The sequence below is a fragment of the Desulfosporosinus sp. FKA genome, from assembly GCF_002196785.1.
In the GTDB taxonomy this organism is placed as follows: domain Bacteria; phylum Bacillota; class Desulfitobacteriia; order Desulfitobacteriales; family Desulfitobacteriaceae; genus Desulfosporosinus; species Desulfosporosinus acididurans.
Window position 1 is genome coordinate 346,029 of record NZ_NAHZ01000034.1, and the last position, 57,671, is coordinate 403,699.

At 38.6% G+C, this 57,671-nt stretch carries 45 protein-coding genes, 1 pseudogene and 2 riboswitches (2 of these 48 cut by a window edge); of the genes and pseudogenes, 11 read left to right on the forward strand and 35 right to left on the reverse strand.

The window, feature by feature from the left end:
* A protein-coding gene (locus B5771_RS22890; protein ID WP_172408350.1) for a PAS domain S-box protein crosses the window boundary here: on the reverse strand, nucleotides 1-1,844 show its 5' portion. Its footprint begins 424 nt before the window's first position; only the first 1,844 of its 2,268 coding nucleotides appear in the window; the start codon lies at nucleotides 1,842-1,844; its stop codon lies beyond the left edge, outside the window.
* A gap of 352 nt (nucleotides 1,845-2,196) precedes the next feature.
* Here B5771_RS22890 and B5771_RS22895 point away from each other — a divergent pair, with 352 nt between their 5' ends.
* Nucleotides 2,197-2,931, forward strand: coding sequence for a lysophospholipid acyltransferase family protein (locus B5771_RS22895; protein WP_088189578.1), 735 nt, complete (start codon nucleotides 2,197-2,199; stop codon nucleotides 2,929-2,931).
* A gap of 151 nt (nucleotides 2,932-3,082) precedes the next feature.
* Here the strand turns inward: B5771_RS22895 and B5771_RS22900 are convergent, their stop codons facing one another.
* On the reverse strand, nucleotides 3,083-3,715 hold the full coding sequence (locus tag B5771_RS22900) for a hypothetical protein (RefSeq protein ID WP_088189579.1): 633 nt from the start codon (nucleotides 3,713-3,715) through the stop codon (nucleotides 3,083-3,085).
* A gap of 295 nt (nucleotides 3,716-4,010) precedes the next feature.
* On the opposite strand from B5771_RS22900, the gene B5771_RS22905 reads away from it, so the two are divergent.
* Entirely contained in the window at nucleotides 4,011-5,543 is a 1,533-nt protein-coding gene (locus B5771_RS22905; protein ID WP_088189580.1) for an ATP-binding protein, read from the forward strand.
* A gap of 5 nt (nucleotides 5,544-5,548) precedes the next feature.
* Nucleotides 5,549-6,904 (forward strand): sigma-54 dependent transcriptional regulator, encoded by a 1,356-nt coding sequence (locus tag B5771_RS22910; RefSeq protein ID WP_088189581.1) that lies wholly within the window; start codon nucleotides 5,549-5,551, stop codon nucleotides 6,902-6,904.
* Nucleotides 6,905-6,943: 39 nt separating this feature from the next.
* Here the strand turns inward: B5771_RS22910 and B5771_RS22915 are convergent, their stop codons facing one another.
* On the reverse strand, nucleotides 6,944-7,249 hold the full coding sequence (locus tag B5771_RS22915) for a hypothetical protein (protein ID WP_088189582.1): 306 nt from the start codon (nucleotides 7,247-7,249) through the stop codon (nucleotides 6,944-6,946).
* 211 nt (nucleotides 7,250-7,460) lie between these two features.
* Nucleotides 7,461-7,598: riboswitch (cyclic di-AMP (ydaO/yuaA leader) on the forward strand.
* Nucleotides 7,599-7,602: 4 nt separating this feature from the next.
* On the opposite strand from B5771_RS22915, the gene B5771_RS22920 reads away from it, so the two are divergent.
* Nucleotides 7,603-9,078 carry a C40 family peptidase gene (locus B5771_RS22920; protein WP_088189583.1) on the forward strand — a complete coding sequence of 492 codons (1,476 nt, stop codon included), beginning with the start codon at nucleotides 7,603-7,605 and terminating at the stop codon, nucleotides 9,076-9,078.
* A 68-nt stretch (nucleotides 9,079-9,146) separates the two neighbouring features.
* Here the strand turns inward: B5771_RS22920 and B5771_RS22925 are convergent, their stop codons facing one another.
* On the reverse strand, nucleotides 9,147-9,986 hold the full coding sequence (locus tag B5771_RS22925; RefSeq protein WP_088189584.1) for an ATP-binding protein: 840 nt from the start codon (nucleotides 9,984-9,986) through the stop codon (nucleotides 9,147-9,149).
* A 384-nt stretch (nucleotides 9,987-10,370) separates the two neighbouring features.
* Here B5771_RS22925 and B5771_RS22930 point away from each other — a divergent pair, with 384 nt between their 5' ends.
* Nucleotides 10,371-11,102 (forward strand): zinc dependent phospholipase C family protein, encoded by a 732-nt coding sequence (locus B5771_RS22930; RefSeq protein ID WP_088189585.1) that lies wholly within the window; start codon nucleotides 10,371-10,373, stop codon nucleotides 11,100-11,102.
* Between the two features lie 162 nt (nucleotides 11,103-11,264).
* Here B5771_RS22930 and B5771_RS22935 read toward each other — a convergent pair whose 3' ends face one another.
* Together B5771_RS22935 and B5771_RS22940 are read right to left on the reverse strand one after the other, a co-directional pair.
* Nucleotides 11,265-12,443, reverse strand: coding sequence for a cyclopropane-fatty-acyl-phospholipid synthase family protein (locus B5771_RS22935; protein ID WP_088189586.1), 1,179 nt, complete (start codon nucleotides 12,441-12,443; stop codon nucleotides 11,265-11,267).
* 45 nt (nucleotides 12,444-12,488) lie between these two features.
* Nucleotides 12,489-12,926, reverse strand: a complete 438-nt coding sequence (locus tag B5771_RS22940) for a MerR family transcriptional regulator (RefSeq protein ID WP_088189587.1) — start codon at nucleotides 12,924-12,926, stop codon at nucleotides 12,489-12,491.
* A 268-nt stretch (nucleotides 12,927-13,194) separates the two neighbouring features.
* On the opposite strand from B5771_RS22940, the gene B5771_RS22945 reads away from it, so the two are divergent.
* Nucleotides 13,195-13,725, forward strand: a complete 531-nt coding sequence (locus B5771_RS22945; protein ID WP_088189588.1) for a hypothetical protein — start codon at nucleotides 13,195-13,197, stop codon at nucleotides 13,723-13,725.
* A 16-nt stretch (nucleotides 13,726-13,741) separates the two neighbouring features.
* On the opposite strand, the gene B5771_RS22950 is transcribed toward B5771_RS22945, so the two are convergent.
* Both B5771_RS22950 and B5771_RS22955 read right to left on the reverse strand, forming a co-directional pair.
* Nucleotides 13,742-14,890 carry a methyl-accepting chemotaxis protein gene (locus B5771_RS22950; protein ID WP_088189589.1) on the reverse strand — a complete coding sequence of 383 codons (1,149 nt, stop codon included), beginning with the start codon at nucleotides 14,888-14,890 and terminating at the stop codon, nucleotides 13,742-13,744.
* Between the two features lie 19 nt (nucleotides 14,891-14,909).
* Entirely contained in the window at nucleotides 14,910-15,341 is a 432-nt protein-coding gene (locus B5771_RS22955; protein WP_242966957.1) for a chemotaxis protein CheW, read from the reverse strand.
* A gap of 116 nt (nucleotides 15,342-15,457) precedes the next feature.
* A riboswitch (cyclic di-GMP riboswitch) is annotated at nucleotides 15,458-15,540 on the reverse strand.
* A gap of 416 nt (nucleotides 15,541-15,956) precedes the next feature.
* Here B5771_RS22955 and B5771_RS22960 point away from each other — a divergent pair.
* Nucleotides 15,957-16,829, forward strand: a complete 873-nt coding sequence (locus B5771_RS22960; protein ID WP_088189591.1) for a DMT family transporter — start codon at nucleotides 15,957-15,959, stop codon at nucleotides 16,827-16,829.
* 122 nt (nucleotides 16,830-16,951) lie between these two features.
* Here the strand turns inward: B5771_RS22960 and B5771_RS22965 are convergent, their stop codons facing one another.
* From B5771_RS22965 to B5771_RS23015, 11 genes are all read right to left on the reverse strand, one after another.
* On the reverse strand, nucleotides 16,952-18,826 hold the full coding sequence (locus B5771_RS22965; protein WP_088189592.1) for an ABC transporter ATP-binding protein: 1,875 nt from the start codon (nucleotides 18,824-18,826) through the stop codon (nucleotides 16,952-16,954).
* A complete protein-coding gene (locus tag B5771_RS22970) occupies nucleotides 18,823-21,048 on the reverse strand; it encodes an ABC transporter ATP-binding protein (protein ID WP_088189593.1) in 2,226 nt (741 codons plus the stop codon). The genes B5771_RS22965 and B5771_RS22970 overlap by 4 nt, the downstream gene beginning before the upstream one ends.
* Nucleotides 21,049-21,373: 325 nt before the next feature.
* On the reverse strand, nucleotides 21,374-21,961 hold the full coding sequence (locus B5771_RS22975; protein WP_088189594.1) for a DUF1003 domain-containing protein: 588 nt from the start codon (nucleotides 21,959-21,961) through the stop codon (nucleotides 21,374-21,376).
* A gap of 316 nt (nucleotides 21,962-22,277) precedes the next feature.
* Nucleotides 22,278-22,751: a ribonuclease H-like YkuK family protein gene (locus B5771_RS22980; RefSeq protein WP_088189595.1), complete on the reverse strand. Its 474-nt coding sequence runs from the start codon at nucleotides 22,749-22,751 to the stop codon at nucleotides 22,278-22,280.
* Between the two features lie 129 nt (nucleotides 22,752-22,880).
* On the reverse strand, nucleotides 22,881-24,746 hold the full coding sequence (locus B5771_RS22985; protein ID WP_172408351.1) for a HAMP domain-containing methyl-accepting chemotaxis protein: 1,866 nt from the start codon (nucleotides 24,744-24,746) through the stop codon (nucleotides 22,881-22,883).
* Between the two features lie 122 nt (nucleotides 24,747-24,868).
* On the reverse strand, nucleotides 24,869-27,028 hold the full coding sequence (locus B5771_RS22990; RefSeq protein WP_088189597.1) for a bifunctional diguanylate cyclase/phosphodiesterase: 2,160 nt from the start codon (nucleotides 27,026-27,028) through the stop codon (nucleotides 24,869-24,871).
* A gap of 281 nt (nucleotides 27,029-27,309) precedes the next feature.
* The gene (locus B5771_RS22995) at nucleotides 27,310-29,331 is read right to left on the reverse strand and encodes an ATP-binding protein (protein ID WP_088189598.1); all 2,022 of its coding nucleotides are present in this window, start codon (nucleotides 29,329-29,331) and stop codon (nucleotides 27,310-27,312) included.
* A gap of 28 nt (nucleotides 29,332-29,359) precedes the next feature.
* Entirely contained in the window at nucleotides 29,360-32,059 is a 2,700-nt protein-coding gene (locus B5771_RS23000) for a PAS domain S-box protein (RefSeq protein WP_088189599.1), read from the reverse strand.
* 295 nt (nucleotides 32,060-32,354) lie between these two features.
* Nucleotides 32,355-35,090 (reverse strand): PAS domain S-box protein, encoded by a 2,736-nt coding sequence (locus B5771_RS23005; RefSeq protein WP_088189600.1) that lies wholly within the window; start codon nucleotides 35,088-35,090, stop codon nucleotides 32,355-32,357.
* Between the two features lie 42 nt (nucleotides 35,091-35,132).
* A complete protein-coding gene (locus B5771_RS23010; protein WP_088189601.1) occupies nucleotides 35,133-35,495 on the reverse strand; it encodes a response regulator in 363 nt (120 codons plus the stop codon).
* A 30-nt stretch (nucleotides 35,496-35,525) separates the two neighbouring features.
* Nucleotides 35,526-36,122 carry a TetR/AcrR family transcriptional regulator gene (locus tag B5771_RS23015; RefSeq protein WP_088189602.1) on the reverse strand — a complete coding sequence of 199 codons (597 nt, stop codon included), beginning with the start codon at nucleotides 36,120-36,122 and terminating at the stop codon, nucleotides 35,526-35,528.
* Nucleotides 36,123-36,632: 510 nt separating this feature from the next.
* Here B5771_RS23015 and B5771_RS23020 point away from each other — a divergent pair.
* Nucleotides 36,633-36,869 carry a hypothetical protein gene (locus B5771_RS23020; protein ID WP_242966944.1) on the forward strand — a complete coding sequence of 79 codons (237 nt, stop codon included), beginning with the start codon at nucleotides 36,633-36,635 and terminating at the stop codon, nucleotides 36,867-36,869.
* Nucleotides 36,870-36,913: 44 nt separating this feature from the next.
* On the opposite strand, the gene B5771_RS23025 is transcribed toward B5771_RS23020, so the two are convergent.
* Complete coding sequence (locus B5771_RS23025; protein ID WP_242966958.1) at nucleotides 36,914-38,038, reverse strand: trypsin-like peptidase domain-containing protein; 1,125 nt, start codon at nucleotides 38,036-38,038, stop codon at nucleotides 36,914-36,916.
* Nucleotides 38,039-38,441: 403 nt separating this feature from the next.
* Here B5771_RS23025 and B5771_RS23030 point away from each other — a divergent pair, with 403 nt between their 5' ends.
* On the forward strand, nucleotides 38,442-39,338 hold the full coding sequence (locus B5771_RS23030; RefSeq protein ID WP_088189736.1) for a phosphatidylserine decarboxylase: 897 nt from the start codon (nucleotides 38,442-38,444) through the stop codon (nucleotides 39,336-39,338).
* 191 nt (nucleotides 39,339-39,529) lie between these two features.
* Here the strand turns inward: B5771_RS23030 and B5771_RS23035 are convergent, their stop codons facing one another.
* The 12 genes and pseudogenes from B5771_RS23035 to B5771_RS23090 all read right to left on the reverse strand — a co-directional run bounded on the left by B5771_RS23035 (nucleotide 39,530) and on the right by B5771_RS23090 (nucleotide 52,310).
* Nucleotides 39,530-39,898 carry a hypothetical protein gene (locus B5771_RS23035; RefSeq protein ID WP_088189604.1) on the reverse strand — a complete coding sequence of 123 codons (369 nt, stop codon included), beginning with the start codon at nucleotides 39,896-39,898 and terminating at the stop codon, nucleotides 39,530-39,532.
* A 170-nt stretch (nucleotides 39,899-40,068) separates the two neighbouring features.
* A pseudogene (locus B5771_RS23040) lies at nucleotides 40,069-40,442 on the reverse strand (DUF2500 domain-containing protein).
* A gap of 233 nt (nucleotides 40,443-40,675) precedes the next feature.
* The gene (locus B5771_RS23045) at nucleotides 40,676-41,764 is read right to left on the reverse strand and encodes a dipeptide epimerase (protein WP_088189605.1); all 1,089 of its coding nucleotides are present in this window, start codon (nucleotides 41,762-41,764) and stop codon (nucleotides 40,676-40,678) included.
* A 171-nt stretch (nucleotides 41,765-41,935) separates the two neighbouring features.
* Nucleotides 41,936-42,274, reverse strand: coding sequence for a P-II family nitrogen regulator (locus B5771_RS23050; protein WP_088189606.1), 339 nt, complete (start codon nucleotides 42,272-42,274; stop codon nucleotides 41,936-41,938).
* A gap of 257 nt (nucleotides 42,275-42,531) precedes the next feature.
* Nucleotides 42,532-42,993 carry a DUF6773 family protein gene (locus B5771_RS23055; protein ID WP_088189607.1) on the reverse strand — a complete coding sequence of 154 codons (462 nt, stop codon included), beginning with the start codon at nucleotides 42,991-42,993 and terminating at the stop codon, nucleotides 42,532-42,534.
* Entirely contained in the window at nucleotides 42,990-43,190 is a 201-nt protein-coding gene (locus tag B5771_RS23060; protein WP_047809143.1) for a helix-turn-helix transcriptional regulator, read from the reverse strand. The genes B5771_RS23055 and B5771_RS23060 overlap by 4 nt, the downstream gene beginning before the upstream one ends.
* A 198-nt stretch (nucleotides 43,191-43,388) precedes the next feature.
* Complete coding sequence (locus tag B5771_RS23065) at nucleotides 43,389-45,722, reverse strand: DEAD/DEAH box helicase family protein (protein WP_088189608.1); 2,334 nt, start codon at nucleotides 45,720-45,722, stop codon at nucleotides 43,389-43,391.
* 14 nt (nucleotides 45,723-45,736) lie between these two features.
* Nucleotides 45,737-47,617, reverse strand: a complete 1,881-nt coding sequence (locus tag B5771_RS23070; RefSeq protein WP_088189609.1) for a DNA methyltransferase — start codon at nucleotides 47,615-47,617, stop codon at nucleotides 45,737-45,739.
* Between the two features lie 70 nt (nucleotides 47,618-47,687).
* Nucleotides 47,688-48,185, reverse strand: a complete 498-nt coding sequence (locus B5771_RS23075) for a hypothetical protein (RefSeq protein WP_140417780.1) — start codon at nucleotides 48,183-48,185, stop codon at nucleotides 47,688-47,690.
* A 289-nt stretch (nucleotides 48,186-48,474) separates the two neighbouring features.
* On the reverse strand, nucleotides 48,475-48,690 hold the full coding sequence (locus tag B5771_RS23080; protein WP_047809139.1) for a hypothetical protein: 216 nt from the start codon (nucleotides 48,688-48,690) through the stop codon (nucleotides 48,475-48,477).
* Nucleotides 48,691-49,173: 483 nt separating this feature from the next.
* Complete coding sequence (locus B5771_RS23085) at nucleotides 49,174-49,821, reverse strand: DUF3786 domain-containing protein (protein ID WP_348982971.1); 648 nt, start codon at nucleotides 49,819-49,821, stop codon at nucleotides 49,174-49,176.
* Between the two features lie 356 nt (nucleotides 49,822-50,177).
* A complete protein-coding gene (locus tag B5771_RS23090; RefSeq protein ID WP_088189611.1) occupies nucleotides 50,178-52,310 on the reverse strand; it encodes a cell wall-binding repeat-containing protein in 2,133 nt (710 codons plus the stop codon).
* Nucleotides 52,311-52,567: 257 nt separating this feature from the next.
* Here B5771_RS23090 and B5771_RS23095 point away from each other — a divergent pair, with 257 nt between their 5' ends.
* Both B5771_RS23095 and B5771_RS23100 read left to right on the forward strand, forming a co-directional pair.
* Nucleotides 52,568-53,821 carry an MFS transporter gene (locus tag B5771_RS23095; protein WP_088189612.1) on the forward strand — a complete coding sequence of 418 codons (1,254 nt, stop codon included), beginning with the start codon at nucleotides 52,568-52,570 and terminating at the stop codon, nucleotides 53,819-53,821.
* Nucleotides 53,822-54,176: 355 nt separating this feature from the next.
* Complete coding sequence (locus B5771_RS23100) at nucleotides 54,177-55,103, forward strand: hypothetical protein (protein ID WP_088189613.1); 927 nt, start codon at nucleotides 54,177-54,179, stop codon at nucleotides 55,101-55,103.
* An 81-nt stretch (nucleotides 55,104-55,184) separates the two neighbouring features.
* On the opposite strand, the gene trxB is transcribed toward B5771_RS23100, so the two are convergent.
* The 3 genes from trxB to B5771_RS23115 all read right to left on the reverse strand — a co-directional run.
* The gene (gene trxB / locus B5771_RS23105) at nucleotides 55,185-56,399 is read right to left on the reverse strand and encodes a thioredoxin-disulfide reductase (RefSeq protein WP_088189614.1); all 1,215 of its coding nucleotides are present in this window, start codon (nucleotides 56,397-56,399) and stop codon (nucleotides 55,185-55,187) included.
* Nucleotides 56,400-56,444: 45 nt separating this feature from the next.
* Nucleotides 56,445-56,771, reverse strand: coding sequence for a thioredoxin family protein (locus B5771_RS23110; protein ID WP_047809136.1), 327 nt, complete (start codon nucleotides 56,769-56,771; stop codon nucleotides 56,445-56,447).
* A gap of 217 nt (nucleotides 56,772-56,988) precedes the next feature.
* Nucleotides 56,989-57,671 carry the end of an alkaline phosphatase family protein gene (locus B5771_RS23115; RefSeq protein ID WP_088189615.1) on the reverse strand. Its footprint extends 1,366 nt past the window's final position, so the window shows 683 of its 2,049 coding nt (coding positions 1,367-2,049); the start codon falls outside the window, past its right edge; its stop codon occupies nucleotides 56,989-56,991.

The window sequence follows — 57,671 nt, forward strand, 5'->3', positions numbered from 1 at the left end:
TCAATTTGCCCTTCGGGAAGGTCCAGAGCTTTGCCAATTCGTTCACAGAGTGCTGATACTCGATGAGAATGCTGCTCTTCACGTTTATTTTTCTCATGCAGAGTGCTAATTATCGCCTTAATGGTTTTCCCTCTCATGCTCGGGCTTTCAAAGAGCTTTTTCTTATACATATAATCTTCGGCCTTTTTTAAAATCTCATAAATATTTTCACCTTTATGTGTCTTTGTCTCATATCCGAAAGAGACCGATAAAGCAATAGACCCTACTTTCTCTTCTAAGGCCCGAGTTTTAATGCGCTTAAGAATTTGATCTGTTTCACTGGCACTGGTTTTAGGCAGAAGAAGAACGAATTCATCCCCGCCTAGGCGGGCAATAATGTCGTCGGATCGGCAGGAACCTTTTATAACCTCGGCCACTGTTTTTAGAAGTTGATCCCCCATACTGTGACCAAAAGAATCGTTAATAAGCTTAAGACCGTTAACATCGACAAAAACAACAGTTAAAGGATAGTTTCTCTGCACATCTAAACGTTTAAGCTCTTCTTCAAAAAATCGGCGATTATATAATCCAGTCAAAAAATCACGATAACTCAAAAACTCAAACCGTCGTTCCATTTTTTTGCGTTCGCTGATATCCCGCCATAAGACATGAAACACTCTTTTTTCATTAATTAGGATGGACGTCAGCATGACTTCTCCGGGAATAATTGTCCCATCCTTCTTTTTCAAAAGCCACTCAAACTTCTTACTCCTACGAGTAGTCTTAATGATTTCCATAGCTTTCTCCTGAGAAGAAACTCCTTTGGCTTGGAATGGCGGTGAAAGCTCCCAAAAACTTTTGCCGATAATACTCTCTTTAGAATCATACCCTAATAGTCCTATCGTCGCCGGATTACAGTCTATAAATTTGTTATCATCCAGGATCAAAATAGCATCAGAGGATCCTTCAAAGAGAGTTCTAAACGTATGTTCACTTGCTTTTAAAGCCTCTTCAGCCCTTTTTTGCTCCGTAATATCCTTGTAAATTCCGAACACACCAATACGTTTATCTTCAAAAATTAAAGGGTAGCCGAGTATATGTACATGAACAAAACTCCCATCCTTACGCGATCTGAGAGTATCATATTCAACGATATTTCCCTTGATAACCTTTTTGGAAAGCTCAGTGGCCTTGTCAATCTGCTCTATGGCAACAATTTTATCGTTAATTGTAGAGCCAATCAGTTCCTCTTTAGAGTATCCAAACACTTTTTCAAAGGCACAGTTCACATCTATAAACTTATCTTCAGTATCCAAGATGCAAATAGCCTCCGGGGAGTTTTCAAAAAGCTTGCGGAAATATACTTTTTGCAATTCCAAATCTTTTAGAGAGCTCTTTGTATTAGCAAGATCGTTCAAAAGTATACAGATTCTGGTTTCGCCTGGTTCGATTTTCAAAGGGAACGCCCTCATTCGAACCTGAATAGGAGATCCATCTTTGCGAAAACATGATATATCAGAAATTACTGTTCTTCCTTCTAAAATTTCATTATAAATTTTCCGAAATTCCTCTTTATCCGTGACAATCATGACATCACTAACAACCGAACCCATAATTTCCAAGTTTTCAACATCAAACATTCTTCTTAATGATTCATTAACATTAAGGATCTTCCCTTTTTGATTAATAATTAGAATACCATCTTGAGTATTCTTGAACACTTCAGTAAAAAATTCATTTCTCGAATGCAAATAACTGTTTAAAACTTTAAGTTGTTTATTTTCCTTTCTTATTAAATAAATAAGAAAGAAAAAAATCAATATTATTAAAACTATGAGAGCTATGCTCAGACATAAATTTAGCATATAAACCCTTCTTTCGATTAACAGACCTATTATATGACAATACTAAAATTTTTTCTATATCGTAATTTTAAGACAATGCAGAGTGAACTGCCATCACACAAACTTCTTTTTTACTGAGAGAATTTAACTTATGATTATATGTTTCGAATTCATACCAGCTTTTGTTTTTAGTTATAATACTTAAGGCATACTGAGAAAGGGTGATATGAAATGAAATTTTTAGAGTTTGAAGAAGCAATACCCCATTATATCCAAAATTAAAAAATAATCATCACTTTTTTCACATGAATATTTTATCAATCCTTCCTCTAAGCTATAATATCTATAAAACAGTATTGAGAGGAACGAAATAATGATCCGGACATTTATTTGGTTTACCTACTTTTGGCTCTATCTCATTGCTATCGAACCGGCCCTAATGAAGATTAATCGCTTATCTAAACTGGGGCGAATTCCCGAACGTGACAAAATCACTGCTGAAATGGCTAAAAACTGGGCTCGATCCTTAATAAAGTGTGCAGGCGTAACAGTTACAATCTCCGGAGAGGAGAAAATCCCTTCCGGCCCCGTCCTTTTTGTGAGCAACCATCAAGGTAACTTTGACATCCCTTTACTCTTGGGATACATAGAAAAACCTAAGGCCTTTATAGCTAAAATTGAGTTGCTTAAAATACCCTTTATTCGTACTTGGATGACACATATGCAATGTGTCTTTATGGACCGTTCCGATATCCGCCAATCACTCAAAGTTATTAATCAGGCCGCAGATCATCTTAAAAAGGGCTATTCCATGGTTATCTTCCCCGAAGGGACGAGAAGCAAGAGTGAAACGTTAGGCGAATTTAAACCCGGCAGCTTAAAATTGGGATTAAAAGCCGGGGTTCCTATTGTTCCCATTGCAATACGAGGTTCTTATAAGATTATGGAACAAAATGGCTTTCTGATTAAGCCGGCACATGTTGAAATTGTTATTTCAGATCCTATCCCCACCGACAGCCTTACAAAAGATCAGGCCAACGAATTGTCGGACAAAGTATATACTGTAATTAAAGATTGTTTAGCCGAGACAAATTCTATTGTGGCCTAAACAATCGTGGCCAAGCAATAGGTGCTGCCCGTTGCGCAGACTACGTTCACTAGCTGAACTAATGTCTATTGGCTTCATGCAAAAAAAAACCGCTTTCAAAGCGGTTTTTTTTTATCTAAATCTATTCCATATCTAATGAAATTCAGACACATCAATCAATCCAAATATTTAGTTCATGCTCATGTTCAATGATTCTCTCAGCAATCTTTGTTCCAACATCCTTAAAGTAATTTTCACAAACTTCCCAAGAAGAATCGTAGTCTTCCATTAACTTACCCCTTGTCATAACTCGACGAGGCAGAGGAATCCTATTTGTGCTGTTGATATCAAAGTTTGCAATAGATTTTTCGAATTCGTATTCTAAATTTGCGCTGTTCCAATACTTAGTTTCTCTTTCTGATGCCGATTCACAGATACGATTTACTAATTCATAAGTTAGAGTACCAAAGGTAACTAATAGTTTGGGCCGATATTCGAGAATACTTTCCTTGAGCGATATAATGTCATCTGCAATTTCAGATGTTGACCATAAATGGGAAGCATTAGAAACTAAGCCAATATCGCTGACCATACTTTTTATATAGATATTTCTAGTCTCAATTCTTTTTTTGAGTTTTCGGTATACTTGATCCTGGATCACTTCAAGAACCGGTACCCAGATGTCATTACGGACAGCCGGATACTTAGGATTAACTAAAAGCCAAAGATGGGAAGATCGATCTCCGGACTCTGTTTCTATTTTATCAACTAAAGGTGAATACTTATTAAGTACTAAGCTAGACAAAGGTAATTCCACCTTTCGTATTTGGATTAATGCGCCATAGGAACAATATCACGCTTTACTTTGAGATTGTGGTATAATTTTATATACCTAGTTACATAGCAAAAAGCGTGCCAGACTCTAAAAAGGCCATAGGTCAAGATCTCCGCCAATTAAACAATTAAAAAGTGTAGCAAATGCTACACCTTGCCACAGGGATTCTATGCTCATTTGAGCTATTTATCCAATTTTTAAGCCCCCCACTTTTTTAAATAACAACTGTAGCATATACTACAGTTATAACAACGGAAGTGATTTTATGCTGAGAAAAAACAAATTATTCTCTACTTTTAAAAGCAGCAGTTTACGAAATCAGATCGTAATTATAATAGCCATTATCATGCTTGTACCATCCGTTGCTCTAATGTATGACATTTTTTTCGCTTCAAAGACAGATGAAGTTGTTTTCCTAGACAAAGAACAACGGCTTGAAGCCCTGGTCAACAGTATCAATAAGGACTTTTCGAAAAATCTTCAATCATTGTCCTTAGGATCACATAAAATCTCTTCATCCTTGCTTCAAGACGAATTCATTCAAGTTGTGAACCCACAGATACAGGCTAATTTAGGAATTCGCTTTGGCTTGTATATTCCCCAAACGGAAAAGATCACCGTACTTGGTTTCCTGCATAACTATCGTAACCTCTCACAAGAAGAAGAAGCTCAAAGGGAAAAGGATATCTTTGACAATACAAAACCGGGATTAGTTGCGACTCAGATGAGTAATACTCCGCTCTTTCGCATATCCGGTTCATGGAATGATCAAGTCGTTGAATATATATCCCCTGTAGTTTTAGATAAGAAAGTCGTCGCCGTAATGTGGGTCGAAGAGCGGCTTAATCCTTTCTTTTATCAGAGCAGCTTCTTTCGAAAACTCGAAAGGTATTTTATTCTTGCAGTCTTGGCCATTGTTATGATTGGTGCCCTTATTGTTATCAGAAACTTAATGACCGGAGTTAACCGCTTAAAGCAGGGGTTAAACCGCATGGAAAATGATATTCATCTTTTGCTTCCTGAAATGCCTGGAGAACTTGGTCAGGTAGCTCAAGCAGTTAACCGCTTGGCCGTTGGCCTCAGCGAAAAGGAACGATTGGAAGATCAGTTGAGACAATCAGAGCACCTGATTGCTCTTGGCCGTCTGGCAACCGGTGTAGCTCATGAATTACGCAATCCAATTGCTATCATTAAAACCTTGGTTGAATTGATGAAAGAGGAATATTCTCAAGTGACCGGCATTGAAGAATTTACGCGGGCAATAGAAGAACAAATCGACCGCCAAGATTTTGAGATTCAGGAACTTTTAGATTTCGGACGTCCTACTAAAGTTGCCTCTAAAGAATGTTCCATTAATGATCTTATCAAAGGTGTCCTCTCTTTCTCCGCCGCAATGCTGCGCAAGCAAAAAGTCCACGTAAAATTAAATCTGGCATATAACCTCTCTCAAATCTTAGCTGATACCGAAAAGCTTAAACAAGTTTTTGTAAACATCATTGTTAATGCGTCAGAAGCTATGCCCGAAGGCGGCGAACTGGCAATAACCACGGAAGAAAAGGAGAACATCATTGCCATAAGCTTTGCGGATACTGGAGAGGGAATCCCTCTAAACGATAAATCAAGAATATTTGATCCCTTTTATACAACAAAAAAGGCCGGTACCGGCCTTGGATTGTCAATTTCCTATCAAAGTATAAAACTGCACGGCGGAACCATTGACGTTAACAGCGAACTGGGAAAAGGAACTACTTTCCGGATTAATCTTCCTGTACTGCCTAAAATTCTAAGACAGGAGTGATCTTCTTGACACCAAAAATTCTGGTCATTGACGATGAGGAAAGAATGTGCTGGGCCCTCGAGAGGGCACTCAGCCATGAAGGATATCAGGTGATGACAGCCACAAGGGGGTTAGAGGGCATTCGATTGGCCAAAGAAAATGAACCCTCGCTGGTAATTTTAGACTTAAAAATGCCTGATCTCGATGGCATCGAAGTATTAAAAGAGCTAAAATCTTTATACCCTAATGTACCTGTCATCATGATTACCGCCCATGGGACTATTGATACGGCCATAGAGGCGATGAAAATTGGTGCTATGGACTATATCACAAAGCCGTTCAAGCTCGAAAAAATCAAAGTCCAGGTTCAACAAGCGCTTCATCTCTCCAATCTGGAAAATCAAGTTGATTTTTTACGTCAGGAATTAGGAAAACAATACGGTAAACTTATTGGACAGAGTGAACCGATGAAAGAAGTTTCACTCTTAATCCGTCAGGTTGCTAGAACCGGTACAACAGTACTGATTACCGGTGAAAGCGGAACGGGAAAAGAAGTTGCTGCTTTAGAAATTCACAAAGCCAGCAATCGTTTCGACAAACCCTTTGTGGCAGTAAACTGTGCCGCTCTTCCGGAACACCTCTTAGAAAGTGAATTATTCGGCCACGAGAAAGGGGCCTTTACCGGCGCATCCAGCAGAAAAAAAGGGCGCTTTGAGGTCGCCGATAAGGGATCAATCCTCCTTGATGAAATTGGAGAAATGCCTATTAACATGCAAGCAAAGTTGTTAAGAGTATTACAAGAACGCTGTTTTCAAAGAGTTGGCGGAATCGAAACAATCCACGTCGATGTTCGAGTCATCGCCACAACGAATCGGGACCTTGCCACGGCTATATCCAGCGGAACCTTTCGAGAAGATCTTTACTATCGCTTAAATGTCATGGGCATTGTCATGCCTCCCCTTCGATCACGAAAAGAGGATATTCCTCTTCTTGTTAATCATTTTTTAGAAAAATTCGACCCTACTAAAAGTAAAAAAATTTCTTCAGAAGCTATGAAAATCTTAACCCAATACAACTGGCCCGGAAACATCAGAGAGCTGCAAAATGTTATTGAAAGAGCCCTTATTGTTTGTCAGGGTTCGGAAATCCAATCGGTGCATTTTCCTAAAGAGTTGCTCAATCATCTCGAAGAATTGACAACGCCGGAGATACAGCTTACTGAAAGTGGTTTCTCTTTAGGAGAGTTAGAGAAACATCTTATCATTAAGGCTCTGGAAAAACACAACTATAATCAGACCAAGGTAGCAAAATATTTAGGAATTACCCGCCCGACATTGCTTTATCGCCTACAAAAATATGGTATAAAATATGACCACAATTAAAGCCATTGAATTTTCCCAATGGCTTATCCGCGACTTATTTTAGATATGATCACTTCCGTAATCAACCATTTTCTGATTCAATTCTGCAAATTCTCGGCTAATTTCCGGTGCTTTAAGCCATTGACTTTGGGGAGAACAGCGATCAAAGTAATTTAAAAACTCCTGAAAATGATCGCCGCTATAAGCATTTCGAAACCCTTCCAGAGTAAAATGGGAAGAAAAATTACAGTTTAGGTTTAAATGATTAAATAAGTCCTCACCGATTAGTTCTGGATTTCGCGTGTCCACAACTTTATGAAAAGAATCAAGGACTTTTTTCTGCTGCATAGAATTAAGTCTGTACACAACACGCCCCCCCCTTATTAAAGTTCCAGTTCCCTAAATATTGAGAGTTATTTTGCTGTTAGTATGCCCGTTAAGTCCTAGAGTTTGCACTCGTTTAAACGGGAAATAGCAAGTTTTTTAGAGTAAGTTTAAAACTTCACAAGTATTTCATAAATAAATTTAGAGGACATTTGCATATAGTGTCGAATAATTAATGATATGTTTAATGAAAGGAGAAAGAATGCCGAATCTAGAGTCGTCTAGAACGGGGGATTTTATTTATGGGGTTAATCGCGTGTAATACGCGAAGGGCTTACACCTTCCTGCCCGAATCCGTCAACTAACCTCGTAGGCAATTGTGAAAGGTGAAAAATATGCAATGGTCTCGTAAACTGTCTCAGATTCAAGGCGAAGTACTTAGCCGAATCAAACATTTCGATTGGACTCAAAGAAAACTAGTTATCCAACAGTTTTCGCGCAATACGTTACAAAGGATTTCTTGGAAATCGCCAAAAATTATCGTTACCTTATCGGTTTCTCTCATTTTAATAGGTGGGGTCACCTACAATCTTACAACGACGACTTCTGCGGCAGCAGTTCTTGTTAACGGTCATCAGATTGGCCTGGCAAAAAATTCAGCGACAGCTGAAAACCTTGTAAAAACAGTTTTGCAACAGGAAGGCAAACCTTATGGTGTAGTTGCCAAAACTCACGACGTTATAACTTATGAGAACGTCAGGATTAGTCCAGCTGTCTATCTGGAATCTTCTTTAAATGAAGAAAAACTAAAAAATGACATATCATGTTATGTTGATGGTTATAGCTTAAAAGCAAATGGATCTGTTGTCGCTGTTTTGCCAAATAAAGAAGACGTGAATCAGGTTCTTAAAAAATACCAAGATTATTATGCAAAACCCAGTTCTGAAAATAAGATCGAATCAATAAGTTTTGCTGAGAATGTTAGTGTCAAAAAAGCTGAAGTCTCCCCGGATCAAGTAAAATCAGCTGATCAAGCTTTTAAGGTATTGATGGATGGCAAGATAACGACGAAAAACTATACCGTTCAGCCTAATGATTCCTGGTGGCTTATCGCCCGCAAAAACGATATGTTAACCGATGATGTATTAGCGGGTAATCCGGGGTCAACTAAAAATACCATGCTGAAACCCGGTGAAACTATAAAGCTTGTTGATTCCACACCTTATCTTACCGTTGTTAGTAAAGGAACTTATTCAGGGTCGGAAACTGTACCCTACGATGTTGTAACGAAAATTGATCCGAGTTTGGCCTTTGACAATTCAAAAATTGTAACCCAAGGAAGTAATGGCGCAAAATTAGTTACTTATTCCTATGTGCGTAAAAATGGTATCGACGTAACTAAAAAAGTATTAGCTGAAAAAATCACTCAAAATCCTGTAAATCAAGTCATTGCTAAAGGACCTGGCAATGTGACGGTTGCCTATGGTATTTCCAGAGGAAGCAGTAATAATTCCTCCATTGTGGGTCGAGCTCTTAGCTTACAGGGTACGCCCTATGTTTTCGGTGGAACCACTCGCAGTGGTTTCGACTGTTCGGGCTTTACAAAATATGTTTATGCTAATTCCGGAATATCCCTGCCGCGTACTTCCTATGCTCAATTTGCTTCAGGACGTTCTGTCAGCAAAAATGACCTTCAGCCTGGTGATTTAGTGTTTTTCACGACATATACTAGTGGTGCATCTCACGTAGGCATTTATATGGGGGGGGGACGATTTATTCATGCCAGTAACCCTAACAGTGGTATTGAAGTCTCCAGTCTCAGTGACAGTTTTTACGCTTCCCGTTATTTAGGAGCGCGCAGGTATAATTAGTAACGGTAATCCCGCTTAAAAGGGGGCTGTGAGAAAACACAGCCCCCTTTCATTTTTCGGGAAAGAAATTATTCAATCTCATCACAAGGTCTGGGAAAACGAACAAAAAAAGTAGTTCCGTCTGGACCAGTATCAACGTCTATATGAGCATGATATCTGCTGGCAATTGTGAAGCACATGGGCAGACCCAAGCCGGTTCCGTTTTCTTTGGTAGTAAAGAAAGGATCGCCAAGCTTTTTAAGATTCTCTTCATCAATTCCTTTTCCTTCATCCTTTACACTAAGGACAACACTATCATCTTCCATAAAGGTTTCAATCGTAAGACAGCCATTGGGCTGCATTGCTTCAAGACCGTTTCGGGCCAAGTTTAAGACTAGTTGTGTAATTTCATTAGAATCAATATCAATTTCCTTAATTTTACCCGGTTGAAAAATACACTTCTTATCTTGACTATAAGCATCAGCAATTAATAACGGAAATAGGTTTTCCAGCAACTTGTTGAGATTCATGCGTTTAATTTCAGTCGGTTTATTTTTGGCAAGAGATAAGAAATTTGTAATAATTAGATTGGCCCTATCCAACTCCTCGATCATTAATTCAAAATAGTTTTGAAAGACAAGTAAATCTGTTTTACTCTGTAACATTTGAAGAAACCCTCGAATAGTTGTCATAGGATTTCGAATTTCGTGTCCAAGACCTGCCGCCAACTGACCTATAATATTTAAACGCCCCAGTTTTGCTATTTCACCTTCGAGGTATTCTCTATTCTCAATTTCTTTTTTTAGGGATTTTTTTAGCGAAAAGACCTCTGATTGAAGATTAACTCGTTCTTCCCTAAGCTGAATTATCTCTTTTTTAGAATCAACAAATTCTTCCCAATCTTTAATTGTTCGAAACGTTGCAGCCATAGATATTAAAATCCTCCGATAATTCATAATCATCTGATATTTATATCTATCTGATTTTCTAGTCACTCAAAGTCTTATTAGCGAGTTAGGATAAAATAACTGATCGTTATATTATTTCGAGAACAAAAAGGAAAATCCTTCAAGAATTGTTTTTTTATTATTAAATTTATCATTTACAAGAAAATAAAAACGGCTGCTAAATTTCGATTGCCAGAACGTCCTATTCGCTCTGGCAATCTTTTTTACTTTATTTTAACAGATTGACAATACGTCTTTTACGTTCATGCTTTAGAATAAGGTTGAAGCTAAAGATAGTTCGAATCTAAAAGGAGTTAACTCAGCAAAGCCTTTCTGGGAAGAGTAAAATGAAGAGGTGATAAACTCATGAACGTCAGTGTATATACATACACTCTGGGGAAAATGACCAAAATGATCTTAGCCCCTGTAGGACCTTTGCAGTATTTACTTAATTCTCCGGGCCTTCCTCACATCTATAGCTTAGAACAAGCTTACCGCCTCTTAGAACAAGACAACAAGTCCAGAGCAGCCAACTTTTTCAAGGACTATCATACATATCTTAAAAAAGGACTGTTATGGGCAGACCGTGGCTGGAAAAATGTTTGTCATTATTATAATTGGAACAGCGATCAAAACCGCGTCCAATGGCCAGATGCAAGCGCTGAGTGTCAATATTATTTCAACAAAGCCATGTCCCTCTTTTCTAAAGAAATGGTCAAAGGAATGTTCTATCTTGGAGCGGCCTTGCACTTAGTACAAGATATGTGTGTACCCCATCATTCAACAGGGGTTGTTTTTGATGGGCACTTAGAATTTGAGAAATGGGCAGCGAACAACTGGTACAACTTCCCTGGCAAAACCGGTTTATACTCTTCCTTTACACATCCTGTACAGTGGATTGAGCACAACGCCAAGCTATCAGCGCAGCTTTATCACTTAGTATCAATTGAAAATGGCTGTTCAACTAAAAGCTATTCCAAAGCTGCGGAAACCCTTATTCCTCTATCAATTGCCACAACTGCCGGCTTTTTAGATTTTGCGTACCAAAAATTAACGGATATTTTACCTCGGCAAAACCTGGTAAAAATTAAGTCATAACGTAACTGCAGCAAAATGAAGCAGCAATAGTAATTTCCTTAAGTATTTTTGCAGATAAGGTAAGAAAAAAAGCCCGAAAGAAGATCAAAAAATATCTTCTCTCGGGCTTTTTTTCTGTGCATATTTCCTTTCGATAGCTCTGCCTCGCTGTTCTTTTATAAATTATTGATACATGTACTTTCTGGTTAAAGGAAGATTATTGTTTACACCTTTAGTAAAAAGCAATTGATGAACATCTATGTTGCCGCAATGAAATGACGCAGCGCAAGAATTTAAATATAAACGCCACATGCGAATAAAGGTATCGTCTTTCATTTTTCGAATTTCCGGAAGTGCCTTTTCAAAATTTTGGGTCCAATGTTCTAAAGTCCTTGTGTAGTGCTCGCGCAAACTCTCGAGGTCAATAAGACAGAATTTATTTTCAACAATTAGGGATACGAGTTCGTTGACTGCCGGAATATATCCTCCGGGAAAAATATATTTGTCAATCCAGCTGTTTGTGCCTGAGTCTTCATCATAGCCTGTTATACAATGCAGCAGGGATATTCCCCCTTCATTAAGAAAGGATTTTACAGCGGAGAAATACCCATCAAGATTTTCTCTGCCAACGTGCTCAATCATCCCTACACTTACTACTCGATCAAAGGTTCTATCGTTCAATTCCCGAAAATCGATTTGCTGAACTTCAACAAGCTCTTCTAATCCTTCTTCTTTAATTCTCTCCGAAACTCGAGAGTATTGTTCTGAACTAAGAGTTACCCCCATAGCTTTAACTTGATAGTTCTTCGCAGCTGTAAGGATTAATTCTCCCCAACCACAACCAATATCTAATAAAGTTTGTCCAGGCCGCAAATTAAGTTTACGCAGAATATGATTTACTTTGTTTTTTTGAGCCTGATAAAGACTATCTTCCGGTGATTCAAAATAAGCACAAGAATAAGTCATGCTCTCATCCAGCCAAAGTCGATAAAAATCATTGCCAATATCATAATGATATTGAACATCATCTTTACTTTTCCTTAGGGTATTGGAAAGAATCTTAGCGAATTTAACATAAGGTTTTTTATCATACAGAAAACTGTTCTGATTATTATAAATCGACTCGATGACTTTTTGTACAGCTCCATCGATATCAATTTTTTTACGCATATAGCCTTCGCCGAAGGCCAGGGAAGGATCACTGATAATTTCTGATTTAGGTATGGGCTCACTGAAATTAATTCGGAATTGAATCTCTCCTTCGCCATATTTTTTAACGTCCCCATCCCAATATTTAACTTCGCAGGGATCAGCGAACATATTTTTAAGGACGTTGTTGTAGAACGTTTTATCAATACTCATTCCATTTACCTCCTTCGGAATTGATAAAATCCTAGAGGTAATACTTTATTTAACTTCCTCTAAGTTAATTTTCTCAATTACCGCTTGAGCTCGTTTCTTCAGATTGGTTAAATCTTTTTTAACCCGTTCAATTTTTAAGATTTTCTGTTCGATTAAGTTAAGTTCTTCATCTAAGGTGTCTATTATACTCAACAGTTTTTCCCTTTGCTCTCTGCGCTCAGCCGTTTGTTTAAAGCTTACTTTTTGAGACTCAATGAGATTGCTAAGCGCAATAAAATGCTGTAGTTCCTCCAGCGATAAGCCTAAGGCGTCTTTAGTATACTTAATTCTTTTAAGCAATTCTATGTGCTCTTCATTATAGTACCTAGTCCCTCCTTCACTGCGTTTAGGCGGCGGTAATATCCCTATCTCCTCATAATATCGGATGGTTCGTTTGGTCAAGCCGCATTGGAGAGCAACTTGGTCAATTTTATAGTTATCCACAATATCCTCCCTTACTGTTGCTAAGATTATATTAGCACTAATATAACATTAACGTCAACGTTAATCACTCTTTAAAACTCAACAATTTTACAAATAAATACATTTTTTGCATACTATATAATATCCATTGAACCTAACTTTTATAATCCGTAATTGTTACACACAAAAAAGCGAGGGCCTGAATTAGGTACTCGCTTTTAGCATATGTTTTACTGAATATGGAGACCGTTTTAGAACAGATATGGTCTTTAGGAAAGGAGGGTGAACAGTGAAACGTCAGTGGTTAATCAGAACGGCTGCTAACAAGCAGAGAAAACTTACCAGCCTCGGAATAACGATTATTGTAATCATTATTGCCATTACTGCTCTGAAATTAGCGTTTAACCAAAGAGTATCTGCCTGGCAGGATTTTTCAGATACTGTACCGACAATTACCAATCCTTCTATGACTCCCACAGAAATAGAAAATTCTCTGGAAGACATCTTAAAACAATATCAAGAGATAACCGCTTCAAAGGAAAGGAGTAAAAAGCAAATAACAGCCTCATTAGATAAATTATATAAGCTTGCCGCCAATGATTACCTGAATTGTAATGCTCTAAAACAATCATCCCAGAACAGCCAAATGATCATTGATTTAACCGAAGCGTCTAGATTATTAACATCATCCCTTTTTGAACTCAACGATAGTTTGAGTAGTGCCGGTGATCTGAGTAAGTGTCAATTAAAAAGCAGCAAAGAAGACCTTGTCTCAGCGACTACTAAAATTGAACAGGTCCGTCAGGAATTAAAGCATTAGCTCAAACAGAAAATGATTATAAACTTTTAGCGAGATTGCTTAATTCCATAGACATGGACGTAATTTCTTCGATACTTGCAGAAATCTCTTCTGAGGCGGCCGCTTGACCTTGACTGGCGTCTAAGGAGATATTGCTTTTTCGGCTCGCTTCTTCAACTTTTTCCTTTATTGTATCAGTTAATTGTTTAATTCTGGGGACTGTGCTCTTTGATTGAGCAGACAGTTTTCTTATCTCCTCAGCAACTACACCAAAACCGCGGCCAGCATCTCCAGCTCTGGCTGCTTCGATAGCTGCATTCAATCCTAACATTTTCGTTTCATCAGCGATCTCTTTAATAAAAGCCGATACCTCATTTATCTCTTCTGAAATATTTATTATCCCTTTAATATCCGTATTAAGTTCCCCTTCATTGGTGTGTATTTCCGTCGCAGATGCTGAAAGCTCCTCTATGGCGGCGGCTATACCTTCAAGACTGCTTTCTAAGTTAATTGACATTTCACGCAGGGTTACTGCCGTTTTTTTCGGTGTCACAATACCCAGAGTGGCGACGAGATTTTTATGTTCATCATCATACAAGGGAAAATTAGCAATAGTTAATGGCTGCCCGTATTTAGAAGCGTCAATTTCTTCAATAATAGGCTTTTTAGTTTGCAGCGCCCGATAAGCAATATCTGTTTCCTTTAGGTCATAGCCTACGGCTATTGACGGCATGTCAAATTTATCGGAGGCCTGTGCATAAGCAATCTTTGTTAAGTCTGACATATATATATAAGCCCCTTCAGGGAACATCTCGGCTAAAATAGGGGCAAAATCTCCAAAGGCGGCAGCTACAGGGTGTAACTTAGGAAATGCTATAGTAAATGCACCCCAGATGTCTCCTTTATCATCGATGATAGGGATTGAGACGATAACTACTCTCAAACCATAAACCGTACGGGGAATATTTTGCGTTAGAACCTTCTTATTCTGTATTGCTTGCATCGTCGTTGTATCTTCATTTAATCTCTTGCCAACCTGAAAGATGTCTAATGAAAAGGACTCAGAGGATTTTACCCAAACAAAGGTGTCATGTTCAACAACTCCGAACAATATTCCGCCCGGTATTAAATCAGCCATAAATTCTGCCATAAACTTACACGACTCAACGCCCGCTAAAGCTATCATCTTTAAACCACTCCCATTGCTATCTACTCGTTAAAACTTCAGCCTTAAAATTCAGCCCGTTCAACAAAAGAATTAAACGCTCGTCAATCCGAACAACACCTTGCACTCTGTTACTTCCGAGACCTGATAGTTCTGCATTAAGCCTTTCAATCGATTGTTCTTCGACCTTTATAACTTCTGAGACATCATCCACAATTATCCCAATTCCTACATTCTCTATGTTCAAAATAAGCAAACGGCTGTCAACACTTCTCTCAGATTGTCCAACACCAAATCGCTTTTTTAAATCAATAATCGGAATCGCCTTACCTCTTAAGTCAATCATTCCTTCAATGTAGGAAGGCAGATAAGGCATTTTAGTTATTCTTTCCGGAATTCGAATGATCTCCTGAGCAAACGTAATTTCGAGGGCATATTCTTCATCACCCAATCTAAATACAACTAACTGCATATAACTCAATCAATTCACTCCTTTCTGAATCTTTAAACTTCTCTTATCACTCCTTTGCTAAGAAAGCAAAATCGCCAAGACAGCTCTTCTTGACGACAAAGACATTTCTTACTGTATGATGCAACCCGGCTATCTTCCACAAATAGAAAGACCCGTGGCTTTGCGTCCTTGGCTTTCACCAAGTTTGCCTTTGTCTTTTGTTGTATATTATAACATAACAATGTAGTTAAAAGTTGAAATTAATAAAAATATAACGAATATTTCACCCCCGATGCTTATAATTTTCAAGGTTACGAATCAATTTCAAAAAATGTTATTCTTCTAAGTACCTAATATATAGTAGCGTTCTAAACAAATTAAATATAAAACGTACAAATCTTACGTTCTTAGGCATTATATAATTGGATTGTTTTATCTATCTAAATTAAAATTTGAAAGTTAAAGGAAAAATGGTCTGTTAAGGCGAATTTTCCTTTTTACGGAGGTGAATTGGCATGCTTTTAGCGCCACTGTTTGAAAATGATGTTCCCGATGCCCTTTTATCCTGACGGATCGAAGGGTACATCTTCCGTCTGGAATAAGGACTTAATTTGATTGACGACGGAGGGAACTTAAATGTCCAAAAATAAACTAGGCTCTATCTATTTGGCTTTGGCTGCGACAATTTGGGGAGGTATGTATGTCATTAGCAAAGTGGTTCTTACCGTCATACCACCTTTAGAGTTAGTTTGGCTGCGCTATATAATCGCGCTCCTCGTCCTTTCAGCCATGGCAGTCCTAACCCATCAATCTTGGCGAATACGTAAGCGAGACGTCCCCTTAATTCTGACGATTGGCATAACAGGCTATGCCCTATCGATCTGGACTCAATTTCTGGGGACAAAACTGGCGACGGCTCAGATGGGGGCTATTATTACCTCGGCAACCCCGGCCTTCATGGTTATTTTCGCCCGCCTCTTGCTAAAGGAAACAATGACCCTGCGCAAAGGACTCTCGGTGATCTTGGCAACCATTGGCGTCTTGTGCATTGTTGGTATCGGAGATATTAGTACAACTTCTCGGCTTGGAGGACTGATCTTAGGCGTTGCAGCAGTAACTTGGGCCTTAATGTCTGTACTCATCAAACGAGTTCCCAGCACTTACTCTCAACTTGTTGTTACGACCTATGCGATTTTTACAGCAACTGTATTTATTACCCCTTTTGCGGCTTCTCAGGCCAGCCAAATTCCAGTCGCCGTCATGGCCCAGCCTGCTATTTGGGGTGGAATCTTGTATCTTGGCATTGTTTCTACTGCCCTTGCTTTCTTTTTGTGGAACAAAGGCCTGCAAATGGTCGATGCCGCCAGCGGAAGTCTGTTTTTCTTCTTCCAGCCCCTATCAGGAACTTTGCTTGGCTGGCTTTTTCTCGGCGAACACGTAGGACTCCCATTTGGGATAGGTTCAGTCCTAATACTTGCCGGAGTCTTATTAGTTATTAGAGAACCCTAACTCTGTTCGAAAATGCGTTAGATAACCTGGAAAGATCAAGGAGGCTCTTGAGCAATCAAAAGCCTCCTTGAATATTAATCAATTAATCTCGAATTAACGTACCATAGGAAGTTATAACCTCATCAGCCTGCTTCGGCAGCCTCAAACTGGCTATTATAAAGGTTAGCGTAAAAGCCGCCTTTTGCCAGAAGTTCATTGTGGTGCCCCTGCTCTATGATATCGCCATGATTCATGACAAGGATCAAATCAGCATCGCGGATCGTGGATAAACGATGAGCAATAATAAAACTCGTTCTGTTCTCCATAAGGTGATCCATAGCCTTTTGAATTTCGACTTCCGTCCGGGTGTCGACAGAACTGGTGGCTTCATCGAGAATAAGTATTTTCGGGTCAGCCAAGATGGCTCGAGCAATAGTCAAGAGTTGTTTTTGCCCTTGCGAGACATTTGAAGCCTCCTCGTTTAGTACCATATTATATCCCTTCGGCAGTGTATGAACGAAACTATCGACGCGTGCGGCTTTCGCCGCTTCCATTACTTCCTGATCACTTGCCTCGAGACGACCGTAACGGATATTGTCCATAATGGTTCCATTATAAAGCCAGGTGTCCTGAAGAACCATACCAAATAAAGAACGCAGATCATGCCTGCTGAAGTCGCGGATGTCATGTCCATCAACCAAAATTGCACCATCATTAACATCATAAAAACGCATCAAAAGCTTAACGATCGTAGTCTTACCCGCTCCCGTCGGTCCAACAATAGCAACCTTTTGTCCAGGTTTTATGTAAGCGGAAAATTTGTTGATAATGATCTTATCTGCTTCGTAGCCGAAATGTACATCTCTAAACTCCACACTCCCCTGCACACTCTCCAGTTTAACTGGATTGGTGCTCTCCGGAACTTCATTTTCCTCGGCTAGAAACTCAAAAACACGTTCGGCTGAAGCTGCTGTTTGCTGCAGTATATTCGAAATATTGGCCAATTGAGTAATCGGCTGAGTAAATGATCGTACATATTGAATAAATGCCTGAATGTCTCCAACCTGCATAGATTTTTGGATGACAAGCCAACCGCCTAAAACGCTAACGAGAACGAAACTTAAGTTTCCAACGAAACTCATAATAGGCATAATCAGGCCTGACAAAAACTGTGATTTCCAGGCTACTTTATATAATTTGCTATTAAAGCCTTCAAACTTCGCAATACTTTTCTCCTCGCCATTAAAGGCTTTCATAATCACATGACCGCTATACATTTCTTCTACATGACCATTTACATTTCCCAAATAATCTTGCTGCAGCTTGAAGTATTTCTGTGAATATTTAATGATAACCATAATAATGATCATGGACAAGGGGATCACCAGGAAAGCCACCAAGGTTAAGAGCCAGCTTATACTGAGCATCATGACCAGCACACCAAGAACCGTCGTTACAGAGGTAATAATCTGCGTTAGACTCTGATTTAGTGTTTGGCTGAGGGTATCTACATCGTTCGTAACTCGAGACAACACTTCACCATGATTTGTTCGTTCAAAATAACCCAAGGGCATACGGTTAATTTTTTCTGAAATATCCTTGCGAAACTGGTAACTGACTTTCATAGCCACACCTGACATAACCCAGCCCTGGACATAACTGAAAAGAGCACTTAAAAAATATAAGCCTGCCAAAAGGAGAATCGTATTCCCAATATAATTGAAATCTATTCCGCTGCCACTGCCGGAAAGCTTGCTTAAAGCGCCTTCGAAAAGGTGTGTGGTGACATTTCCTAATATTTTGGGACCAACAATAGAAAAGACTGAGCTGGCAGCGGCAAAAATAAATACGAAGATCATGGCCGTCCGATAGGGACGCAAATAATTTAATAGTTTCTTCATGGTGCCCCTGAAGTCTCGAGCCTTTTCGCCCCCCTGCATCATACCACCGGGACCGCCGCCCATACCACCACCCATGGGACCCCGCGGAGATGACTTCTTCCTGGTCTCCACGCTCATGCTAATTCCTCCTTCGAGAACTGAGACAAGGCTATTTCTTGATAAGCCTCGCAAGTTTTCATTAATTCATCATGGGTCCCGATTCCCGCCACTTTCCCTTCCTCAAGGACTATAATTTGCTCAGCGTTCATAATCGTAGAAATGCGCTGGGCAACGATAAGGACCGTACTTCCTCCTGTTTCAGCCTTCAGGGCTTTACGGAGGGCCGCATCTGTTTTAAAATCCAAGGCAGAAAAACTATCATCAAAAATATAAAGTTCCGGTTTCTTTACCAAAGCTCGGGCAATCGATAATCGTTGTTTCTGTCCGCCTGAAACGTTTGTTCCGCCTTGGGCAATCCCTGTCAATAATCCTTCCGGCTTTTCCTTAATAAACTCAGTGGCTTGGGCAATATCTGCAGCTTTGATGAGATCCTCTCGGGAGGCAGATTCATCTGCATACTGCAAGTTAGATTCAATAGTTCCGCTGAACAAAATACCCTTTTGAGGCACATATCCAATCTTGTCATGTAGATCATGCAGAGTTACGTCACGGATATCTATTCCATCGAAGAAGATAGCACCGCCTGTAACATCATAATAACGAGGAATCAGGTTAATAAGGGTTGTTTTACCTGCACCTGTCGAGCCAATAATCGCTGTAGTCTGATTCGGCAGGGCTTTGAAACTTATGCCTTGCAAAGCTTCTTCCTCGGCGCCGGGATACCTGAAGGAAACATTCCTAAATTCTAATTCGCCCTTAATTTTAGGATCAAAATCTTTTGGAGTCTGCGGATCAACGATAACAAGTTTAACCTCCAAGACATCGGCAATCCGCTGAGCTGAAACTGATGCTCTTGGGATCATAATAAACATCACCGACAGCATTAAAAAGGCCATAATAATTTGTATGGCATACTGCATAAAAGCCATCATATCCCCAACCTGCATCCCTGCATTGGCTATTTGAGAAGCGCCAATCCAAACAATGAGCAGTGTAACTCCATTCATAATCACGGTCATCGCCGGCATCATGACTACCATAACCCTATTGACAAATAGGTTGGTTTTTGTCAGATCAGAATTAGCCCGATCAAAACGACTTTCTTCGAATCTCTGGGTGTTGAAGGCCCTAATGACCATCATCCCGGAGAGATTTTCACGAGTTACTAAATTTAGTCGATCGATAAGTTTCTGAATTAATTTGAACTTGGGCATAGCTACCGAAAAAACGATGGAGATCAAACCTAAAAGCACAATTACGGCAACAGCAATAATCCAAGACATAGAAGTGCTCTTACCCAGAGCTCTGATCACTCCACCGACACCCATCATTGGAGCATAAAAAAACATTCTGATCAGAATGACAATCAGAGTCTGTATTTGGGTAATGTCATTGGTAGTCCGCGTGATCAGTGATGCAGTAGAAAATTGATCAAACTCTGAATTAGAAAAACTCTCTACCTTTGAAAATACACCTTTACGCAAATCCCGTGCCAGTCCTGCGGCTATGACTGCTGAGGTAAGCCCTACCATGATAGTACAGGCTGCACTGACTAAAGCGATTAAGACCATCACCATACCCGTATTGTTAATATAATTATTTTGAATTTTGTTTGTGTTCATGCCTAATGCAGCATATTCTGCTTTAACGGAACTGACAGCTGTTTGAATAATCATACTATCACTTAAGGCAGAGAATTGGTGATTGATTTTTTCGTTTAGTTGAGCCAGTTGAGCTGGAGGAAGTTTGGAAATAAGGGCATATAAGTCTGTATTCGCTGGAACTTTCATTCCGTTAAAAGAAATGACGCCCCCATTAGCGGTAGATTTCATTTTTTCAATACCTGAAACTGCTAAAAATGCCCGGCCAAATACTGGGTTCAGCTTATTAATTTCCGCTTGATCGATAGATTTTAGAACCTCAATTGATTCCCTCTGTAAAATTGGATACGCTTGGACATATCTTTCATACTCCTGACTTGATTTGTCGATTAAGGTATAATTTTTCAAAACCTCCGCCTTATCGGCAGGAGTCATAAAAAGAGTAAGCTTGCTCATCTGACTTTGTCTCACGGCCACAGGAACAGCATTAAGGACTCCCCCCTGTTGAATTCCCTGATTGACAATATTGGCCATATAGTCCGGCAGGGAAAGGTCTGCCATAGCCTGACAAAAAATCAAAATTACAGCTGTGATAATTAACAACGTATAGGGTTTTAAATATCTCCATAGTCTCAGCATCAGCCAATACAGCTCCTTAAATTTTAAATCTTAACCCATTAACCTTAAGTCTTAAACCTTCAGTCGTAACATTATCCTTACTCTTATGTCAGTTATACAAAAACTCTGTAAATGCTCCCAGTGCAGGTATTAGTATGTATTTGATTGCATTTCTATATGCTTAATTTTCAATTCTATTTTTCAGCGTAAAGATACTTATCTGGCGCGAAGGACACTTGGATTTGTTAAGATCCAATTACATAAAAAAAGAGGTGCCCGCGCACTACGTTTAAAGTCGTATGCGCTGCTCCTCTGACATGGAATTTCCTTACTCATGTTTATTCACTTATTTATCCAGCCTAGCTTCAATAGACTCCAGAGTTTTCCTGATTTGTGAGAACTCGGCTTTAACTTGCTCCATATTTTTCTTACCGTCAGTTTCAATACGATGCAAATGACTTTGCATATCATCAATCTCCAGCTCAGCCTTATAGTTAATAGCAAAATCAATCACCGATTCATGTTTGTCACGGGCGGCTTGTCGGTTTTGACTCATCATGATAACTGGGGCTTGAAAAGCTGCCAGAAACGATAAACATAAGTTTAGGAGAATAAATGGTGGTTCATCAAAATGAAACGACTTTGTCCAAAGAAGTCCATTCCAGACTATCCAAGCAGCCAAAAACAGTCCGAAATAAATAATAAACTTCCAGCTTCCGCCAAATTGAGCAATACGATCGGCTAAGCGGTCAGGGTATGTAGTTCTGCTGGTATAGTCTTCTTCCAGCCGATTTAAAATGCTCTTTTCGTAATCATCAACCAATCTGTCAATTCGTTGAATGTCTCTTTTTTGAATTGCAATATCAAACCCTTCAAATAGAGATGCCTCCTCAGGGTTGTCCAAAGCACCTTTAATATTATTAACTTCATTCATATTCTAACTCCCATATCTGATACTAACTCATATCTGCTTTTTAGAATTATTCCCGTTTGTTTTTCGATAATACATATCCACCCTTCCGATCATTCCTTCGATCGTTTTTATAAGTCTTTTTAGCTAAGATTATTGCAAAATCTGCCTGGCAAAACTTACACAGTACTTTGCATCATATGTTTATCCATTGACGAAAGTGAACTCGCTTACGCTCTACCCCACCTGAAATTAACGAAGGCCCCCCCACTTACAGAAATAGGGAACTTAAAAACTAGATAAAACCGGAAGCAATCCCGGTTTTATTTATCATAATACTTTATTTAGATAATCGATTAGCAACGCTGGACGCCATGTAGGAATCCGGTTTGATGACACATTGAAAGCCACAAGATCTGACCCAACCCATTATTTCAGCAATATACTTAGCCGTCGGACCATTATATCCGGCATCAACATGAATTGCTATCTTATTGGGAATGTTATCATTAAGAAATTTTCCGTTTAATCTTTCGGCGAGTTCCAAACTTAGATTTGTTTCATAATAAATCTTTTGGCGTATATTGCTTATTTTATTAACTCTTCTAATTTCCGAGAAGAAAATTCCGCCTTTACCGACTTTATTTTCAATTTTATGAATGCCAACGGTTATTGGTATTTTAGTATCATTAAAGTTTTGGCTGTCTGAACCAATTGAGACTTTGTACTCTCCTTTCTTATCTTGCGATAAATAAGCTTTGATTATTGAGTACATTTCTTCGAAAGAGATTTCACCATACATCATACTGTACACAGTACCATCTCCGTTCCACTTATCGCTTCTGTTAAAGGATGATAATAAGTAATACTCAATAATAGTAAAACTATACCTTACTCCACTAAAACTCGTTTCTTGGAGAGTAAGGGGAATCATTGAAAGGAATTAACTGACTCTGAATTCTTGGATTGAAGTGAGAAGTTTTTGAGCGGTTGCGGCTAATTCTTGACTTGCCCTAGTCAAACGACTGGTGGTTGCCACTTGTTCTTGAATATTACCTGTCACAGATTGAACACGTTGTGCTGTAACCTCACTAAAACTTCGTATATTAAAAATCGAATCCACGATCTGTTGATTGCCGACAGCAACTTGCTGGATCGAAGTGGATATTTCCCTGACCTGAGTCGATACCTCTTCAATATGACCATTGTTCACGGCAAATGCTTCTCCGGCGGTCTCAACGACTTGAATCCCCTCTTCAACATCATTTAAAGCGTCCTTCATAACTGAAACCACCGAGGTAATATTGTCATGATTATTACTAATCAAGGAGCTAATCTGCTTCGAGGCTTCCTGAGCCTGTTCTGCCAGCTTCCGCACTTCTTCAGCAACCACAGCAAACCCTCGTCCATGTTCACCAGCCCTCGCTGCTTCGATGGCAGCATTAAGAGCCAGCAGATTGGTTTGCGCAGCAATATCACTGATAAATTTCGTAAAATCCTTAATTTCACTATTACTTGCGTTAAGATTATTAATGTTATTTTCTATTTGTTTAGTTCTGTTTCCTATGACAGACATCTGTTGAACAACTCTGTCAATTGCTTCCTGGCCAGATTTTGTTGTTTTGGAGGTCTTCTCGGTAAGATCTGCAACAAAAATGCTGGTAGCTGCAATTTGCTGGGCGCTTGCAGATACCTGCTGGATAGCAGCGGAAGCCTCATTGACTGTAACCGCTTGCTTTTCAGTATCAGAGGCAGCTGCTGTCATAGTACCGGCAATTTGTCCTGAAACAAGAGAATTTTCTTCAGTGATTACTTGAATTGCCTGAGCACATTCCGACACAAGTTGACTGGATCGTGAAACTGCACCGACTAAATTACGCAGAGTAGTTCGCATCGCATCAAAAGCAAGACCTAATTGACCTGTTTCATCCCTTGAGGCAATAAGCCCTTCATCATGACCTACTAAGTTCCCACGTTCAACTTCCTGCACACTTTTTAACATTTCCTTGATGGGGTCTGCTAAAAGTCTCGCTACAAATAAGCCTAAAAGCAAGCTTAGAAGAACCGCAGCAATTGGAAAAATGAGCAAAACTTTGCCGGCGGAAAGAAAATCTTGGTTATTTTGGGCAAGAGTTTTATCCATGGACTCTTGATTATAAGAAATCAGGTTCGAAAGCAGAATATGTATACTATCAACATAAGTTAAAGCATTATTGGTATAATCGAAATAGGCTTCTTGTTTTGTTCCTTGGTCACTGAGGTCGAAAGCCTTTTGCCTTTCATTTCTGTAGTCCGTAAGGGCTTTTTTTAAGCTGGTTAACTTTGCGGTTTCCCCCGAACTTTTACGGATTGAAGCAAAGTCCTTAAGAGATGCATCTATGGTAGTATCAGCATTTTTTAGATCCTTAAGAATTTCTTGTCTGCGGATTTCGTCAATAGGAGCTAAAATCATCTCCATGGACAAAGCCTCTGCCGCTCCTGTATTAGCCCTAACTTCATTTAAAACCTTAACGGCTGATAACGAGCTGGCATACATTTTGTTAAATTCGCTATTTTGTCTTTGATAGTAAGCATAACCTATGTAGCCGATAAAGCCCATCAAGATAGCCATAATAAGAACCAAACTATTAATTTTATAGGCTATTTTTAAGTTACGAAAACTTCCAAGTAATTTCGTTACAGTCTTATTATTAATTGAATTTTTCTTCCTTGACGTTAAGAATTTTAATTTGCGAGAAATAGCTTTGAAAGTATTTTTTATAGTTACATTTGTGTTTGATAAAATTCTACTCATATTATTTATCTTCAACAATAATTCCTCCATTATCGTCGATTTAGAACGGGGCCACGCCCATTTGAAGTGGGCGTCTCACGTTTAGATGAATCGTTTGCCTGAAATTCGCTTCGATTTTAGTTTTTTCCATAAATTATTTAGCGCAATATGAAAGAGTTGCCTCCTAAAGCCTTTACTTCTTTTTTAATTCGAGCAGCCCGCTCGGAGACTAATAAAGGCGTCCAATTTTGCTCAGCAGTATTAATGACGAGCCCAGCCAAAGCAACGCTTAAGTTCTCTTGACCTGGTAACTGTTTGCAAGATTGCTCAAATTGTTTAATAATATTAGCCGCTAAAATTTCCAGATTTGCTGGGGAAGCGATTGCAATAAAATCATCACCACCTATGTGTCCGACAAAGGTCTCGTCGTTCAAAGAATCTCTCACATTCAGCAAGACCTCGCTTAACATTTTGATTACTAAGTCGCCCTGTTGAAAACCGTATAAATCATTGTAGTATTTGAATTTATTAAGATCTATGTAGAGAAGGCCAAAGGTAAGATCCCGTTCTATATGCTGCCGTATTTCCTGATCAATACGCAGGTTACCAGGCAACCCTGTCAGGGGATTGGCTCCTTGGGCCAACTGAATCTGTCTCTCTGACATAGCTTTCATGAGATTTGCTACAGATACCATACCGATGGGCTTTCGTTGATTAGCAACAATAATTCCGTCATAAAGCTGGGAATCAGAACGCTGCATTGCTAGACTAGAGACAACTTCCAAAGGCGTAGTATCTTCAACCATCAACGGATTGGTATCCATCAAAATAGGAACTGTACGTTCTAAATAAAGAGGAACCCCATAACGGGTACCCAGAGCCGCAAATAGTCTATCCCGCTGCATAACTCCAACGATTCGCGAATCCTCAGTAATCCCAACGAGCCATTGATGAGGATGGTCACGAAAATAGGTTTCTACAACACTGACAAGGACATTGGTTGCAAAAAGGGGCAAGGGTTCTATCATGGAATTGATAGGTTTATTTTCCGTATATTTAAAACGGCGCTCAGGATTGAGAATTTCCCTAACTGCAGGGTTAATACTCCCCCGGAAGAAATCGGGTTTGGCGACAAAAAAACCTTGGACATAATCAACACCCAGCTGGACTACGGTTCGCATTTCTTCATCTGTTTCAACCCCTTCGGCGATAATACTGCAGCCGATACGCTTGGAAAAGGTAACAAAGGTCTCCAGTAAAGCCCATTTTGTGGGATCAGCGTGAACTCCCGAAATTAAAGACCGATCAACTTTGAGGAAGTCCGGATGAAGTTCGGCGACGGATTGCAGAGAAGAATAGCCGGCCCCTAAATCATCTAAGGCAATTAAGTAGCCCTGACCGCGATAATGATCTAAGGCATCGCGAAAGGCGGCGTAGTTTTCAATAGCACTTCGCTCGGTAATTTCAAGCACAACATTGGCAGGTGTAATTCCCATTTCACTAAGCAATTTTCTCGTTTGGCCAGAGGCAAATTCAGGGTCAAGCAAGATTTGAGGGTTAATGTTCAGAAATAGAAATTCTTTATCGTTTAAAACATTGGGATAAGCTTTAATTGCTTGCCGGCGGCAAAGAGTTTCTATAGGATAAAGTTGACCTATTTTTTCAGCAAAGGGAAAGAGATCTGAAATATCGCTGAAACAAATTGAACCTGGTATACGGGTCAGTGCTTCAAAACCAAAAATATCACCATTTCGTGTCTCGATGATTGGTTGAAAAGCTGTTCTCAGGTACTTCTCCGGTTCTTCAATTAAATGGGTGATCTCTTCGCGCCGGGCGAAAAATTGAGGATCTGGTTCGGATTTATTGAGAAGAAAAGCCTCTTTCACCGCCGCATAAAGTAAATAATCAGCACTTCTGCTGTCTATATTTACACACCGGGCAATTCCGGTGCGCAAGCGGATCTTTTCTTTCACAAGTTTGCTCAACCTGCGATTAAACCGTTCTTCCATAGGAAGAACCCATTGTTCAAGTAGATCAGACATTTCCCAATGTGTGTTCTCTCCGGGAACAAAATAAACAACGAAATCATCTCCCCCTCTGCTTTCCAAATGTGAGAACAGGAAAAGACTACGTTGTTTTTTAAGAGTGAAATATATCTCATTTTCAATCTCAGTCAAAATTTCCTGACAAATTTTATAACCATAACGAAACTCAACTTCATGAAAATTAATGATGTCAAGATAAACTACCCAGATTGTTTTATTGTCTTTTAGTAGTTGGTATAGTTTTGGTAAGCCTTTAACTTTAGACGCAAACATCTAAAAACCCCTTCTTCAGGCATTCACCATGCTGTCGAATTTGCGAGAAATTAATCCTCATTTACATCTTAATTGCTTTCTGTAAAAATCTAATGAATCAAATGTTAATTCAATGTTAAAACTGGATAAATTCCTCTACAAAAAAAAAGCTTTCTAGAGGCCGGGTCCTTATCCTTAGCCGCAAGAAAGCTTCTCTGCAATTAAAATCAAGATTTGCGAATGACACCACCCATTTATGATTTGGAAACACCTCAAAAGATATTAAGCAATTTTGATTATTATTAAATAATTCGTCTAGACACAAATTCCTCGTTTAGTTTTAAAATAGTTTCAATAACCGTTTGCAAATCGCCTCGTCTTGAGGCCAGTTCGACTTTAAAGGCTAAAATCTTTAACTCTTCTGCGTCATGTTTATTGGCCAGTTTTTTCAATTGGTGAGCCGTTCTCTCAATAGCTGGTAAATCGTTATTGGCTATTAAATCTAGTAACTGAGTGATTAAAGCCACTAATTGGCTGGAAATCCGTATTCCCTGCATATCACCCGGAAATTTAGCCACTTTGGGTGCAGCAGTATTGGTAACGTTCTGAACAGCATCCAATAAGTCTTCCATCAAGACCGGTTTAGATAGATATTCATCCATACCCTGAGCAAGAAAACGCTCTCTGTCTCCTTGCAAGGCGTAAGCCGTCAGCGCAATTACCGGTGTATATTTTAGGTTATATTTTTTTTCTCTTTCTCGTATTAGCTTTGTCGTGTCAATTCCATTCATTTCAGGCATATAGATATCCATGAGTATAACGTCAAATTCCTGTTGTTTGAGAACCTCTAAAGCTTCCAAGCCATTACAGACTTTATGAACGTTGTGGCTTCCCATCTGCAGCATCTTCGTGAGAACATCCTGGTTTACTAAGTTGTCTTCTACCAGAAGGATATTTAAGGGGTATTGTCCCTTTGTAATTTTCTTCGCCGACAATTGTTGTTCATCAGTGCTCTGCCCCAAGGGAAACTCAAGGGTAAAGAAGAACGTGCTTCCTTCTCCTTTTCGACTTTCAACCCACATTCTTCCTCCCATTAACTCCGTTAATTGCTTGGAAATAATTAGCCCCAGACCTGTACCGCCATATTTTCGAGTATGGGAACTGTCTACTTGACTAAAGCTCTTAAACAACCTTTCCATTTCGTCTTCTGCTATCCCGACTCCGCTGTCGGAAACGGAAAATTCCAACGCGTATCTCGTTTTCAATATATCCGCAGCTTTGGTGTCACGAACTTGGACAGTCACATGTCCCTGAGATGTAAATTTTATAGCATTGCTAATTAAATTATTAAGGATTTGCCTAAGCCGATTGGGATCTCCTTTCAAATACGTTGGTATAGAGGGAGAAATCGAACTGGTTAACTCCAAACCTTTGCCTACGGCACTGGGATTATGTGCTTTAACTAGTTCTTCCAAAAGTGTTTTGAGGTTAAAGTCAATGCTTTCAGTCTGCATTTTACCTGCCTCCATTTTGGAAAAATCTAAAATATCATTGATGATGTTTAAGAGGGAATAGGCACAGCTCTTAGCAACTTCCAAACAGTCATACTGCTCTGGAGTCAGAGGTGATTGAAGAACTAAATCAATCATACCTACCGTACCGTTAAGGGGAGTCCTGATTTCATGGCTCATATTTGCTAAAAACTCACTTTTAGCCACACTGGCCTTTTCCGCTTCCTCCTTGGCCTCCCTGAGCTCAATTTCATATTTTTTAGGTTTGGTGATATCTGTAATAATTGCTGCAAAGCATTCGCTGCCTATGCAATAAAGGGACCTATAATACCAATGTTTTGATTTTTCATTGAAGAACTCACCTTCGTACTTTGACTCGCCTGATTTAAGAAAATCACTAATTTGTTTCAGCAAAAGTTTTTGATCATGATGATTCATGTTGTTTACTTCCGAAAATCTTGTTCCAATGAGTTCAGTTCTATCTCTGCCTATTAGCCGAGCATAGTGATCATTAACTTCTCTGAATTGGTAATCTTCAAGATCGCCATTCTTATCCCAAATTGCTTCACAATAGGCAAAAGAACTTGTCATGTTCATAAATAGAGACCTATATTTATGTTCACTCTCACGCAGGGCAAGTTCGGACAATTTCTGTTGGGTTATAATAACGCTTTCAGCTTGCAAACGGCCACTTATATCCCTGAAAATAGCAATACTCCTGTCTTTGCCCATTCTTCTGACAACTTGGGTATTAATTTCAACAGGGGTGAGTCTACACTTATGGGGTACTCTATCTCCATCAGTTCTTAACATTTTTTTCACTTCCGTGTTTGTTAATCAATTATAAATCATTTTCCAATCGTGTATGCTTTTTGATCATTGTAGAAAGTTTCCGGATATCGATAGGTTTACTGATATAATCGTCCATTCCCATGCTTAAGCACTTTTCTTTGTCACTGCTCATGGCATAAGCTGTAGTTGCTATGATGGGAGTATGATCCGCTGTTATTGATTCTCTTTTTCTGATAGCCTTAGTGACCTCATATCCGCTCATTCGCGGCATCTGAATATCCATTAAAATCAAATCAAAGCTATTGCTTTCATAGAATTCTATAGCTTCTATGCCATTTGAAGCCACTGTTAAATGCCAGCCTTTTAATTTGCTTATTTGTTTAATAATTAACTGACTGACAAAATCATCTTCAACCAAAAGAATATTTAAGGGCAGCATTGATTTTTCTTCAATTGATTTATCGCAAATGATATCAAACTTTGATTGATGTTCAGGTACCTCGACTAAGCAAGTAAAATAAAAAGTACTTCCTTTGCCGAAATTACTCTCAACAAAGATCTCTCCCCCCATAAGCTCGACCAATCGTTTAGATATTGCAAGGCCAAGGCCTGTCCCTTGAAAACGTTTGGAAAAAGACGTGTCTAGCTGGGTAAAATAATTAAAGAGTTTCGGTATATCTTCTTCCTTTATTCCAATCCCCGTATCTGAAACAGAGATCATCAAAAGGACTTTATTCTTGATCGATTTAATCATCTTAAAGGAAAGACTGATCTTCCCTGTTTCTGTAAACTTAATGGCATTTCCTAAAAGGTTGTTAATAACCTGGATCAGCCTAGTCTTATCCACAATTATTTCTTTTGGTACATTCTCTCCAAGGCTGACTTCAAAATCCAGTCCCTTGGTCTTGGAAACCGCTCTCAGCAAATTGAATTTATTTTGGATTAAGTTCTTGACATCGACATATTCAGGGCAGAGTTCAACCTTTCCAGCATCAATTTTTGATAGATCAAGGATATCGTTAATAATATTAAGCAACAAGGTTGAAGATGACCTTATCGTTGCCAGCATATGTTTCTGTTCATCCGTCAAGTTCGTAAATTTCAGTAAGTCTGTCATCCCTATGATCCCATTCATAGGCGTTCTTATTTCATGACTCATATTGGCAAGAAATTGGCTTTTGGCTTTGTTCGCAGAATCAGCTTCTTCTTTTGCCTTAAGCAACTGAGCTTCAACCTCATAATGTTCCTGAATTTCTTCTTCCAGCAAAGTATTTGTCTCTTCCAGTCTGGCATTCGTTGTAAGCAGCTGCGCGTTGAGGTTTCGAATAGAATCCTCAGCTTGCTTCCGATGCGTAATGTCCTCAAAACTCACGAGACTGGCTACTATTTGTCCGGCGGTGTTGGCTACGGGCGTTCCAAAAACCTCCAGCAACATACTTCTCCCATCCGGTCGAACAATTACCATATCATCGACATGCCGCCGTTCTCCCCGCATCCCCCCGATTATCGGCATTTCTTCTCTAGGGTAAGGTTCATTCGTATTAGATTTATAAACCGAATAGTCATCCAATAACTCTTCAATACGGATATTATCTAAGTCGCAGCCTAATAATTGTTTCGCTCGTTTATTCGTAAAAATTGTTTTCCCAGACGAAATCTCAATCATTAATACACCAACATTTAAATTGTTTAAGAGCGTATCCATAATCTGGTTCTTGTTGGCCAGATCATTTTCAATCCTGGTTCGTTCAGCGATTTCCTCCTCCAAAATTGCATTCGTTTCTTCGAGACTATAGGTTCTGTAGGCTACGATTTCTTCGAGTTCACTGTTTAATTGCTTGAGTTTATTCTCAGCTTCTTTCCTTTGGGAAATGTCATAGACACTAGAACGACTCATAAGGTAAGTTCCATGTTGATCGCAGACGGCGGAGCCGCTTACTAAAACAGGAAACAATGAATTATCTTTACGAATAAGTATAAATTCTAAATCTTTGACCCAGCCCCGCTTAATATATTCGGGATAGTTCATTTCGAAAATCAGCTTGCTCTCGGGTGTGATAAAATCACTATATTTTTGGCCGATAACTTCTTCTCTAGTGTAGCCCAGCCATTTTAACTCCGTATCATTAATTCGAATGATCTTCCCATTCCTATCTAAAGAGTGATAGCCACAGGGTGCATTTTCATAGAGATCTCGGATTTCCTGCATAGATTGATGCAAGGCTTCCTCAACTTTCATTCTTTCAGAGATTTCCTCTTCTAAACTGATATTTGTTTCTTCAAGCATGCCATTGGTTTCTTGTAGCTCCCGCGTTCTTTCAAGCACTGTATTTTCCAGCGTTTTATTAAGCTTGATGATTTCTTCCTCAGCCTTTACTTGCTCGGTAATATCATGAACAATGGAATAGAGTAAATTTTTATTATTTAAAGAAATGGGGCCGCTATAAACTTCCACATGTCGAAACTCCCCATTCTTTAATCGATGCTTAAATCGAAACTTGCCTTTCTTCTTACGATTAGCCTCTTGCATTTCGCCTAAAACTTCTTCGATAGTTAGTGTATTTATTTGACCAATATGCATGGCCAAAAACTCACGCAAACAATAACCGTAAAAATTACATGCGGCATCGTTAGCATCAATAAAATTTCCTGTTTTCCAATCAACTAAAAACATAATCGAATGACTATTTCTAAATAGACTGTTATACAGAGAATCATAGTTTAAGGTATTTGCATCAATGCCATTCATATAATGAAGTTCTCCTTTTCCAGAAAATGAATTTGGTAATACTAAGCCCTTTATATTAAAAATAAGTGCGGGAAGGATAATTCATAATAGTTAGACATTTTTGAGTGAACTCGTATTAATATTCGCCACAAATTTAAGTTATTATTATTTTAATTTAATCTACAATTCTTTATTATTCTACACTATCTTCCTTATTCCTTTAATAATTCACAAAAAAACAACGGATTTTGCTAAAATCCGTTGTAAATATCGTTTAGTTTGGCTATATTCAACGCGCTCTTTTTTAACTGTTCGTTTATCTTTCCCAGCCTAACTCTCCACTGTATCGGATAGTCTTAAAGGCAATTTTCGCCATCTCGGCATTTTTAACTGCTCCCTCAAAATTCTCCCGCCTTGCTGCTAGCTCAATTTTGAAGGCTAGGGTTTTAAGGTTATCCGCTTCGAGCTTTTCAGAGCTGGTTTTAATTTTGTGTGCAGCTTGTTCTATAAGCGGTAAGTCATGTAAGGCTATGGCTGTTTCAAGGTCTTTAATATGACCGGAAATTTCCCGAATTACTAATAGGTCATCCTCACATCTGATAAATGTCTCTGGTTTGAAGTTTATGAGTTTTCCCTCTTCACTAATCTCGATTTCAAGCTCTGCCTCATTAGATCGAATTTTTCCCTGGTCACGCTTTACTACTGAATTTAAAACCCGAAATAACTCGTCAATCTTAATGGGTTTAGGAATATATTCATCTAATCCATAAGACAGGAATTTCTCCCGATCTCCAACAAGAGCGTAGGCAGTTAAAGCAATGATAGGAGTATGCTGATTATCACCTTCTCTTGATCTGATTTCCTTAGTCGCCTCGATTCCATCCATAACGGGCATTTGAATATCCATAAAAATCGCATCATACTGATTCCGAGCATGGCATTCAAGAGCTTCCGCCCCATTTGTGGCAGCCTCAACATAATGTCCTTTTTCTTTAAGCATTAAAGTCAAGACCATTAGATTAACGCTATCATCTTCAACGATTAGAAATCTAAGAGGTTTCACAGCATCGCAGATAGACATAATCTCATTTGACGCGGGATCGTTTAATTCTCCTTTGGCGCCAAATTTTATACTGAAGCTAAAGGTACTTCCTTTTCCTTTCTTGCTTTCTAGCTTTATATCTCCTCCCATTATTTGTACCAATTTCTTGGAGATCGCCAATCCCAGCCCCGTACCACCATGCTTTCGTCGAATAGAACCGTCCACTTGACTAAAATTTTTAAAGAGCTTTGCCTGTTCGTGCTCAGATATTCCGATACCCGTATCGGAAATTGAGAACCTCACTTCGACAGTCTCGTTAGTTTTGCTAAGCTCTCTGACTGTCAGGATAACTTCTCCAAGATCTGTGAATTTTAGAGCATTATTTAAGAGATTATTTAACACTTGCATAAGCCGATTTGGATCACCGTACAAATTTGGGGGCAGAGAGGAAAAGCAGCGGTAATCTAACTTTAAATTCTTTTTCCTAGCCATAGGCAAGTGTGATTTGATAATTGAATTCAGAAGTTCCTGGAGATCAAATCTTATATTTTCAATGACCAATTTTCCGGCTTCAATTTTCGAAAAATCTAAAATATCATTAATTATTTTCAGTAGAGAACCAGCACAGGTTTTAGCAATCTCCAAATTTTCTCTTTGCTTAGAACTCATCGTAGTCATTAAGGTTAAATCGATCATCCCTATCATCCCATTAATTGGGGTGCGGATTTCGTGACTCATATTGGCTAGAAATTCGCTTTTCGCCTGATTGGCAGCCTCAGCATTTTCTTTAGCAAGATTTAATTCATGTTCTGCATTTATACGTTCAGTCATATCCGTTAGAATAGAGACAAAATAACCAGGCTCAGGGCTATACAGCTTTACAGAAAACCAACGCTTACTCCACTTGGAATAGTAAATCGGCGAATTGAGCTCAATTCCTGATGAAGCAACCTCTCCGTATTCCGCCATCCTTTGCCTAAAGAATTCTTGATCATCGCCGGAAAAAAGTTCCGAATACTTTTTGCCGATAATTTTTTGACGTGATACATTAAAAATTTTTTCATAAGCTTCGTTAATTTCTAGAACCTCATAGTCTATGGGGTTCCCCGCTTTATCGAAGATAACTTTATTATAAGCAAAGCTATCCGGCATATTCATAATTAGCGAACGATAGCGTTCATACAAGACTCTTTGGCTCTTTTCACTTTTGAATAATTCAATCTCAGCCCTTTTTCGTTCTGATATATCCCGGATAAAATTAACTAAAACCTGTCGATCCTCAATCATTGTAATATATGCGCTAACCTCAACAGGAAATCTGCTTCCATCTTTTCGCAAATGATTAGTCTCGAATAAAATTCCCTGTTCCCCGACCTCATTTATCGGCTTCGATTTCCAATCGTCTGTGTCGCGAAGATTAAATATCTTGAGACTTACCAATTCTCTTTTAGCATAGCCATAGGCAAGTACTGCTGCTTTATTAGCTTCTAAGATATTCCCTTCCATATCGATAATAAGAATAATATCACGGGCGTTTTCTAAAAGAACTTGATATTTTTTCGCTGAAACCTCAACTAATCTTCTATCTGTGATATCGTTGAGCATAACTGCCACTTTCCGTTTGCCATGAACCGTTATTGGAGTAATGCTTGCCTCAAACCAAGATCTCTTCTTTTCTTCCTCGCCAATCAGTATCTTGCTGTACTCAAGGCGTGTTGTTACTTTCCCTGCCTTCATAGCAGAATCTACAGCCAAGCGTAATTTGCACGAGGGACATTGCTGCCCAAAACCACATCCCAAAGGGGTTTCAAAACTGCCCTGACAACAAATCCCGTCTCCCAAAGGCTTGCCAAAAACACTCTCAGGATTAAGATTAAGATAATTAATGGCAGCATCATTTATTTTTTCAACCTTTGAGCTTTCGTTGAGCAAAAACATACCTATGGGACTAGTATCAAAAATTATTTCGAAATCACTAAACTCTGTCATACTCTTCCGGTTCCCGGTCATACCAGTACCCCCTGAAGTAAAATGCGATAACCAGCCCCGCTGCTAAATACCTAGGGCTTTGCTAAGTGTCTGCAGTAGAAATTCTTCTGTAAATGGTTTAACGATAAAGGTTTTGGCACCGTTAACGATAGCTTCTTTAACCTTACTCTCTTGTCCCATGGAGGAAATCATAATGACCAGGGCTTGAGGGTCAAAAGCTCGAATTTCTTTCAAAGCCTCAATTCCCGTCATCTCAGGCATCGTAATATCCATAGTCACTATATCAGGACGTAATTCCTTATACATTTCAACAGCAATTGCCCCATTGGCCGCTTCACCAACGACTTCAATTTGAGATTTTTGCAACATACTTTTAATAGAAAGTCGCATAAAAGCCGCGTCATCAACGATAAGTAATTTTTTCATCGTACCCGCTCCTCTATTTACTTAAAATGATCAATTCTTATTTTTTTGGAAAACATTTAATGTTTGCTTTAAGGTTTTCAACGTATAATCTTTTAAGGAAAAATTATAGTTTTCCAACCGCCAGCGCAGAATAGCTACCCGTTCTAATCCCATAATAAGGTCTGCTAAACCATTTGAATCAACTTCAGTGTCAATTTCCTTTTGCCGCTTAGCGTCATTAATTAATGATCGAATTATATTTAATCTATCCGCGAAAATCCTATAAACGACGTCAGCCAATTTTGCTTCACGAGATAAAGCTTCATACGAAAGAGTAATCGCTGTTATTTCCGGATAATTCTCATAATATGTAACATAGGATTCTATAAAAAATATAATGGCTTGGATGGGATCAAGTTTTTTAAGCCATAAGGATTCAGCAATGGCCCTGTCATATTGGGAAAAATGATTGAGCACTGCAAGTATTAATTCATCTTTAGTTTTATAATGTTTAAAAATCGCTGATTCAGAAATACCTTGTTTTTTCGCTACCTCTCTCGTGGTAAGTCTTTGCAGCCCAAATTCACTAATCACCGCAATGGTGGACAAAATCAAATTTTCCTTAGTTGGCAATAATTTTTCAGACACATCTTTTCTTCTTTCTCTGAGTAATCATTTACTTACATTTATCTTAACACATGAGTGTTCGTTCGACAATATTCTGGCAATTGCTTTATCTGTATGTAAAATTCTCTCTATTTTAGCGTTACTTCTACATTTTGCATTAATATTGCTTCTACCTAACCACTTCAGAAAACCGACCGAATATTCCCTGGTGGTTGCTTGCCGTCTCAATTTGTATCGTTAAGCCAGAATAGGAATATTATGTTATATATTAGTAATAAGGAGGGGCAAATATAATGATACTTTGTGGGGTCGGTGTGGCAATTGTCGTAATTGCTATTCTTACACTAATTGCAATGGGCATAGTATTTTAGGAAAATTTCTTTTGCTAATAGCTATATTTTTACGGCCAGGCAATAGTAGCCTGGCCGTTACTGTAATAGTATAAAAACTATAGTTAAGTTCAAATAATACTCCTAATGCGAAATAACGAAACTAACTATCAACCTTAAACTATATTGGGGGCATGGGAATTTGGGAAACACTGTTACGTTAAGCGAAATCTTTACAACTGAATTTATGAAGCTCTACACTCAGTTTGAATCCATCGAAGAACTTTTCTCTGCAGGTGGATTTAATGTAACAACAGAGGAAGATTATGATGCAATTCCGGACAAAACAATTGATGCCTTTGTTGCAAACACCACAAATTTTCCCACCTGGGAGGAAATGTTAACTGAAGCTGCGGACAATTACCTAAGGATGCCTTAAATGGTTCCTTTGGTGACTCTATATCCTTGAGGAACGCCTTATTTCTAATCTTTGATATCTACTAGCGTAACAGTTACAGTTTTTGTAGACCCGTTACGGAAATAAGTTATTTTAACACTATCACCGGCCTTATATTTAAATAGTTCATGAGTAAGTTCAGCATAACCCGAAATAGTAACATCATTAACCTTGGTTAAAATATCACCCTGTTGTAGACCCGCTTTGTCTGCCGGACCGCCGCTGACAACTTGTGTGATATAAGCTCCTGCCGGCCAACCTCTTTGGGCAGCATATTCTGGAGTGTACTGGTTGGTAATTTGAACTTTTAAGCCTGCGTGACTGGCATAGCCTTTTTGGATTAATTGCTGGATTGTTGGCATTGCATCTGTAATTGGTATCGCAAAGCCCATTCCTTCAAATCCGGATTGAGCATATTTTGCAGAATTGATTCCAATGACTTGACCAAGATAATTTACTAAAGGTCCTCCGCTATTCCCTGGGTTAATTGCTGCATCTGTCTGAATCAAGTTAAAGCTTGATTCACCTTGAATATCTAAAATTCGATTAGTCGCAGACACTACTCCGGTAGTTACAGAACCGGCGAATTGTTCACCTCCGGGGTTGCCGATTGCCACTACCGGTTCGCCGACCTGGAGCTTTGAAGAATCCCCAATGGCTGCAGCTGTTAAGTTATTGGTATCACTAATTTTTATGACAGCTAGGTCTGTACGTGTGTCTGCCCCTATTACTTTGGCATCAACATTCCTGCCATCGGACAAACTTACAACTAATTTTTTAGCTCCATCAATAACATGGTTGTTTGTTACAATATATCCATTTTTAGCGTCAATGATAAATCCAGATCCGCTTCCCGTTTCAACTAAGCCATTTCCACCGATTCCAGAATTATCAGTTCCCCAAGTAAATATGCCATTCCCGTTGTTGCTCTGAAAGTTAGCGATATTAACAACTGCCGGCCCGACATCCTTGGCAATTTGTACCACCGGAAAAGATGATTGATTATAGTTATAATCCATCTTTACAGCTTTTGAAGCCGCTTTGTTCGAAATTTGAGGCGCCGTTGTTTGGTATGACGGCCGGTTTACGTATAAAGATGGAGCGATGCCAATTGACAATAGTCCCCCTACCATTGCACTGACTAAACACATAATAATCGGGGAAAGGAAACGGGAACGTTTTGGGGTAAGTAAAGAGTTAGAATAGCTGGGTTGATTGAATTTGTCATTGTCATAATAACTCATTCTTAATAACCTCCATTCTTTGATATAGTAATAAGTATTTTGATGAGATTCAGAGACAACTTCGTTCTTAACTAAGTTATCCCTCGTCTATAGCAATGATTTTACAAAAAAAATTCCTGACATTTGTGAAAAAATCTTGAAGATTTTTTTATTTTTTTTTCGAAATCTTACTTATTTTTAAATATAAGGCGCCCTAGTACTTTTCTTGCTTTATTAAATTGTATAGTTATAATGATATTGAAAATGAATACTACGATGTCGACCCTTCGCAAACCACGGTTCCCAAAAACTTGAATGTGAGTTGATGCATTTGATTAAGTATTATAATCGAACCAATAAATCTTATGAGATAGAAAAAGTAGCCGGCGAAAACGTTTTAAATTGGACCTACTCATCTCCTATCGGTATGAGTCTCTTAGAACTTATTATAAAAAGGAGACTATGTTCAAGCCTCTATGGCTGGTATTTGAACAGGAGAATGAGCAGGAAGAAAATTAATACTTTTGTTACCAATTTCAATATAGATTTGACTCAAACCGAAAAAAAACTTAACGATTTTTCATCGTTTAATGACTTCTTTTATCGTAAATTAAATTCTCAGGCTCGCCCAATCGATACAAATAACCTATCGCTGATTTCCTTCGGAGACGGGAGACTTTACGCTTATGACAACATAGACTTAAATAGGTTGGTTCAGGTTAAGGGCTTTACCTATAGTCTTAAAGAATTGATTCATGATGATCACATCGCTGAGAAGTTCAATAATGGAACCTGTTTAATTTTAAGGCTTTGCCCTACTGATTATCACCGGTTTCATTTTATAGACAGTGGGATTTGTGAAAAATCCACAAAAATTAAAGGATCTTATTACTCGGTTAATCCAATTGCTCTTCAAAAAGTTAAGAAACTTTTTTGCGAAAATAAAAGAGAATGGACTATCTTCCATTCAAATAATTTCGGCGATGTATTATATGTAGAAGTTGGAGCAACCTGCGTAGGTTCAATTGTCCAAACCTATCCCCCTCAGAAACCCATAAACCGGGGTGATGAAAAAGGCTATTTCAAATTTGGCGGTTCCACAGTAATTCTTTTTTTTGAAGCGAATAAAGTTAACATCGACGAGGATATCCTTAGGCAAACTAGTCTGGGGTATGAATGTTACGTTTTGCTAGGAGAGAAAATAGGAAAAAGCAATATCGAAAGATAGTAAAAAAATCCCCCTCGAGAGGAGGGGGGAGAAGAGGGAGAGGAAATGAAAGACGCTGTTACGCAATCGTAACCAACGAATTCATATAATTCATTATAAACTTTATCCACCGAGGCTTCTATAAACGAATATGAAGAATTTGTTAAACAATTTTCTACTTAATTTTACAAGAAAACCGTCTCTATACTTTTTTAGGAAATAACTAATTTTACAGCTTGAAAAAGTACATCAATAGGGTCTTTTTCCATATATATTTTTTGATCATTTTTTACTTGTATCTCCAGATGCCACAAACCATTACTTTCAAGGTTAAGTTTAGGATTATAGGGCGCTAATAAACTCAAACATTGCCCCACTGACAGTAACGGAAGACTGAATGGTTTAATTTTCGCATTAAAAAAATTTATGTTGATCTCATCTTCTGTATCGAATAAATTCTCATCACAATAGTCTTCAAAAACAAATAAATCCCCAAATGATGGCATCCACCATTCTTTTAGTTTGTCTCGCTGTTGCGCAGTCAGTTGTTGGATTTGATCAGTACTAATTCGTTGTTTCATTTTACACCTTCCCCATAAGTGCTATTGTGCGTTAGCCACTGAGAATTATTTTTTGTACTACTAAGCCAACCACTTTCCAACATATACTAATAATTCATACAAGTCAAGATTATCACAATATTGAAATATAGTACAGAGGAAATAATGTTCTTCTTTTCTCATGAACCTCTTTATTTCGAATCCCCATCTGCAGGAGAAGATTTATACCTGACAAAACTTAAAAATCTTGTTCCTTGAAAACAAAGTTTTCCAAGGTCATTATCTGCTATTAATCCGTATTCACGACCATCAACTCTAAATTCCATCCGATCTCCGCTTTCGACTTCAAAGGTTATATAATATGATGTTGAATACTGCTTGATGTATGAGTTCTCTTCGAAGTAACTTTTGCCGAGACAGTTAATTTCGGTTGTGAATTATTATATCTCCACTGTCCAATACTTTTTATGATGCCAAAAATTATGGTGCCTAAGACCAAGAAAAAAATTACAAAGAATATAATTGGAATTACCGAAAACATTATGTCTGGGGGACTGTGAAACATAAACACGTTAACACCTCTGCCTCTAAACATAGCCTAATTGAAATATGTTGTTTATAAGGTCACTAATCCGATTGAATTAAGCAAATTTCAAAATCCCCCAGATTATCTTTTAGGTTAGTGAACTCGTTCAGCTAATGCTGAACATCGGGGCTTCGGATGGGGACTTATAGAAGTGGGGGCCTTAAAAACTGAATAAACGAGATCGGACATAATATGTGAAGATGATATAAATTCTAATGATAAACGACTCCGCGAATTGTTCTAAATCCAAGACCAGGTGCATCTCCTATAGTTATTTGATGGTTTTTAAAGATTGCACCACCCTCTATAGGGTCCTCTTTGCATAAAACAGGACCATCAAGATCAACTTTGGTAATAATACGTTTTGCCAATGCTAAATGTACCGCAGCTGTAACACTTATTTTGCTTTCTAACATACAACCAATCATACATTCTACTCCGTACATTTCAGCTAATGAACAAATCTTTAAGGCATTATGAATACCTCCTGTTTTCATTAATTTAATATTGATGAGATCTGCCGCGCGCATTTGAATTATTTTTAAAGCATCCATCGGGGAAAATACGCTTTCATCTGCAAGTACAGGAATAGATACATGATCTGTAACAAGTTTAAGTCCTTCAAAATCATGAGCAGGCACAGGTTGTTCCACCAACTCAATATTCAACCCTGCATCTTCCATCTTCCTTAATGTATATATCGCCTCTTTTGCACCCCACCCTTGATTCGCATCAATTCTAAGATTTACAGCAAATCCTGCTGCTTCACGGATTGCCTTCATCCGTTGGATATCCAAATCTGCATTTTTCCCCACTTTAATTTTTAAGGTTTTATAGCCTTCCTCAATAGCTGCCTTGCTATCCTCTGCCATTTCTTCCGGAGTATTGACACTGATCGTAATATCTGTAGTAATTTCTTTTCGATAGCCACCTAGAAGTTTGTAAAGAGGAGCATTATACAATTGTCCATAAAGATCATAGAGCGCAATATCTACTGCTGCTTTGGCACTGGTATTTTTCACTATGGCTTTATCCAATTTAAGCATAATCTCTTCAAAATTATTAATATCCAAGCCAATTAAATGTTTCTTTATATGATCTTCTATAGCTCCAATGATCGCTCCCGTAGTATCCCCTGTTATCACTCCCGTTGGCGGTGCTTCTCCATAACCTATATGCCCTGTATCGGTTATTACTTTTACAACAACATCTTCTACACTATTTACCTCTCTTAAAGCAGTTTTAAAAGGTCTTTTCAAAGGAATAGAGATATGGCCAATCTTGATATCTGTAATTTTCATCATTGGTGCCTCCGTCCAGGAATTTGGAGTCTAAGAGACTCTACCGACTCTATTTTATAAGGTTTCGCTTATTAATTGATTTATCCTCCTTAAGGTTCTTACCCTTATGCATTTTACTAGTATCTGACCAATTAAAATAATTTCCTCGACTATGAATCTTACCTGATATCATCATAGTCCTCTTTCTCCACTGCCGCCAGTTCTGATTCCCACAGCATCTTCAACAGTGGCTATTAATATCTTGCCATCACCAATCATACCTGTTCTGCTCATTTCAGTAATTATTTTCACAACCTTTTCAACCTCTTCGTCTTTGACGACAATCTCAACTTTCATTTTTGGAATAAAATAAGCGTCAAACTCTACATTCCTGTAAACTTTAATATACCCTTGTTGCTTCCCACTTCCAAAAACATGACTATTCGTTAGGCGATTAATCCAATTTTTACTGAGTGCTTCTTTTACATCATCGAGTTTCTCGGGCCGAATTATTGCCTCTATTTTTTTCACCGTTATTACCTCTAACTTTTCTTAATTTCACGCAAGTTTAGTGCCGAATCCTTTATTGATCATGTTTTACTCAAAATTAAAAGGTGCTCGGAGAGAAACTTCCCTCAAAGCACCTTTGCTTTGTTTTAACGGTATTCGTTATATTCTACTTAGCATATTAACGAATTGTATACATTAAGTAAATGTATCTTACACATGCATACAATATTCTTGATTCTTGCTCTCTCTGTCTCAACACTTACCACTCTACGCTATGCTCATTCTTCAGGTTCGTTATCATCAAATTCTTTTTCATATTTATAAGCTCTGCTTTGATGATATTTTGTTGCCAGAAAAAAAACGCCGATAAACAGAACGATAAATATCACTAAGAAAACTATTGAGCTTTGTGATAGGTTCACGGTTGATCCTTTCGTCGAAGAAAAGACAGAGACAGCAGCAACTACAAAAAATAATATGACGAATACGCTTAAAGTCTTTAATTGTTTATGCCTATACTTGGGGTTAACACTATAGATACTAACCTTCATCATATTCATGCGTATGACTTCATAAACCGGGAAAAATATCAAAATCAAATATTCTGTCATGCATTCCTGCAAGTTCATCTTAAAGAGCAACGTTTTGACTGCAAAAGATATAGCTATGCCCACATATATGATAACAGCTATTTCACTTCTTATTTTATTTTTGGCTTGTTCAATTCTCTCATCTTTCATGATTCTTCCTCCCAAAAAATATCATTTAATGTTTTACCTAGTACTTTACAAAGCGCAATACACAACTGTAACGATGGATTAAACTTCCCAGCCTCAATCATGCCAATTGTCTGCCTCGTAACACCAACAGCTTCGGCCAGCTGCTCCTGGGACATATCCAGTCTTGCCCTAGCGGACTTTAATTTAAGATTCTTCAATCTCCATCCCCTCCACATTGCATATTATATAATATATAGTCCTATATGTAAACTATATTTTGCATATTGTTAAAAATAAAATCCAGACCTTATTTAATCTTGATAAAGGTCTAGATAAAGCCGGATAAAACCAACTACGCTAAAGCATAACATTTTGAAACCAAATTATTAAGGTGATTCATTGTAAACCGCATCATCTCATTGATGATAGTCTCTATATTTAATAACCACAGCCGCTTTTTGTTGGTTAATAAGCTTAGAGGCTTTGAGAATAAATGCCTCCGGATTTATACGGAACTGCTCGAACGTTTGAATATTTATGCCTTGCAAAATGCTGCAAACATCATTTCGCGTTAAACCTGTTGCCTCAACAATCTTTCCAATTAAATCGTACTTGATATTTATATTAACAGCAGAATGGGCCTTTTCTGTTCTGCCTGCAATCTTTCTGATGGCCTGCCCCCTATGCAGAGTTCCTTTTGATTTAATGGTATCCATGTCACCGTACTCGATCTTAATGGCAATCTGAGGTACGTTAAGCTCTCTATCCAAAGCCTGGATCGACTTTTGGATCAATTCATCATTATCAAATTCAACCCCGTTGGATAACTTGACCCTGATTTTTTCCCCAAACGTATTAAAAGGCCTCATTTCAGCAGTTTGCTTATGAAGTTTCATGCCGGTACTGTTACTTCGCGCATCCTCGGGTGCCATTATTTGAGGATCGTAAATTGTACCATCAGCCACAGACTCTGCTAGCTCTAACTGAAGCTGTTTGGCAAAGCTGTCGTAACTCTCATTGGCAATGATCGTTAAGACATTGACGTTATGAACATCACTGCCGAGGACATTTGCGTCCATTCTCTCACCATTGCTGTTGACACAGAGGCGAAGACCCCGGCCTACCTCTTGGCGTTTCCTTATATCTGAGGAGCTCCGCTTGAGTGTACATATCTGAAAAACGTTAGGATTATCCCATCCTTCTCGCAGGGCTGAGTGGGAAAAAATAAAACGCACCGGCTCTTTGAGATCTAAGAGTCTTTCTTTATCCCTCATGATTAAATTGTAGGCACCTTCGTCATCTGAAATTAACGATTCCCTATCGACGATTTTACTGTTAGTCATTCGTTTATTTCGTTTATCAATGGAGAAATAACCAGCATGTGTTTTGTCAGGCTTTATTTCCTTGAGGAATTGAAGGTAATCACAGTCCCTACAAATTGATTCCCATTCTTTAAGCGCTTCCCGATACTCCTCTTCAAAAATATCTGCATAGTTACCGTTCAATGCTTTTCCAGTTTGATCATATCGTTTATAGTTTGCAACCTCATCGATAAAGAAAAGCGATAAAACTTTTATGCCTCTGCGAAACAATTGATGTTCTCGTTCCAAATGTGATTTAATCGTTTCTCTGATTTGAAGCCGACGTATCTGTTCCTCATTAACTGAACCGAAAATATCGCCGGCCGTTATGACAACACCATTCGTGAATTCAACGGTATTTTTCAAACCGTCTATTTTAGAAACAATATAGTCCCTATATTCTTCCAATCCACCGGAATGAGTATAAAAATCATACCCTTCTTCAATCAGTCTTCTTGCCGTTCTCATACGATTCCTGCTTTTCACTTCAAATTCAAAAACAGCGGTTGGAGGGCGATCGACATACAAATTTATTTTTTCAAGATATAAATAGCCCTCTGTGGCTGTAGTTCCAGTAATTGAAATTCCCTTGACGGCAATTTTTTTTACCAGCCGCCTATTATAGGCTTCCAAAGCATCAAGTCGGTATACCAGATTGTAGAGAGAATCTTTTTTATGTGTTGCCGAATAACGCAGCGTTAATAAGGGATTAAATTCTTTAAGCCGTTCTTTCGTGGCAATTCCTTCCACCGACTGGGGTTCATCGATGATGAGTATTGGATTGATCGCTGCAATAACATCAATAGGCCTGCGTGAACAAAAACTATCCAAATTCATATAAATACGTCTGGCATCTTTTCCTCGGGAGTTAAAGGCTTGCGAATTTATAATCATAACATTGATCCCGCTGTCATTGGCAAACTGAGCAATTTTAGCTAAGTCCTTGGAATTATACACAAAATTACGAATCTTTTTCCCGTATTCTTCGGCAAAATGGTCTTTCGTAATTTCAAGAGACTTATAAACACCTTCACGGATAGCCACGGAGGGAACGATAATAACGAACTTGCTCCAGCCATACTGCTTATTCAGTTCGAACAGAGTCTTAATATAGGTGTAAGTTTTACCTACACCTGTCTCCATTTCAATGGTTAAATTATATCTACCATCCAGCATTGGTGATGGCTCTATTCGATTTGTGCTTTGGAGTCTCTGGAGATTTGACTTTATCAGTTCCTCAGAAATCAAAAGCTTTTGGTTAGCATATCCCGAAAAATCAAATTCTTCGGATATTGGAATTAAAGCAAAATTAGGTTGACCGGCAAAAACTTCACAAACTGCTGCTGCCGCATCAGCTTGAAATTTTTGATAAGTAAACTTAAGCTTCAAAATCTCCCCCCCTCTTATATAACTTTAATGGTTGTATTAGGGGCCAGTAATTTAAAGATTGCTTCAACGTTAATCTTAGCGGCACTGCCGGCAAAGCAGCTATCTCTAAAGACTACTCTCTGAAAGTTCCGCTTTGCTAATTCACGTAGAACCGTTTCAGAGATACGGTTTTCGAAACAAGCTGCGAGAGAACCTTTATCAATAATGTGCACAGTAACCCCTTCTATTGTTTCACTTTTATGACTAAAGGATAAAGGCAAGCCCCAATCAAGAATAAGTCCATAAAGCAAATCCAGATCTGTTCTGTCTTTTTTGATATTCGACTCTAATTCTGAAAGCATTGATTGATGATAATCACTAGCTGCATAATATACGTCGTTCATATTCGTGCTGTCAACCTTTAAGACCCTAAACCCCACGTCTTGCCTGTTAACCTCTTGTTTATCACTCTTATCAGCTAATAGTTTTTCCCCAACCCGGCGTATTCGTTCTTTACCAATCTCACAGATATTTTTATAGCCGGCTTTAAAAGCATCACTATTTTGGGCACAAGGCTCCTGCACTTGGACCATAATAAACTTACGATTTCCCTTATCCTCGCTATTTAGTTCCATAACGGCATGAGCGGTTGTAGCCGAGCCTGAAAAAAAATCCAGAATAATAGAGTCTTCATCCGGATCAGTTGCTAATTGTAAAAATCGTTTTATCAATTCTACGGGTTTGGGATTATCAAAGACATTTAAGCCAGCAAATAGTTTTTTAATTAACTGGGTTCCGTTCGTTGTCGTTTCGATATCATCCCAGATAGTTTTCGCAACTTTCCCCCTTGTTTCTGCTTCCCAAATATAACGCTTTCTTTGCGGACCACCTTCACCGGTTTTGCCAAATATTATTCTCTGTTCCTTAAGTAATTCCTGAAACTTTTGATAGTCATTTTTCCAACTGCAATTAGCATTGGGTTTATAAACAACACCCGTATTAGGGTTAACAATTTCGTATTGTTGATTAGGCCTCCACCCGCCGACCTGAAAAGGGTCTGCCTTCCACATGCCGCGAGGGTCATTGTCGGGATTATCAAAGCCCTCCCCATTTTCAGGAAATCTGAAACGTTCTCGATGTTTGACAAAATAATCCAGGGATTTAAAGTAAACCAGATTATGGGTATGAGAAACTGAAATTATCGCTGTGTTAGTCATGGATTTTGTAGAGTTCCAAATAATATCAGCTAAAAAATTCCCTTCACCAAATACTTCATTACATATTTTTTTTAAATTATCTATCTCTTGATCACTGATGCTAATAAACAACACTCCATCTTCCTTCAGCATATTACGCGCTAGCCGAAGACGTGGATAGATCATGCTGCACCAATCACTATGAAATCTTCCATTGGTTTTAGTATTTGAGAATAATCTCCTGCCCTCATTATCACACACAGCAATTCGCTCGTTATAATGGTTTTTATCGATTTTAAAGTCATCATTATAGATGAAATCTTTTCCTGTATTATAGGGCGGATCAATATAAATCATCTTAATGCCATTTAAATAACTTTCCTGCAGCAGCTTTAAAACGTCAAGATTGTCCCCTTCAATATACAGGTTACCTGTAGTTTCCCAATCCTTGCTCTCCTCAATACAAGGCCGAAGAGTTTTCCTAATGGGCTTATTGGCTTCGACAAGAGCTGCTCTTTTTCCAACCCAATTAAATTCATAAGATTCTTCTCCGACAATAACATCTCCTGAAAGCTCCTGCTTAAGCAATTCAAAGTTAATACCTTTTTTAATATTTCCCTTATCATCTCTTGCTTCGGTTATAACATTTGGAAACAATGACCCGATTATTTCAATATTTTTCTGAACAATATCAACGCTTTCTAACTTCAGTTTCTTCAATGCACGGCCTCCAACTATCTCGAAACATTTAAAGAGATTAATACCATAAGTATTATTGATGAATATTAAACTAGTTTAAGGAATTTTGCTCTCTATTATCTTTTAAACTCATTTTTAGTATTAGTTCAGTATTATTTTTGTCTTGTTCAAGCCATTCCTTACATCGATGTTCTTTGCAAATTACAGGACGTTTTTCCCATGCAATAATACAACCGCTTCCCCTAGTCCAATAAGCACAATACCCCATACTGATTTCACGGTCTTTCAGTTCACTAAGAAATTTTAGGGCTTCAATCTTTCTAGCCGAAAAATCATCATAGATGTAAGAATCAATCCAAGCACAAAAAGCTTTCAGTACGTCATAGAGTGGTTCAACCTCAAACTTATCTTTTTCTAAATACCAAACACTGTGCTTGAAATAATATTCGAAGTTTTGAGTTTGATCTACAATATTGTCATTAGCATACTGAATATCGTCGGGCAATTGTCCACCTTCACACCTCTTTAGATAAAGCCTACAACACTTTCCCCCGCATGATGCACAACGAGCTACATCTCTATGTTCCAATCCGGCACACTCCATTACTTCCAAATTTATAATTAAATACCACCTATTTACTTTCCACAATTTTCATACATTTCCTTCTCTTTGGGTAAATAATTAAAAAATCTGTTCCCGAAGCAAGGTATGTGAACCACCCTCACCGTAGAAACGGGAGTCTTGCGCTTCGATAAAAATAGAAGGGCCGTGGAGAAACTTTATTCTCTCACGGCCCTAATATCTTCGAATCTTTATCCAATCATAAGACTCCCACTTCTTAAGTGGGAGTGGGTCCCCATACTCTGATAATTTTAAATCATTCAATATCCGATCGCCTGACAAACCGGCTTAGCTTCTCGTCCCACATCCATGAAACTTTATCTTTCGGATTGCTTAACAGATTTGTCAATACATCAAATTCTGAAGCTTTTAAGGCAGATTCAAACCATTCTTCAAGGGATACATTCAATGATTTGCAAACTGCATCAAGCCTTTCTTTAAGTTTTTCATCCGCCGGAAAAACTAAGTACATTTTAAAACACCTCTATTTACCCTAATTTACCTCTGATTTCCCTTCTTTAAATTGCCATCAAATCAAATTCTCTCTCTATTTAACATTAGAAGTAGTTTTTATCCAATTTTTAAGGCCCCACTCTTACCCACCTTTTTTATTATTCTACTTTATATAATAATTTTCAATATTGGTTAATATTTTTGCAATACTAAACTTTAATTACAATTTGAGAATTTCTTCTCAGTAGTCAAAATTAAAAACTTGCAAAAATACAACGGAAAACTCCATTCCAACTCTTTGAGGACTACATTGGAATGGAGTGTAATTTAATGAAGTATAGATCTAAGCACATTAAAAAGCTACAAAGATATAAAACTATAAATCAACAAAAGACAATTATTAGCTTTTCTGTCCTACACTATTATTATAGGCCATTCTGACAAATTGTACAACAAATGCTTCAAACTAAAGCTCATAATCGCTGCTCAAATTATTAATTAATTACGTTTCTGTAATGTATTTACTAAATTGCCCTTGGGCAAGCTTCTTTAACTCTTTTGCTAGGTATACTCCAAGATCAATACTTATTCCAGTATCTAATATTTGTCCTATGGAAGAATCATAGAGTATAGTGGCGTTAGGATTAACTTCCTCATCCCCTTCCCAGATTACAACACACAAGGGTATTTCGGGAAATGCTCTCAAAATTACCGAAGCGTCTCCGAAAGGACCTGGCTTACCATCTAAGACGTGAGATACTTCCATTAATCGGCTGGACTGATGTCCAAAGGATTCAATTAACACGGATATAACTGTTTTGTGAAATGCAGAATAAAATATCATACCACCAGGCAGTTCTTTAATGCTTACCCAATTCACGTCTGATCCCAGGAAAGGCCTGGCATTGGCCAAATAATTGAGAATAATGATCGTCGCCAACACTTCAGGAACATATCCATCTCTTCTCCGTCGAATGATCTCTTGATCACTATCCACTACATACTCTTCATTAAAAAAAAGCACAATAAATTGACGGGTATCACTATTGTAGGATACAGTTCGTACCGCTGTTATCTCTGTAGGATCACTTTTTTTAATATCCCGCCAGAATTTTTGACATGTATTACGGTAATTTGATTCTATTTCCACTCTTTCAGAACTTATTTTCCTTCACACCCTTACTTCTTAAGATGAATTTAATGAATTTATCCAACCGTAAGACTCCCACTTCAAGTGGGAGTGATTCCTAGATAATAATCTAAATATTCTAATTTTAACAATAGCTATTTAATCTATTCCTGTCAACTAGTTTTGCATAAAAATACTCCCCTTTTGGCAGTCATTTAAACTAATCTGCCTAAGGGAAGCTTGAGCGAATGCATCTTTTTTGAATTAAATTACCGACAGCTTGGTTCTCTTGATTGCTGCATATCTGAGCGATTTAGGTCTCAACCAGATTCGGCTTTGAACTATCTATTTCTTACGTCTGGTCTAAATTAACCGTCTCAAACAGAAGGTATGACGAAGCTTTGAGACGTTCCAAAAGCATAACCATTATAATTAGCCGTTAACGTATAGGTTTGACCAACATTCAAAGCAGCGCTAATTGTATAAGTTGTTCCGCCGTCAGAGGTTGTAACGCTGGAAATCGCAATACGGTTTCCGGAACTATCCAGGAGAGTGAAGTTACCTATGGTTAAACCATTCAGGGCAGTACTCAATCCTACTTTAAAGCCGGTTGTCGATAGGTTATTAACTGTATACGTTACATTACTCGTGTTATATGGAATCGTAAAGCTCTGGGCTGTACCCATGGTATAGCCTGCATAGTTAGCTGTTAAAGTATAAGTTTGGCCCGCACTTAAGGCTGCACTAATCGTATAAGTGGCCCCTCCATTAAGTGTAGTCACACCTGTTATCGGTATAGAATATCCGGAACTGTTAAGAAGCGTAAAGTTGTTAATGGTTAAACCATTCAGGGCTGAACTCAGACCTACTGTGAATCCTGTTAATGAAGGAGTGCTTACAGTGAGTGTTTCGCTGTTGACATTAGTATAGGGCACCGTGAAACTCTGAGATGTTCCCAGGGTATAACCGGCATAGTTAGCCGTTAGAGTATAGGTTTGACCCGCACTTAAGGCTGCACTAACGGTATAAGTGGCTCCTCCGTTTAGAGTCGTCACACCTGTTATAGGCACAGTATAGCCGTAACTATTTTTAAGTGTAAAATTGCCGGCCGTCAGACCATTAAGTAACGAACTGAGCCCCACGGTAAATCCTGATGTTGATGGATTGCTGACAGTAACAGTTTGATTGCTTGTAACGTAAGGAACAGTGAAGGTCTGGACTGTTCCAACACTATTACCATTATAGTTTACCCTTAACGTATAGGTTTGACCGACATTTAAAGGTGCATTAACGGTGTAAGCAGCTCCTCCGTTAGAAGTTGTCGCACCTGTCACACCGATCGAATTCCCCGAACTATTTAGAAGCGTAAAGTTGTTGGCAGTTAAACCATTAAGGGCCGGATTTAATCCTACAGTAATTCCTGTCGTCGACGGGTTGCTTACCGTTACTGGAATAACTCCTGAAGAGCTGGTTGAATCCCCAAAAATTCCGCTGACCAGATTAACTGCCCAGTCAGGGACACCAACCGATCCGCCAAGTACGTTTATTTGAGGATTGCTGCCCGTATTCCGAATGGTAATGAGATAGTCTTTAATCGATGGGGGTAACTGCCTCGATTTGGGATCAATTAATAAAATCGGTGCATTGTTTTGAGCTGCTAATGTGCTTCCAGAAAGTGCGTCGGCATAATCATATCCATTTGCGAGATAAATCTGAGTCGGGTTTGGATAAAATTTCGTTAAGATTTGTGATAAGGTTTCGAAACGATCTTGACCGCCAAACCGTTGTATCTGGGCGTTAGGAACTAAACTTTGAAGTGTTGTTTGCAGCGAACCGTTGATAACGGCTTTACCCCCAACAATATAGATATTGGAAGGTTGATCTTTGGAGATAAAATCTTTAACATTATCAGGCAATTTTGTGGGACTGCTGAGGAGAATCGGCCATCCTTTGCTGGCCGCTAGTGAAGCAACACCTAAGGCATCCGGAAATTCATTACCGCTAGCAACAATAACCGGTGTTCCAGGACTCACGTTAAGATTGTTGACAATGATTGAATTCGTGGCAAAACGATCAAAGCCACCCATTCGCCTGACATGATAGCCCGCTTTATGTAACCATTGCTCAACTTTTTCGTTAATTACCCCAACTCCACCAATAATCGTGACATTTCCCCCGGCTTTTAAATGATTCTTGACAAAGTTCAAACTGTCTTGTGAATCATTAACGTCAGAACCTACAAGAATAATCGATGCATTAAGTTTTGTGGCCAAGGTGCTTGCTGACAAAGCATCAGGAAAACTATAAGCAGAGGCCAGAACTACATTTTGCATTTGTTGTCCCCGAAGTTCCTTCTGAGCTATAGCCGTAGACGTTTGAAAACGGTCTTGACCTGAGTAACGATTAAAATGGGGCTTATAATAAGGCTTAGCTTGGACACTTCCAACCAGAGTAACTAATAGTAAAGTACTTGTCACGGCCACAGATGTCAATTTTGCTTTTTTGTTCATACCTTTTCCCTCCTAAACAACGTTACGTTCAAAATAAATCCTCTAAATGCATATACGTTTATTGCCTAAGTTTTTAGTGGGGGTTCAAAGAAATTTTTATAAATTTCCTTGGTTAATTTTCTTTCCTTAGTTTGTTGGCTCACAGTAACTGCAGATATTGATTCACGTTAAGTAACGTTATACAATACTATTGCTAATAGTACTTTATCTAATAGTACTTTCAGCTAAAATAATCGTTTGAGAAATTGGAGAAGAAAATGAATAACACTTTCGCCGTGACCAGAAAGCTTGGTCAAACCTTTCCAGCCTTAACTCATAAAAATTTTCGCTATTTTTGGTTCGGGCAGTGCATTTCGCTAATGGGAACCTGGATGCAGACAACTGCTCAACAATGGTTAGTATATACCCTAACGAAATCAGCGTTTCTGCTCGGAATTCTGGGGGTAGCCCAGTTTGGTCCTATGCTTGCTTTTTCCCTTTTTGCCGGTGTTTTAGCGGATAAATTTCCCAAGAAAGCTATCCTGATATTTACCCAGTCCGCCCTTATGCTCCAGGCTTTAATACTGGCAGCACTTGTTTTATCAGGACACATTCGTTATTGGCAAGTATTACTTCTCGCTGCCACCCTGGGATTAGTCAATACATTGGATATGCCTACCCGTCAAGCATTTATGGTTGAATTGGTGGGCAGAAACGATTTGACCAATGCCATAGCCCTTAATTCTACGATCGTTAATTTAGCACGCATTATTGGTCCAACAATCGCCGCTTTATTGATGTCAAGTATTGGTGCCGGATTTTGCTTTCTCTTGAACGCTATAAGCTTCATTCCGGTAATTATAGGGTTATCACTCATTCATCCTCAGGTAATTACTCGTCCTCCCAAAACAGACAATATGCTTAAAAGCGTTATTGATGGGCTTAACTATATTTTCACGAAACCAATTTTAGCCTGCGCTGTTCTTGCTGTCTTAGATATTGGGACGTTTATAATGAATACCAATGTCCTTTTCCCCGTGTTTGCCGATCAGGTACTTCACCAAGGTGTTAACGGCTATGGCTTTCTCCTTTCTGCTATGGGCATTGGCTCATTAATCGGGGCAATGATAGTTGCCACAAAAGCTCGGACAAACCCCAATCGGCGCATTATGTTTACCTCTTCACTCATTTTGTCCGTCTTAATGGCAATTATATTCTTTATCCGTTCATCTTCATTAGCCATGTTTTTAGTCGCTGGAATTGGCCTTTTTAATATTATTTTTATGAATACAGTAAACTCAACCTTACAACTTAATTCTACAGACGAATACAGAGGCCGCGTTATGAGTGTCTACGCACTTGCTCTTGGTGGGACAACTCCAATCGGCAACTTATTTGCCGGAGGGTTTACTGAAAAATATGGTTCTTCTGTTGGGTTTTTGATGTGTGGTATCACCGCTGGTATTCTACTAGTGTTAATTATGGTCCGAACATTTAGAAAGGAAAAACATCAAGTGAACTCGTTCAACTAAAGCTGAACAGCGAGGCTTCAGATACAATAATGTCCAGTGGACATTATTGCCGAGCCGCCTTTCCCAATAGGAATAAAGACCCCACCCCCACTTATAGAAGTGGAGGCCACTGAAAATCTAGGGGAATCTACTGCTTGGGTATTCAAAACCACCATATACAGTAGGTAAAATAGAAAGTCAGAACTATATATGGTGTTGACCTTCTCGAAGATAAAGTTTTTCAGTGGCCTCATAGAAGTGGGGGTGGGGTCTTAAAAAAGTGGATAATATTTTATTAGTTTGTACTAATCTTTGTTCAATTAAAATACATTAAGGTTGTGGTAGTTTATTCTCTAAATTTGAAAGGAGAAGACCTATGCCTTACCAAAGGTGGCGTCAACCTAACGGCGACTTTAGGCAAGATTTAGGGACATTAGCTGTAGGCATATTAGTAATTGTTGTCATTGGCTACTTTCTCTTTCACGGCTATTTAGAAACCAGCAATAATCAGAGTGTGCCAGCTTCAAATTCAAATGATGTAAACCTACCTAATACAAATGACCTTAATAATAACTCCAATGATCCCAATTCACCCAATTATTCCCCTCAAATCTCACCAAGTGGAAATATTACAATGAATATTGGAAGTGAAAATAATGCCTTAACATCAGGGTATTGGATATTATATGTCTCAGATGGAACTTCTCAACAGCTTTCCGTTACTGCACAAGATTATGCCTTTTTGCAAACTTTGATTCAAAATGATAGTAAAGGAAGTTCTTCGGTTACCATATTTCTAATTGATAATGGGCTTATTCATCAATACAATATCAGCAAGGAAATTTATTCAATTATAACTAATATTGCCGCCATCAAAGCCCGATCATCTAATGCATCGTCAAATAATTCTTCCTCTACTCCCGATTCTTCTGCTAATCCTTCTTCTAGTCTCTCTTCAGATAAGCCTGCTAATTCCTCTGCTGATCCTTCTTCCGATTCCTCTTCCTCAACTCCTAATACCACTCCAGCTAAGACATCGATCAGTGAAACTATGAAAATTAGTAACCCGTCGACATCTGGATTTATAGTCACATTGAACCCTGCCCTAAATGGTTTGGCACCTAATAACTTTACGCTTCAAAATAGTTCAGGAAACCCTGTATCGATTTCTAATGCGACAACATCAGACAATGGAACAACTTATACAATCAGCGCAGTCTTAAGCGCCGGTCAAACTTATACCTTTACGGCTGCCTATCCTGGTTATACATTTGGGACACCCCAAAACATAGAAATAAAATAAACTTTATACCGTTCACATGAATAAAGCAAAAGGAGCACCTAGTGTATCTGAGGTGCCCCTTTTGCTTTATATAAATATGATCTAGCATAATTGTGACTTTAGTTTATCCTTATCCAAAACACAGGTAAGGCGTTTGATCTCTTTTCCTTTTTCCAAAACAATAACTGCCGGTGCAGTCTTTATCTCATACTTTTGAGCAAGGTTTTTCTTCGTTGCCATGTCAACCTTAACAATTTTGTAATTATCGGCGGATTCGCTGTTAACCTCTTCTAATAAGGTCCCAAACTCTAAGCTCTCATTGATTTGGGCGTTTTCAAATAATAATAAGACCTTTTTCTCGCTCTGAAGAACATTGCTGTTAAACACATTAAGTTCTTCGATATAACGTTCAGCGGCAACAGCAGCTGTTGCACCATCACCTGCAGCCGATACAACTTGTCTTAAATATTTTATACGATTATCCCCTACAGCATAAACGCCTTCGAGATTAGTTTCCATTAGGTCATTTACGGGGATATATCCTCTTTTGTCTATTTCAATTCCGCTGTCTATTAGGTATTTCGTTGAAGGAACCATCCCCACGAAGAAAAAGACGCCTTGACAGGTTAGTTCTGAGGAACTGCCCGTTTTCAGATTCTTAAGTTTTACACCTTCAACGTTTTCTTCTCCAAGAACTTCCTCAATGGTAGCGTTCCAAACAAACTCAATTTTAGGATTGTTAAAGGCTTTTTCAGCGCTTACTTTATTGCAATCGAGAATTCCTTCATCATGTAAGACAATGACAGTTACTTTACGGGCAAATTTAGTGATGTACATGCCCTCTTCAATAGCCTGGTCGCCGCTGCCTACGACGACAACATCTTCACCTTCAAAAAACTCAGCGTCGCAAGTCGCACAATAGGCCACTCCACTTCCCCGAAGTCTTTTTTCCCCAGGAATATTTAAAAGCCTAGGTTCACTGCCACAAGCAATGATAACTGCTTTAGCGGAAAACTCTTTTCCTTTTTTAGTTTTAATTGTTTTCTCTTCCTGAGATAGATCGACGCTGACGACCTCTTCTTTTAAGAATTCAACGCCAAAACTTTGAGCATGTTTATGAAAATCGTTCATAAGGTCCGGTCCGCTAACCTGAGTATATCCAGGATAATTTACGATTTCACGAGTTGTGTTAACTAAACCCCCGATAGTCCCTTTATTGATAACCAAAGTCTTAAGCCTTGCCCGGCCTCCATAAATAGCAGCCGATAATCCGGCAGGTCCGCCGCCAATAATTATCAAGTCATACGTATTTGCCATGACTTTTACTCCTTTTCTTTACTTCCTAAAACGCATTCGAAATGATTAAGCATTGAGTACTTCTGCAATTTTTTCTTCGACAGCTTCTTCTTCAACCTTGCCGGCGAGTTTCCCTTGATATTCACCGTTCGCAAAAAAGAGAATCTGCGGCACACCTTTCAAAGAAAAACGCTGAAATAAATTCTTGTCTTCTTCTACATCAACATAAAAGAACCCAAACTTACCTTCATACTGTGGTTTTAGTTCATCAAGCATGGGAACAACTTCTTTACACACATGGCAATCTTTCCTGGAAAAGATAACCAAGCAGGATTCGCAATCGTCATAGATGATTTCCTCGAAACTGTTTGAGTTTAATTGTTGTAATGACATATTAACACTCCTTAATTAACATTAGTTTAAGCATTATAATCAATTCAGTGATACTTAACCATTTAGATAATTATTTTATCCAGTTTTTAGGGCCTTCACTTCTATAAATGGGGGTGGCGCCCCGAGTTCACTAATTCCTCGACATTTCAGTTAAAAAGCAGCTATCAGTGTGCTACGTTCTGATAGCTGCATAAATCATTTTTCTAAATTCACTAAACTAAACTTCTTCAGAGAAGATCTGATAAATCGGTGCTCCTTCGCATTGTGCGGGGAAACGTAAACCGAGCAATACGGCGACCGAAGGTGCAACATCAACTTGACGGATTGTCCGTTCGGTGGTGAATCCGGACTTAATACCGGAACCAGCCGCTACGAAAACAGGGGAAACTGAAGTATCAAAATATCCTTCTGAGGTTGAAATGCTGTCACCATGCAATCTGTTATAGCCTTCTTCTACTGAGAAGAAGATATCACCACATTCTGGCCCGTTTGTACCAATTAACACAGCATCTTTATTTCTGAGGCAAATTCCGATAACACGTTTGCCCGTTCTCTCATCTCTATAATTATATAAGTCAGAGATGATTTGTTCTTCTAAATCATATTTATCTTTCGGATCTACAATACCGTATTTGTCGCGGCCTTTAAGATTAATGTAGATATAGTTACTGCGGATTTGAACGGCTCTCGTCTTTTCCCAATCTACTTCACGGATAGAATTTCCGTTCTCGTCTTTTTTCATCACAGTATAGCCGAGTTTTTCCATAACTTTGGTATTGAGACCACCGTATTCCCCGATAATTGGCGGTACATTTTCGCCAACGATAAGGCCATGGTCGCTGAGGATAAATACTGTCCAACCTTCATCCAATAAATGGAGGAATTCACCAAAATACTTAT

Bases quoted from the DNA above. Each gene is read 5' to 3' on its own strand.
- B5771_RS23055 (WP_088189607.1), bottom strand. From the start codon at position 42,993: ATGAAAGATGAGAGAATTGAACAAGCCAAAAATAAAATAAGAAGTGAA.
- B5771_RS23025 (WP_242966958.1), bottom strand. From the start codon at position 38,038: ATGTGTTTAGTCAGTGCAATGGTAGGGGGACTATTGTCAATTGGCATC.
- B5771_RS23005 (WP_088189600.1), bottom strand. From the start codon at position 35,090: ATGACCGGGAACCGGAAGAGTATGACAGAGTTTAGTGATTTCGAAATA.
- B5771_RS22935 (WP_088189586.1), bottom strand. From the start codon at position 12,443: ATGAGTATTGATAAAACGTTCTACAACAACGTCCTTAAAAATATGTTC.
- B5771_RS23110 (WP_047809136.1), bottom strand. From the start codon at position 56,771: ATGTCATTACAACAATTAAACTCAAACAGTTTCGAGGAAATCATCTAT.
- B5771_RS22990 (WP_088189597.1), bottom strand. From the start codon at position 27,028: ATGTTTGCGTCTAAAGTTAAAGGCTTACCAAAACTATACCAACTACTA.
- B5771_RS22970 (WP_088189593.1), bottom strand. From the start codon at position 21,048: ATGCTGAGACTATGGAGATATTTAAAACCCTATACGTTGTTAATTATC.
- B5771_RS23080 (WP_047809139.1), bottom strand. From the start codon at position 48,690: ATGTACTTAGTTTTTCCGGCGGATGAAAAACTTAAAGAAAGGCTTGAT.
- B5771_RS22950 (WP_088189589.1), bottom strand. From the start codon at position 14,890: ATGATAGCTTTAGCGGGCGTTGAGTCGTGTAAGTTTATGGCAGAATTT.
- B5771_RS22905 (WP_088189580.1), top strand. From the start codon at position 4,011: ATGCTGAGAAAAAACAAATTATTCTCTACTTTTAAAAGCAGCAGTTTA.
- B5771_RS22965 (WP_088189592.1), bottom strand. From the start codon at position 18,826: ATGAGCGTGGAGACCAGGAAGAAGTCATCTCCGCGGGGTCCCATGGGT.
- B5771_RS22930 (WP_088189585.1), top strand. From the start codon at position 10,371: ATGAACGTCAGTGTATATACATACACTCTGGGGAAAATGACCAAAATG.
- B5771_RS22960 (WP_088189591.1), top strand. From the start codon at position 15,957: ATGTCCAAAAATAAACTAGGCTCTATCTATTTGGCTTTGGCTGCGACA.
- B5771_RS22955 (WP_242966957.1), bottom strand. From the start codon at position 15,341: ATGCAGTTAGTTGTATTTAGATTGGGTGATGAAGAATATGCCCTCGAA.
- B5771_RS22925 (WP_088189584.1), bottom strand. From the start codon at position 9,986: ATGGCTGCAACGTTTCGAACAATTAAAGATTGGGAAGAATTTGTTGAT.
- B5771_RS23045 (WP_088189605.1), bottom strand. From the start codon at position 41,764: ATGAAAATTACAGATATCAAGATTGGCCATATCTCTATTCCTTTGAAA.
- B5771_RS22920 (WP_088189583.1), top strand. From the start codon at position 7,603: ATGCAATGGTCTCGTAAACTGTCTCAGATTCAAGGCGAAGTACTTAGC.
- B5771_RS23100 (WP_088189613.1), top strand. From the start codon at position 54,177: ATGCCTTACCAAAGGTGGCGTCAACCTAACGGCGACTTTAGGCAAGAT.
- B5771_RS23010 (WP_088189601.1), bottom strand. From the start codon at position 35,495: ATGAAAAAATTACTTATCGTTGATGACGCGGCTTTTATGCGACTTTCT.
- B5771_RS22995 (WP_088189598.1), bottom strand. From the start codon at position 29,331: ATGTTAAGAACTGATGGAGATAGAGTACCCCATAAGTGTAGACTCACC.
- B5771_RS23095 (WP_088189612.1), top strand. From the start codon at position 52,568: ATGAATAACACTTTCGCCGTGACCAGAAAGCTTGGTCAAACCTTTCCA.
- B5771_RS23000 (WP_088189599.1), bottom strand. From the start codon at position 32,059: ATGAATGGCATTGATGCAAATACCTTAAACTATGATTCTCTGTATAAC.
- B5771_RS23035 (WP_088189604.1), bottom strand. From the start codon at position 39,898: ATGAAACAACGAATTAGTACTGATCAAATCCAACAACTGACTGCGCAA.
- trxB (WP_088189614.1), bottom strand. From the start codon at position 56,399: ATGGCAAATACGTATGACTTGATAATTATTGGCGGCGGACCTGCCGGA.
- B5771_RS23090 (WP_088189611.1), bottom strand. From the start codon at position 52,310: ATGAACAAAAAAGCAAAATTGACATCTGTGGCCGTGACAAGTACTTTA.
- B5771_RS22895 (WP_088189578.1), top strand. From the start codon at position 2,197: ATGATCCGGACATTTATTTGGTTTACCTACTTTTGGCTCTATCTCATT.
- B5771_RS22975 (WP_088189594.1), bottom strand. From the start codon at position 21,961: ATGAATGAAGTTAATAATATTAAAGGTGCTTTGGACAACCCTGAGGAG.